Raw genomic sequence first — 42,198 nt, 5'->3', positions numbered from 1 at the left:
CGCAGAAACCAAAAGCGTGTTGTTGCCGATGCTTTTTGCCGAGTTGTAAATCTCAACACCCTTATGCGGCTTAACGGTTTTTGCGTTTGCGGTCACTGCTGCACCTGCAGTCAGCACCGCACAAAGAATTAAACATAAAAATTTTTTCATTTTATACTCCTTTATAATTATTTGGTAATAGTTTGTTGTAAGTCTGTAACATCTTTAACATTTGTTTTACCGTCACGGTTTATGTCGGAATAAAACATCTGAAGTTTATCAAATTCCGCATCGCCTGCAAGGTATCTCTGCAAAAGGGTTGCATCGTTTACATTTGTACTGCCTTTAAGGTCAATATTGCCAAAACAAAGCATCGGCACATACATACTTATTATTCCGCTGTAATTAGGCAGGTAGGTTGAAAATGCGGTTTTCACACCGGGTTTTGCTTTTATATAAATTTCCACACAGCCGTTCTCGTCGGGTGCAACACCGTTTACCGCACCGCCGCTAAAGAAAGTGAGATTGGATCCATTTTCCCTAAGAGTGTAGGTTGCTCCGTTTCCGTCTGTATCGGTATATGAACCGTCACTGTTAAAATAGCTTGAAACATCGCTTAATTTTACCTTTAGTTTTGCATATTCGCCGCCTGTATTCGCAAAGGAATAGCCTGCATAAGTATTTCCGGTGCTACCGCCGTTTGCCGAAACAAAGCGAGTATAGCTTTCGCTTGACGGCATGGAAATAACGGTATTTTTACCTATACAATCCTTGTATTGTACAGCATATGGTTTTCCTGTGTTTTTGCCGTAAAAACACACTCCGCCAAGCGTATTTTTGCTAAGATTATAAGTAAACACATTTAAGGTGTTGTTTTCAAGTTTTACCCCTGAATCAAGCACCTGAACGCTATTATTTTCCCGAACAACTGCCGCATTGGCAGAAACTATTGAGCCTGTTGCCATAACAGCTGCAAGTGCTGTACTTAAAAGTTTTTTCACTATCTTCCCTCCAATTTATTCGGATAAAGCGTTTTGTAAAGCCGTAACATCCTGAACATTTATTTTGCCGTCACGATTAATGTCGGCATGGTACATTTGCAGAGAATCAAACTCTGCATTGCCCGAAAGGTACTGCTGGAGCAATGACGCATCGTTTACATTTACGCTGTAATCTAAATTTATATTGCCAAAAGTAAGCTTATATATCTCTATGCCGTTTGTTCCGCCGCCACCGCCGCTTGTCAGCCCCACATCAAGGCCGTATTCTGTAAAGTAATTCACACTATGGTCTACCTTTGTACTCACATAAAATTCCACATATCCGTTGCTGTCGGGAACTGCACCGGTAAAAACTCCGCCGCTCTGGAAAAACAAAACAGATTCATAGTAGCCGTCCTTTACCGTTTGACGAGTAAAATTATATGTATGTCCGTCTTGGGTGTGTGTGCCGTTACTTTTAAATTCATTTGGATTTATATCCGACAGCTTGGCTCTTACCTTAACATATTCTCCGCCTGCCTGTCTTAAATCCAAATTAGTAGTTCCGCCCATACTGCTTGAAAGACAAGTCCAAATATTATATTTTTCGTTAGACGGCATAGTTATTGTTTTTGGTGCCGATAAATAATTCTTAAATATATATTTGTATCTTTTTCCGCTTTTTTGACCGTCAAGTACAAATCCGCCGTCTGAGCCTGTATTCTTCATATTGTATGTGTAAATACTTATAGTGTTGTTTTTAGTTGTTATTTTTGAACTCAAAATTTGATAATCCTTATTTTGTTTTACCGCTGCGTTGGCAGATACCGCTCCACCTGCCGCCATTAAAGCAACGAGTGCGATACTGATTAATTTTTTCATTATTTATCCCCTCAATATAAAATTTTTGTAAAACGATAAATGTTTCATACAGTCAAGCAATATTATACAATATTTTGCAAGATAAAGCTACGAAGCAAAAAGCTGAATTTTTGATTTGCTCATAGAAAAATTGTGACACTTTGCACATACAACTCTGTTTAAACTTGTTATCACAAAGAATTTATGCTATTATTCTAATAATGAAAGGCGGTAATAATATGTTGAATTTCTGCTGTCCTGTCTGCAAAGAAGAATTAAAACTTGACGGTCGAACCTACAGATGTATAAATAACCATTGTTTTGACTGTGCAAAGCAGGGTTATGTCAATCTTTTGCAGAGCAACAAATCCAAAAGCAAGCGTCACGGTGACGATAAACTTATGATAGAGGCAAGAACCGAGTTTTTAAATACAGATTCGTACAAGCCGCTGTGTGACCTTATGTGCGAGCTTTTGCAAAAATATATTCCGCAAAATGCCTGTGTGCTTGATGCCGGCTGCGGCGACTGCTATTATACGGGAAAAATTGAAAAAGCTCTTGCAGACAAGAACGCAAGTATAGCGGGTGTGGATATTTCAAAATTTGCTCTTATTGCAGCGGCAAAGCGCAGTAAAAATATTCGTTTGGCTGTAGCAAGCGTATTTGCTTTGCCGACAGCGGATTTTTCCTGCGACGCGGTGCTTAATGTATTTTCACCTTTTGCGCCGGAAGAGTACAACCGAGTTTTAAAAAGGGGCGGAGTGCTTTTGCGTGTAATTCCGCTTGAAAATCACCTTTTTTCTCTCAAAAAGGCGGTATATGACAATCCGTTAAAAAATCCGAAAGAAAACACCGATATTGACGGGTTTATTCTTGCCGAAAGCAAAGAACTTAAATACAGCATAACGCTTGACGATAACAGTGAAATTGAAAGCCTTTTCAAAATGACTCCGTACTACTACAAAACCTCTCGCACCGACCAACAAAAGCTGGAGAAATTAAACTCACTTACGACCGAAATCGAATTTTGCGTGCTTGTCTATAAAAAGCTGTAATCGTGATAAATACTAAGGTTTTAGAAAAATATTTTTTGAAATTACACATTAGCATAAGAGAGTATAAAAGAGAATATAAGCGAATTTTAAAGTTTGTGTAACGGTAAATTAAATTTTTGCAAAAAAGTGTTGACAATGCAAAATAAATGTATTATAATTCTAAGGCACAAGTAAATTACAGGAGGATTTGTTATGTCAACATATTTAGCTAAAAAAAGCGAAATTGAACGCAGCTGGTATGTAATTGATGCAGCAGGCAAGCCACTTGGTAGAGTTGCTACTCAGGCAGCAGTTCTTTTAAGAGGTAAGCACAAAGCAACATTTACACCAAATGTAGATTGCGGCGATCATGTAATCATCATCAACTGCAAGGACGCTGTATTAACAGGCAACAAGCTCACTCAGAAGAAGTGGCAGCGTCATACAGGCTATATCGGCCATCTTAAAGAAACAAGATACGATACTCTTATGGCTACAAAGCCAACAAAGGCTATGGAGCTTGCTGTTAAGGGTATGCTTCCAAAGAACACACTCGGCAGAGATGCTTTGCTCAGACTCAGACTCTTTGAGGGTGCAGAACACAATCATCAGGCTCAGAAGCCTGAAATGGTTGAAGCTTAAAAGAAGGAGGCAAATTAATAATGTACGATAAGACACCTTATTTTTACGGCACAGGCAGAAGAAAAAGCTCTGTTGCAAGAGTAAGACTTTACCAGGGTACAGGCAAAATCACAATCAACGATCGTGACATCGACGATTATTTCGGTCTTGAAACACTCAAGCTCATCGTTAGACAGCCTCTCGCCTTAACAGAAACAGATCAGAAGTTCGACATCGTTTGCAGAGTAGCAGGCGGTGGCGTTACAGGTCAGGCAGGTGCAATCCGTCACGGTATTTCCAGAGCACTTCTTCAGTACGATTCAGAGAACCTTCGTTCAACACTTAAGAAGGCAGGCTTCTTAACTCGTGACCCAAGAATGAAAGAGCGTAAGAAATACGGTCTCAAAGCAGCTCGTCGCGCTCCGCAGTTCAGCAAGCGATAATCGACTGCTCAGACTATATCAAAATGGTTCAAAAAGCCCGGAAAATCAAGGTTTTCCGGGCTTTTGCTATATCTAAACGGGCTGATATGGTTTGACCAAATTTGGCAAAACGAGAGCCGATTTCATCCAATTTTTAGTGGTCCGCAAGTGGTTAACTGGCCAAAAAGAGGGCAAAAAGAGGGGGAAGTGGTTCCCAAAGTGGTTAACCGAGAGCCGATTTTTGGGGTGCTTTTCAGCCCTCCTTCCCCTCGTTTTTTGGCTGTGGCAGTTTGGCATAGTTTGAGCTAATTTGAATAATTGAATATGAATTTGATGTAGCACACAGTATAAATGCTGGGTGCTTTTTTCATTTCAGGAACTCGTATTCCGGCGATAGAAAGAGCCGTCACTTCACTGTTAATTTTGAAGTGGCGGCTTTTTCTATTTCCAGAAGCAACAGCAATAATTAGAAATGAGGTGAAGTCAATGAACACGCAAATCATCGCCATCGCCAACCAGAAAGGCGGCGTTGGCAAAACAACAACCTGTGCGAACTTGGGAATAGGTCTGGCACAGGCCGGAAAGAAAGTGCTTCTGATAGACGGGGACCCACAAGGAAGCCTGACAATCAGCTTGGGAAATCCGCAACCGGACAAGCTGCCATTTACACTGTCGGATGCAATGGGCAAAATTCTGATGGATCAGCCTATACGCCCCGGAGAAGGTATTCTGCATCATGCAGAAGGCGTTGACCTGATGCCTGCGGATATTCAGCTTTCCGGTATGGAGGTTTCTCTGGTAAACGCCATGAGCCGTGAAACGATTTTACGGCAATACCTGGACACACTGAAGGGACAATATTCCCATATCCTGATTGACTGTCAGCCTTCGTTGGGGATGCTTACGGTCAATGCGCTGGCGGCTGCGAATAGGATCATCATTCCCGTTCAGGCAGAGTATCTGCCCGCTAAAGGGCTGGAACAGCTGCTCTCCACGGTAAACAAGGTAAAGGGGCAAATCAACCCCAAGCTCCAGATTGACGGTATCCTGCTGACGATGGTGGATAACCGCACCAACTTTGCCAAAGAGATTGCTGCTTTGCTGCGGGACACCTATGGAAGTAAAATCAAAGTCTTTGGAACGGAAATCCCCCATTCTGTCCGGGCAAAGGAAATTAGCGCAGAGGGAAAAAGTATTTTCGCCCATGACCCTGGCGGCAAAGTGGCAGAGGGGTATCGAAATCTGACGAAGGAGGTGTTGAAACTTGAAAAGCAGCGCGAAAAAAGTAGAGCTGGCATCGGTAGATGATCTGTTTTCTACGGAGGAGAGCCGTGCCGATGCTCAGAGAGAAAAAGTAGTAGAAATCCCGTTGTCGGAACTGCACCCGTTCAAAGGGCATCCATTCAAAGTCAAGGATGACGAAGCAATGATGGAAACCGCAGACAGTATCAAGCAGTATGGTGTGCTGGTTCCAGCAATTGCCCGCCCTGACCCGGAGGGTGGTTATGAACTGGTGGCCGGACACAGACGGCACAGAGCAAGTGAACTGGCAGAAAAAGAGACCATGCCGGTAATTGTCCGTGATCTGGACGATGACGCTGCTACAATTATTATGGTTGACAGCAACCTGCAACGAGAAAGCCTGCTTCCAAGTGAGAGGGCCTTTGCCTATAAAATGAAGTTGGAGGCTATGAAGCACCAGGGAGAGCGAGTGGATTTAACTTGTGCCCAAGTTGGGCACAAGTCAGATGGTAGAAAATCCAGAGATATTTTAGCTGAACAGGTTGGACAGAGTAAGAATCAAATTCAGAGATTTATCCGTCTGACCGAGCTGATTCCCGAACTGCTGGACATGGTGGATGAAAAGAAAATTGCCTTAAATCCTGCTTATGAGCTGTCCTTTCTCAAAAAGGAGGAACAGGTAGACCTGTTGGACGCGATGGACAGCGAACAGGCTACCCCTTCTCTTTCTCAAGCCCAGCGGCTCAAGAAATACAGTCAGGAGGGGCATCTGACCCTCGATATGATGCGTGTCATCATGGGTGAGGAAAAGAAAAGCAATCTGGACCGAGTGACATTTACCTCTGACACCTTGCGGAAGTATTTTCCTAAAAGCTATACGCCCCAGCGGATGCAGGAAACCATCATCAAGCTGCTGGAGGCATGGCAGAAAAAGCGTCAGAGAGATCAGGAACGATGAAAGGAGCCGCCTATGAAAGATATTTCAGCAAGGGATCTGAAAGGACATAACATTCTTGCCGTGGAACGCTTTGAGGACAGCACTCGATGGATGATTGAGTTTGTTGTTCTCCATCCGTGTAGTGCTTACGGGAGCAGAGGTGATGAAATGCGTCTGTTTCTTGCAGAGGACAGCTATCAGAATGCTCTCCAAGACCAGCAGCGCCGGAAAATCAAAATCAAGCGGTATGCTCGTGTTGTTGAGGGACACATCCTCGACTTTAAGCTGGGAAAGAAACGCACAAGAAAATATAGAGAAAGTTGAACGCCACAATTCTTTGATTTGGGATTGTGGCTTTTTTTATATCCAAAAGTCGGAAGGAGTGAGGTCGATGGCCGTTTTTCGCATTGAACGGACCCGTGATTATACTGTGATGAGCAATCATCATTTACGAAATGCAAACCTGTCGTTAAAAGCCAAGGGGCTGCTTTCCATGATGCTGTCTTTGCCAGAGGACTGGAATTACACCACCCGTGGTCTTGCAAAGATCTGTAAGGAGGGCGTGGATGCCATAGGCGCTGCGTTGCGGGAATTGGAGGCCGCCGGTTATATTGTACGGCACAAGTTGCGTGACCGGCAGGGACGCATCAGCGATACAGAGTATGTCATATACGAGCAGCCACAGCTTAGAAAACCGGATACGGATTCACCAGATACGGAAAACCCGTATATGGATAAACCGGATACGGAAAAGCCCGCAGAATTAAATATAGAGAAATCTAATACTCAAAAACAAAATATTTATGGATCAAGTACCGATTCCATTCCCTTCCGGGATTGCGCGGCAGATTGTCTGCCGGAACGGAAAGGAAGGGATGCGATGTCACTCACAGAGATAGAGAGTTATCGGGAATTGATTCAGGAGAATATCGGGTATGAATACCTGTGTCAGCAGTATGAAACTTATCGGGAGGATTTGGATGAGATTGTGGAGCTAATCGTGGAAACGGTCTGTGCAAAGCGAAAGGCCACCCGTATTGCAGGAAGTGATTTTCCGCATGAAATCGTTCGTTCCAGGTTCTTGAAGCTGGATAACTCGCACATTGAGTTTGTCATGGACTGTTTACAGAAGAACACCACGGAAATTCGCAACATGAAGCAGTATCTTCTGACCGTTCTGTTCAATGCACCGACCACGATAAGCAATCATTACACCTCACAAGTAAATCACGATCTGTATGGCGGCTGGTAAATGGTCGCTTTTTTATTGCCCGGAACTGCCGGGAGAAAGGAGCAAGCATGATGTCTGAGGGAAAGACCATAGGGCAGCTGATGGAAGAAATGCGGGCAAAGGCAGGAGCGCAGAATTATCACGGTCATGGATATATGGATCTCCAGCGTTTTGCGGAGGACACCCGGCACATGATTATTTTTGATGTGCTGACGAACGATTCCCCTGTTGGCTGGAAAGGCGAACGAACCCGCCTGTTCCTGTCGGATACCGGTTATGAAAAAGCACTGGATAGTCAGGAAAAGGGTCAGATTAAGATTTTGAGCCACGCAAAGGTACGTCAGGGCAATCTGCACTATGACCGTTCTGACCAGTTACGCTAAGGAGGGTGATATGAAGCGTTATCTTCTGCGGCGGCTGGTGGTTCCGCCTTAGCAAAAAAAGAGATTCCCTGCAAACTTCGTGGAAAGGAGGCGAGAAAATGCAGGAAGAAGTGGAAAACAGAACTTTGACGCTGGTTGTCAGTGGAACAAAGTTTACCGGCAGAATGTTTAAGGCTGCCATAAGCAAGTACATGGCACATCGCAAGGAAAAGAAGCTGGAAAAACAGAGAAGCCGTGATGCGCCGGTTGTTCCGCATGGAAAACAGACTGTGAAGCAGCTTGTCGGGCAGAATCAGGGAATATCCAACATTGAGATCACAGACCCCTCTATCAAGGAGTTTGAGAAAATCGCCCGGAAATATGGTGTGGATTATGCGGTGAAAAAGGACCGCAGCAGTTCTCCGCCAAAGTACCTGATTTTTTTCAAAGGCCGTGATGCAGATGCTCTGACAGCAGCTTTTACAGAGTACACCAACAAAAAGGTCAAAAAGGCAACGAAAACAGAGCGCCCGTCCGTACTGGCAAAACTTAACCAGTTCAAAGAGATGGTTAAAAATGCTGTGGTGGATCGCACCAAGCGAAAGGAGCTGGAACGATGAAAAAGATATTGGACATCAAAAAGCTCATTTTGCTGAATATGCCGTATATCCTGATGGGACTGTTTGCTACCAATTTTGGAGAGGCATGGCGAATGGCACAAGGGGCGGATGCTTCAGAAAAATTTCTTTCGCTGATTGCGGTTCTGCCTGGGGCGCTGCAAAGTTTCTGGCCAAGCCTGCATCCATTGGACTTGTTGGTAGGGCTGTGTTGTGGAGGCAGTCTGAGGCTGGCGGTGTGTCTTAAAAGCAAGAACGCCAAGAAATATCGACATGGTTTGGAATATGGTTCGGCCCGCTGGAGTGCATAATTTTAAGTGTAAATGACACATACATGGACGCACAGGAGGTTATGCACATGACTGATTATAGCAAAATTACAGCCCTTTACTCCCGCCTTTCCGTGGGCGACGAGGATAGGGACGGCGGCGAGAGCAACAGCATACAGAACCAAAAAATATTTTTGGAGAACTATGCCAGAGGGCAGCACCTAACCAATATCCGGCACTACATCGACGATGACGAAAGCGGCAGATTTTTTGACCGTTCCGCCTACTCCCGCATGATGGACGATGTGGAAAACGGGAAAATCGGTGTCTGCATTATGAAAGACCTTACCCGCTGGGGGCGCGACTATCTCCAAGTCGGCAACGCTATGGAGATTTTCAGACGGAACAACGTGCGCTTTATCGCGGTCAACAACGGCATAGACAGCGAGAAGCCCGACACGCTGGAGTTTGCGCCCTTTATCAATATCATGTCGGAGTGGTATGCAAAGGACATCAGCAAGAAAGTAAAAACGGGCATTAAGACCAAAGGCATGAGTGGAAAGCCGATTGTCACCGAATCCCCTTACGGCTATGTCAAAGACCCGGACAACAAGGATTTTTGGATAATCGACGAGGAAGCCGCCGCGGTTGTCCGTTTGATTTTCCGTCTGTTTATCGGCGGGAAGAACCGCAACCAAATCGCCGTGCATCTGAAAAACGAGCAAATCCCTACCCCCACTTTCTATATGAAAGACCGAGGGCGAGGAACCTGTAAAAATAAGACGCTCAACGAGGATAACCGCTGCAAGTGGAACAAAGCCACCTTGACCAATATCCTCACACGGCAGGAGTATTGCGGCGATGTGGTCAACTTCAAGACTACAAAGCATTTCCGGGATAAACATAACCACTATGTAGACCGGAGCCAGTGGCACATCACAGAAAATGTGCATGAGCCGATTATCAGCCGCAGCGATTTTGAAACCGTACAGCGGATTTTGGAAAACGCACCCGTCAGACGCCCCAACGGGGACGGGGAAATCCACCCTTTGTCGGGCTTGCTTTTTTGTAAAGACTGCGGTTCAAAAATGCACATTCGCATAGATTACAGGAACGGCGGCAAACGGCACGTTGCCTATTGCAGCGAGTATCACAAGGGAAAGGCTAAAAACCCCAAGTGTCATTCCCCGCACATCATGGACGCGGACTTGCTCATGCAGACCATCGCGGAAGTGCTGAAGAAAATCGAGGACTATTCTATCAGCAACCGGGCGGAGTTTGAAGCCTTAGTGAAAAAGAACCTTGCCATGCAGCAGACCGACCAGACCAAGAAACAGCAGAAGCGTATTCCGCAAATCACGACGCGCCTTGAACAGATTGACAAGGTGCTGAATAAGCTCTATGAGGACAACGCCCTCGGCACGATCCCGCAAGACCGTTATGAGCAGATGTCGCAGAAGTATTCGGAAGAATACTATGCGCTGAAAGCGGAGCTTGCCACGCTCCAAGAGCAGCTATCCGCTTATGAGAACGCGGGAGGACGGGCGCAGAAGTTTTTGAAGCTGACGGAACGCCATGCCGCCTTTACCGAACTTACCCCCGCCATTCTCAACGAGTTTATCAGCAGGATTGAAGTGCATGAGCGCGACCAGAAAAGGGCGAGATACGCAATCCAGCACATCAGCATATATTTCAATTATATCGGCAAGTTTGAGAATGAAGTGACACAGCTTGCAGAACCGACCGAGCAGGAAATCCGGCAAATGCGGGAGGAAATCGAAGAAGCCAAAAAGGAAAAGAGCCGCGCATACCACCGGCAGTATTCAAGGGAGTACCGGGCGCGAAACCTTGAAAAGCAGCGGGAGTATGACCGTATCAAGGCGCGGGAATACCGGGCGAAGAAAAAGGCGCAGGCAGCCGCCGCACAGCCCACACAGTAAAACAGAATAACCGTCAACCAAGAGGGATTTTCCGAACTACGGGAAATCCCTCTTTTGCACCCGGAGAAAGGAGCCGCCTATGGCAGAACAGACCCCCGACAGTATCATCACGACCCAGAGGAACGGGCAGACCATTGTTGCGGAGTTATTTTTCAATCACAGCAGCACAGAAACATTCCGCGACAAGTTGCTCAAACTGGTGCTTGCCGACAGTTCGCGTTTATCCGCGTCTGACGGTCAAGAGCCGGAAAAAACAGAAATCTTGCGATAACAGCCGCCCCGACGAACCATTCCCTGTCCGGGCGATTTCTATTTGAAAATCCTCATTTTCCCCAAGTCAAGAGCCGGGAAAAACACCCGAAAAATGCCCCTACTGCGTAACAGGGGCGCAGAAAGGAGAGTTTATGAGAACAGGGCTTACGAAGCAGGAAAAGACCACCGATATTTGGTTTGACGAGAAAGACCCGCTAATCCATATCCGCACCCACAACACCGACTTGAAGAAACGGCTTGCCGCCTACGCCAGACAGCACCCCGACCAGTGCCGCCAGACCGACGCAGACCCCGAAACGGGCTGCATGGAGTTTGAAATCCGCAAGGGGCGCTTCTCTTTCCGTCTGACCGCCCCATACAGCGAGGAACGACGGGAAGCAACGCGGCGATATGCCAGAGAAAACAGCACTACAAACTTGTTGAAATAATGTGGATTTGTTCATATTCTTGTGCTATACTTTTCTCAAAGGCACAGAATGGCAGATATAAATTCGTGGGAGAAAAAATATGAAGAAGCATAGAAAATGTAAAAAGATAATAGCTTTTGTAACAGTGTTGTTTATAGCATTTGTTGCAGTAATTGGGCTACACAAAACAGGGATTTATCGTTTTGATTTCTTAAAGGACATCTATAAAAAAATTGATTTTCAACTAAGTACGAACGAGCTTAACATTCCGCAGGACGCTCTTTCATTTTCTGTTTATGATATTGAACAGGAGGAATATTTATTTTACGAGGGCGATAGCCAACTTCCCACAGTAGCAAGTTTGGCAAAACTATTTGCCATTGATTATGCTTTGGGAAAAGTAGATTTGGAAGATATTGTTGAAGTAAATCAAGAGGTATTAGAACTTGTTCCGGCGGGTTCATCTTTAGCAAATCTGTATGCTGGGGAATACACAGTTAAACAAATCATGGAGGCTATGCTTGTTCCTTCCGGAAATGACGCAGCCTATGCGTTGGCATATCATATCGCTAAAAACGAATTAGGCGAAGGTTATACAGCAACGGAATATATAGATTATTTCATGACAGAACTTAGTGAGTATTTAATCGAAGCAGGCTATTCCAAAACAAATTTATATAATGACCCAAGTGGCGCGTCTATGCAAGCTGACTCTCATTTAGATGACATTAACCGCGTAGCGTTGAAGCTCCTTAACTACGATTTTGTTAAAGAATGTATTGGAAAAAGCGAATTTTCAATTCAAACTCCGCAAGGTGAATTTACATGGAAAAATACAAATGAATTTTTAGATGAAAATTCACCGTACTATAATGCAAATGTTAAAGGAATGAAAACAGGAACAATGGCATCTTCCTATAACATTGTTGTTCTGTATGAAAAAGATGGAAAAGCATATTTAATTACCTGTTTAGCGGCACACTCAAATGAGGGGAGATATAAAGCGGTACAGTCTGCTATCAACACGATTATTGAATAATGATGATGAAATATCCCGTTTAAGTAAAGTGTCAAAACAATAAGGGTAAGATAAAACAGCACACAATAAAACTTAATACCCATCCAAAAGGGCAGCCGAGAAATCGACTGTCCTTTTTCTACGCCGACAGGCAGAAAGGAGCGACCAACTATGACAAAACCGAGAGAGAAAACCCGCGAGGAGCTGCAAGCCGAGATTGAGGACGGAAAGAAGAAAATCCGGCAGTTTGAGAACCGGGAAAAGATGTTGCGTCAGAAGTTATCCAAAGAGGAACGCAGAACGCGCAGCCACCGCCTTATCGTCCGGGGCGCAGTCTTTGAAAGCATTGTGCCGGAAGCAAAGAACATGACCGACGAGGAAGCCGCAGCACTTCTCCGGCTTGCCTTGACGAGTGAACCAGCGCGGGAATATCTGAAAAAACGAGCAGAGGGAGCGACAAGCTGAAAATCCCTTAGGAACTAAGGGCGCACTTATACACCCTTACGGGCGTGTGCGCTCTGCCGAGGGCTTATCTCCGCACAGGGAGATTTCCCCGCGCTCCGATATGGCGGCTTTGCCGCAACAAGGGGCTGCACCCCTTGCGCCGCTTCGCGGCTATCCCTGCACACCCACAAAAACAGTACACCCGCCGTTGGCGTCTGTACCATTTTTGTGGGTTTTATTATCCTATCCGGGAGGTGATACCCATAGCCATTTACCATTGGAACATCGGCATTGTGAGCCGAGGAAAAGGCAAATCAGCCGTTGCCGCAGCCGCCTACCGAAGCGGCGAAAAGCTGACAAACGAATGGGACGGAATGACCCATGACTACACCCGCAAAGGCGGCGTTGTCCATACAGAAATCATGCTGTCGCCCCATGCCCCGCCCTCTTTCTCTGACCGTTCAACCTTGTGGAACAGCGTGGAGCTTTACGAGAAAGCCGGGAACGCCCAGCTTGCCAGAGAGATTGACGCGGCGCTCCCCATAGAATTATCCAGAGAGGAACAGATCCGGCTTGTCCGGGAATACTGTTCCTCTCAATTTGTTTCCAGAGGAATGTGTGTTGACTTTGCCATTCACGACACCGACAGCGGCAATCCCCATTGTCATATCATGCTGACTATGCGCCCCCTTGACGAGCGCGGCACATGGGCGGCGAAATCCAAAAAGGAATATGACCTTGACGAAAACGGTGAGCGTATCCGCTTGCCAAGCGGCAGATACAAGACGCACAAAGTTGACCTTACAGGCTGGAACAACAAGGACAACACCCTCTTGTGGCGCAAGACATGGGCTGATTTTACCAACGACTTTTTGGAGAGGAATGGAAGCCCGGAGCGTATCGACCACCGCAGCAACGCCGAGCGCGGCATTGACGAAATACCGACCGTCCATATGGGCGTAGCCGCCTGTCAAATGGAGAAGAAAGGTGTAGCCACCGAGAAAGGCGAACTGAACCGAAATATCCAAAAAGCAAACCGCCTTATACGGGAAATCCGGGCGCAGATTGGGAAGCTCAAAGAGTGGATTGCCGACCTGTTCAAAGCGCGGGAAACCGCCCCGGAGCAGCCGCCGCAGTCTCCCAACCTTGCAAATCTGCTGATGAAGTATTTGAGCGTTCAGAGAGAAAAGAGCCGGAAGTATTCGCAGCGTTGGCAACAACAGCACACAGCCGATGAACTGAAAACCATAGCGGCAGCGGTCAACTATCTCTCCGAGCATGGTATCTCTAATCTTGATGAGCTGGACGCTTCCCTTTCCTCTGTCAGTGATAAAGCCTATTCAATCCGGGAGGGAATGAAAACCGCCGAGCAGCGCATGAAAGAACTGCAAAAACTCATGGAGTACGGCAGAAATTATCAAACCTACAAGCCCATACAGGACGAGTACCGGCAAATCCGCTGGAAAGGAAAACAGGAGAAGTTTGCAGAAGCCCGCCGCGCCGAGCTTACCCTATGGGACGCGGCAAACCGCTATCTCCATGCCCATTTGCCGGAGGGCGTGAAAACCCTGCCGATCTCCGCGTGGGAGAAAGAATATGCCGCCATCAAAGCACAGCGGGAAGCGGAATATGACACGCTGAAAGAGACCCGCGCCGAGGTTGCCGAGCTTCAAAAAATCCGCAGGTGCGTGGATATTGCACTCCGCGCCGACCAACCGGAGCAGACGCAGAGCCGCACCAAGCGGCATGATATAGACCGCTGAAAGGAGTTGAACTTTTATGTATTACACCCAAGAACAGATAGACCGGGCGAACCAAGCTGACCTTGTTTTGTTCCTGCAATCGCAGGGAGAACCGCTGGAACGCGCCGGACAGGAATACCGCTGGAAGCGGCACGACAGCCTGACAATCCGGGGAAACAAATGGTACAGGCACAGCCAGAGCAAGGGCGGCGGCCCCGTTGATTTTGTCATGGAGTTTTTCGGCAAGAGCTTTACCGAAGCCGTTGAAATGCTGACAGGAGAAAAAGGCGCAGCCCTACCGCCGGACAGACCAAGCCCCGCGCCCCTCTCTGACTTCCGACTACCACCCCGCAGCACCGACAACCGCATAGCGAGGAACTACCTCACAGCAGCCCGCCGCATTGATGAAGATGTGACGGGCTTTTTCTTTGCCACCGGGGATATTTACGAGGAAGCCGCCCACCACAACGCCGTATTCGTAGGGCGGGACGAGGACGGAGTACCGCGATACGCCCATCAGCGCGGCACAGCCGGGAACTTCCGACTTGATGTGAAAGGCAGCGACAAAGCCTTTAACTTCTGCTACCGTGGCGAGGGCGAAAGATTGTTTGTCTTTGAAGCCCCGATAGACCTCTTATCTTTCCTCTGTCTGTTCAAAAAGGAATGGCAGAAACAAAGCTACCTTGCACTGGGCGGCGTGGGAGAAAAAGCCCTGCTCCGCTTTCTCTCTGACCGTCCGAACATCAAGACCGTGTACCTCTGCCTTGACAGCGACCAAGCCGGAAGCGACGCTTGCAGCCGCCTTGCGGAGTTTGTGCCGGAGGGCTTGACCGTTCACCGCCTTGTGCCGCTTTACAAGGACTGGAACGAGGTATTGCAGCACCGGGCAGAAATCGCGGACGGGAAGTATATCCGGGAAGCGATTTACGGCTTGAAAGAGCCGCCGCAGGAAGAAACCGTTGAGATTATCCGCATGAGCGAGGTTGACACGCAGACCGTTGAATGGCTATGGGAGCCGTATATCCCCTTTGGGAAAGTAACCATTGTGCAAGGCAATCCAGGCGAGGGCAAGACCACTTTTGCCCTACGCCTTGCCGCCGCCTGCACCACCGGGGGAACGCTGCCGGGAATGAAGCCCTTGCCGCCATTCCAAGTGATTTACCAGACCGCCGAGGACGGGCTGGGCGATACCGTCAAGCCCCGCTTGATAGAAGCCGAAGCCGACCTTGACCGCGTACTTGTGATTGATGAAGCCAAGCGGGAGCTTACCCTCTCCGATGAGCGCATAGAAAAGGCAATCACGCAGAACGGGGCGCGGCTGATTATCCTTGACCCCATACAGGCGTACATGGGCGAAAAGACCGACATGAACCGGGCAAACGAGGTGCGCCCCATGTTCCGCCGCCTTGCCGATGTTGCCGATCGTACCGGGTGCGCCGTTATCCTTATCGGACATCTCAACAAAGCTGCCGGAGGGCAGAGCGCATACCGGGGCTTAGGTTCTATCGACTTCCGCGCCGCAGCAAGGAGCGTCCTGCTGATCGGGCGCGTGAAGCGAGAACCGAATGTGCGCGTTATCGTCCATGACAAATCTTCCCTTGCGCCGGAGGGCAAGCCCGTTGCCTTTTGCCTTGACCCGGAAACGGGCTTTTCGTGGATAGGCGAATATGATATAACCGCCGACGAGCTGCTGTCCGGCGCGGGCGGGAACACCGCTACCAAGACCGAGCAAGCCGAAAGGCTGATACTTGACCTGCTTGCAGACGGGAAAGAGCTTGCCAGTGAGGACATTGTAAAAGCCGCAGCCGAAGCCGGAATATCCGAAAGGACGGTACAGAACGCCAAGCGCAACATGGGCGGCATTTTAGGCGCAAGGCGTGTCGGCGGTCAATGGTACAACTTCATCAAGAAGAAGCAACCACCCGAACCCGCAAGCTGAAAGTGCAAAACGCAGACCCTTTGCACTTTGCACTTTCGCACTTTCACGATAATTTGCGTCAATAACTCAAAAAAGCACTTGACAAAACGCTTCATGGGGAACCCGTGAGGATATTGCACCTTATGTTGATCCTGTATTTCAGAACAATGTGATTCTGACGAAAACGGAGAGCCTGACCATGAACAGTCGCCCCAAGGACCCCAAGACTGCCAGAAACAAAAATGTACTGGTGATTGGCGGCTCCGGTTCCGGTAAGACCCGATTCTGGCTGAAACCCAACCTGATGCAGATGCACAGCTCCTATGTTGTGACGGACCCGAAAGGAACAATTCTGGTGGAGTGCGGAAAAATGCTCCAAAGGGGTGCGCCCAAGCTGGGGAAGGACGGAAAGCCCATGAAGGATAAGCACGGCAAGGTCATTTATGAGCCGTACCGAATCAAGGTCCTAAATACCATCAACTTCAAGAAGTCCATGCACTATAACCCTTTCGCCTATATCCATAGCGAAAAGGACATCTTGAAGCTGGTAACAACGCTGATCGCCAATACCAAAGGCGAAGGCAAGGCCGGAGACGATTTCTGGGTAAAAGCAGAAACCTTGTTGTACTGCGCGCTTATTGGCTATATCCATTATGAGGCTCCGGTGGAGGAGCAGAACTTCTCCACCCTCATTGAGTTCATCAATGCCATGGAAGTCCGTGAGGATGACGAGGAGTTCAAAAACCCCGTAGACCTGATGTTTGATGCACTGGAAGCCGAGAAGCCAAATCACTTTGCGGTGCGCCAGTATAAGAAATATAAGCTGGCAGCCGGCAAAACCGCTAAGTCGATTTTAATTTCCTGCGGTGCGCGTCTGGCCGTATTTGATATTGCGGAGCTGCGCGAGGTTACATCCTACGATGAGTTGGAACTGGATACGCTGGGAGACAGAAAAACGGCTCTGTTCCTCATTATGAGTGATACGGATGACAGTTTTAACTTTCTCATTTCCATGTGCTACACCCAGTTATTCAACCTGCTTTGTGAAAAGGCCGATGATGTGTATGGTGGCAGGCTTCCGGTTCATGTGCGCTGTCTGATTGATGAGTGTGCTAATATCGGGCAGATTCCGAAGCTGGAAAAGCTGGTGGCCACGATCCGAAGCCGTGAAATCTCTGCCTGTCTGGTGTTGCAGGCACAGAGCCAGCTCAAGGCAATTTACAAAGATAATGCCGATACCATCATCGGCAATATGGATACTTCCATCTTCCTGGGTGGCAAAGAGCCAACAACGCTAAAAGAGCTGGCGGCTGTTCTGGGAAAGGAGACCATAGACACTTACAACACCGGAGAGAGCCGGGGACGGGAGACCTCCCACTCGCTCAACTATCAGAAATTGGGAAAAGAGCTGATGAGCCAGGACGAGCTGGCAGTTATGGATGGTGGCAAGTGCATCTTGCAGTTGCGCGGTGTGCGTCCGTTTCTTTCAGACAAGTATGACATTACCAGACACCCTAATTTCAAATACACAGCTGATGCAGACAAGCGAAATACCTTTGATATTGAAGCATTTTTGTCTGCCAGACTAAAACTCAAGCCTGATGAGGTCTGCGATGTATATGAAGTAGACACGGAGGGCGTGTAATACGGTTCCGCTGAGAAAGGAGTGATCGTATCTATTTGCCGCAACTGCCTCTGTTGAGGCCATTGGCGTACAAAGCGGGCAATCATCAACAAAATAATGAAAAAGGAGGACAGCCGGAATCAGGCTCTCATAGATCGAGGGCAGATTGTTCCGGCTTTTGTGCGCTTATGAAACAAACCTAACTAATCATTCAAATGATTCCGGCTAATATTATTTATGGCATTTTTTGAACAGGCAATTACCGTTCTTCAGACTCTCGTTATCGCTCTGGGCGCTGGTCTTGGTATCTGGGGTGTCATCAACCTGTTGGAAGGTTACGGCAACGACAACCCTGGCGCCAATGCTCATGGTTAATAAAGAAGCACAACAAAACAGGACAAGGACAGTCAGCCCCGCCGCTATTCCGAGCAAGGCAAATTATAGGGTAAAGTCTAAAAAGCATTTGTAACATTTCTATAAACTCTATTGACTTGAACACCTCCGGGAGTTATAATATGTTTTGCTATTTAGGAACGCTAAATAGCAAAACTAAAGTGAGGTAGAGAGTATGGATAACAGGTATGTGCAGCAATTCAAAAAAGGCTCTCTTGAAATGATACTTTTGTGCTTGATCGGACGCAAAGAAACCTACGGCTATGAAATCATTACAGAGCTAAATAACAGCGCGTCCGTTTTGGGCTATGCAAAAGAGGGAACGATTTACCCTATTCTGTATCGTTTGCAGGAAGCCGAGTTAATCCAATGCCGATTAGCCCCGGCAGCGGCAAATGGCGGATCAAAAAAATACTACTCCCTTACCCATAAGGGCAGAGAGGTATTAGACGAGCTGATTTTATTTTGGGCGAGCTATGAAAGTTGTGTAAATGGCTTTATTGCCACCTATCAAACAGCGGAGGTATCAGAATGAAAGAGCAATACATTAAGCAAGTGGAAAAGGAATTGAGTTTAACACGCAAAGCAAAAAAAGAGGTCGTGCGTGATCTGAATGAAGTCTTTGCTTCTGCGTTGGAGCATGGCGAAACGGAACAACAGGTAATCGAACGGTTAGGCACTCCCAAAGAGTTTGCAGAGAATACCGCCGAGCAGTTAGGCATTGACAGCGCAGCACCGCAGAAACGGAAAGGGATTATTTCGAGCGTTGCAGCCCTTGTCGTTGCCGTTGCAGCGTTTGTGATTTACGCCACTACCCAATCCGGGAAAGTGCCGGACGGGGCAATCGGACAAGCAGACGCAATGACAAACATTCAAGTTGAGGGAGCTTTTGGATTTGACGCTTCACAAATCATTTTGGCAGTCGGTGTAATCGCGGTTACAATCGCAATCATTCAGATTATCCGAACCGTCCGCAAAAACAGGAGGTAGCTATGAAAAAATTTGTTTCAATAATCGCTATTTTACTTATGCTTTCTTTGGCTGCCTGTTCCAATCAAGATACGCCGTCCGCTGCGGATAATCCAAGCAATACACAAACAGAAAGCAATACCATGCTTGACGCGGGTGTATGGCCTGTGAATGAATACACCGAGGGGCTTCCCGTCCCGTCCGGTACGGTCGGTTGGGCTATGCTTGATACGGAACATGAGAATTGCAGTATCAGTATTGTGGATATAAGCGAAACCGACTATAACGACTATTTAGAGCTTTTGAAGCAAGAGGGGTTTTCTATAATAGAGGAAGTGTCGGAAGAAATTGAGGGACAGGACTATGTTTCTATCGGTACGCTTTTGTCAAATGGCGAAAAGGGATTGAGTATCAGCTACATTCCCGATAACTTCACAATTTACATTTCTTTCCTTAAATAATGAAAATTAAAATGATTAAATCGCCTGATAGGTGGGTGCTTTGCCCTATTTGTGGAAATAAAACACGAACAAAGATACGCCCCGATACAATACTTGAAAATTTCCCTCTGTTCTGTCCGAAATGCAAACAAGAAACACTAATCAGCGCAAAAGATTTGAATGTAGCTGTAATCCCACAACAAATAGCGGAATCAGCCGGAGCAGTCAACGGTCAAGATGAACGGCGTATAAATGCGCCGCCGTTGACAGCCCTGCCTGTTTCCGCTGATGGGTAATCAAGGGAGCGACAGACTAAAGTGCTGTCGCTCCCCTCACATTATGGAAATGAAAATTGAATATCGACCAAGCTGCAACGCCACAGATTTTTTGAAAGTCCGTGGCGTTTTTTTTGCGCCCATTTTTGGCAGACCGCACATTCCTGTTGTTGTAGAAAGTGACGGGGAAATTTGCCCAAAACGGTCTTGCGTACCGTAGTAGTGATGAAAAGAATACCGCAGCCATTTGGAAGAAAGGTATGGGGCTACCGTAGTAGTGATGAAGAAATCCAAGGGAGCGTTTGGCATTTTCCATTTCCGTCCGTAGAAGAAAGCAAAACCACAGCGGGCAGGACACGCCACCGCAATCGCTATATTGACGGAAACAAGCCAAGCCGCCCCCTGCGGATTGCCGCAAAGTCAGCCGTAGAGGAAAGCGGCAGTTTCTTAGAGCAAGATTCTACCACGGTGCCAAAATCCGCATATCTGCGGTTTTGCCCCTTTGGTAAATCTTGTTGGGGAGTGCCTTCCCCAAACCCTGCTCATGCGCCCTGTCGGGCGAGAAAGGAGGTCAACGCTTGAAGAAAAAATACAACACACCCCACCGCTGCCATGTGGTCAAAACCCGCATGACCGAGGAAGAATACGCCGACTTTACCGAGCGGCTGAAACACTATGACATGAGCCAAGCCGAATTTATCCGGCAAGCCATTACACGGGCGACCATTCGCCCCATCGTTACCGTTTCCCCGGTCAATGATGAACTGTTGTCCGCCGTTGGCAGGCTGACCGCCGAATACGGAAAAATCGGTGGCAACCTCAATCAGATTGCCCGCGCCCTCAACGAGTACGGCACACCATACAACGCCCTGTCCGTTGAAGTCCGCGCCGCCATTTCTGACCTTGCTGCCTTGAAGTTTGAAGTCCTGCGAAAGGTAGGTGACGCTGTTGGCAACATTCAAACATATCAGCTCTAAAAATGCGGATTATGGCGCAGCCGAGCAGTACCTCACCTTTGAACATGACGAGTTTACCATGAAGCCCACCCTTGATGAAAACGGGCGGCTCATGCTCAGGGAGGACTATCGAATAGCCACGCTGAACTGCGGCGACGAGGATTTTGCCGTTGCCTGTATGCGCTCCAATCTCCGCTATGGGAAGAACCAGAAGCGGGAAGATGTAAAAAGCCACCACTACATTATCAGCTTTGACCCACGGGACGCGGTGGACAACGGTTTGACCGTAGACCGGGCGCAGGCGTTGGGCGAGGAATTTTGCCGGAAGCAGTTTCCCGGACACCAAGCCATTGTCTGCACCCACCCGGACGGACACAACCACAGCGGCAATATCCATGTGCATATCGTTATCAATTCTCTGCGGATAGAGGAAGTTCCGTTCCTGCCTTACATGGACAGACCGGCAGACACCCGCACCGGGTGCAAACACCGCTGCACAGACGCGGCGATGGAATACTTCAAAGCCGAAGTCATGGAGCTGTGCCACCGGGAAAATCTCTATCAAATCGACCTTTTGCATGGCAGCAAAAACCGCATTACCGAGCGTGAGTATTGGGCGCAGCGGAAAGGGCAGGCAAAGCTGGACAAGGAAGCTGCTGCCTTGCCAGCCGAGGAGCAGCCAGCCAAGCCCACGAAGTTTGAAACAGACAAGGAAAAATTGCGGCAGACCATACGCACCGCGCTGTCCTCTGCCGCAAGCTATGGCGAGTTCGCCGCCGTTCTCTTGCAACAGGGCGTGACTGTCAAGGAGATCCGAGGGCGGCTATCCTACCTCACGCCGGACAGGACAAAGCCCATTACCGCCCGCAAGCTGGGAGATGATTTTGACCGCGCTGCCGTTCTTGCCCTTTTGGAACAGAACGCCCACAGAGCCGCCGAGCAGACCGCAACCGTACCCGAATACCCCCGCAACATAAGGGAGCGTTTGCAGGGCAAAAAAGCTGTCCAAATCACCCCGGAAAAGGACGGTATTCAGCGCATGGTTGACCGGGCAGCGAAGCGAGCGGAGGGAAAGGGCGCGGGCTATGATTGCTGGGCGGCAGTCCACAATCTGAAACAAATGGCGGCTACCGTTGCCGCCTACGGGCAGTACGGCTATTCGCCGGAGGAGCTGGACGCAGCCCTTGTATCCGCCAATGCGGATTTACAGGACAGCACCGCCAAGCTGAAAGCCCTGGACGCTGCTATCCGGGAGAAAAAGGAGCTTCAGACACAGGTGCTTGCCTATGCCAAGACCAAGCCTGCCCGTGACGGTCTGAAAGCGCAGAAAACGGAAAAAGCCCGCAGCGCCTACCGGGAACGGCACGAAAGCGATTTTATCATAGCGGACGCAGCCACCCGTTATTTTCGGGCGCATGGCGTTTCCAAGCTGCCAAGCCATAAAGCCCTGCAAGCGGAAATCGAGCAGCTTACCGCCGAAAAGAACGCCCATTACAACGAATACCGGGAGAAAAAAGCCCGTGTCAAGGAGCTGCATACCGTGAAAAGCAATCTTTCTCAAATCCTGCAAGGCGAGAAAGACAGAGAGAAAAAGCACAAACATGAGCGTTAAAAACCGCCCCGAAACGATACCAAAACGGGGATATGCCCTGCACCCTATCCGCAATACTGCCCACCTTTGAAACGGGGCGCACAGCGCAGGAAATCCCCGAAAATGACACCGAGAAACTACATTTTTACCGACCTATCCGCTTATACCAGCGGAAACGGCAGAAAGGAGCGAGAAATGCCACGCATGAGCAAAAAGCGGCGGTTGGAATGGAGCTTTTTCCTCAACCACCGAAACCGTATTACCTACAATGACCTTTGCCGGGACTGCACACACGGCTGCAAGCAGAGCTTCCGGGCGATTATCGTCCTCTGCCCCCGGTATTTCTCTAAGAGATGGAAACACAGGGAGGACACCGCCAATGGCAGATAACCGCAAATATTACTACCTCAAACTGAAAGAAAACTTCTTCGACAGCGATTCCATTGTGCTGTTGGAGGACATGAAAGACGGGATTTTGTATTCCAATATCCTCTTGAAGCTGTACTTAAAATCGCTGAAAAATGGCGGCAGATTGCAGCTTGACGAGCATATCCCCTATACCGCCCAGATGATAGCCACGCTGACCCGTCACCAAATCGGGACGGTGGAACGGGCATTAGCCATCTTCCAGCAGTTAGGACTTGTGGAGCAGCTTGACTGCGGGCTGCTTTATATGACCGACATCGAGCTGATGATTGGTCAATCCTCTACCGAAGCGGAACGGAAACGCGCCGCAAGGCTTGAAAATAAGGCACTTTTGCCGCCGCGGACAAATGGCGGACATTTGTCCGACATTCGTCCACCAGAGATAGAGATAAAGAAAGAGATAGATATAGAGTTAGAAAAAGAGGGAGAGTTAAAGGGACAAGCCCTCGCCCGCAGCTATGGCAGATATGAGAATGTATTTCTGACTGATACGGAGCTTTCCGAACTGCAAGCGGAGCTGCCCGAAAAATGGGCGTACTACATTGAGCGGCTTTCCGGCTATATCGCGTCCACGGGCAAGAAATATAAAAACCACGCCGCCACTATCCGCAGTTGGGCGGCAGACGATACCGCAAAGGTTGCCCCGAAACAGGGCATACCCGAATACACCTGCAAGGAGGGCGAGAGCTTATGAGTAATCTGTTTACAGAACGAGTTTTGAATATGGCGGCTGTTACCCCACAGCCGGAGGACTACACGGGCGAGGACGGACTGCTTTACTGCGGCAAGTGTCACACTCCGAAAGAAGCCTACTTTCCGGAAAAGCAAGCCGCCCTGTTTGGGCGTGACCGCCACCCGGCAGAATGTGACTGCCAGAAAGCCCAGCGTTTGGAGCGTGAAGCCGCCGAACAGCGCAGAAAGCACCTTGACACCGTGGAGGACTTGAAACGCCGGGGATTTACCAATCCTACCATGCAGGAATGGACTTTCGCCAACGACAACGGGAAATGCCCGCAAATGGAGATTGCACACTTCTATGTGGAGCATTGGGAAATCATGCGCGAGGAAAATATCGGCTATCTGCTATGGGGCAAGGTCGGCACAGGAAAAAGCTATTTTGCCGGGTGTATCGCTAATGCCCTCATGGAGCAGGAAGTCGCTGTCCGCATGACGAACTTCTCTGCGATTTTGAATGACCTGACCGCCAGCTTTGAGGGGCGCAACGAGTATATCGAGCGTCTTTGCCGTTTTCCTCTGCTTATCATTGATGATTTTGGAATGGAGCGCGGCACAGAGTACGGTTTAGAACAGGTCTACAATGTGATTGACAGCCGCTACCGCAGCCGCAATCCCTTAATCGTTACTACCAATCTGACATTGGACAGCCTGCAAAATCCGCTGGACACCGCCCATGCCCGGATTTATGACCGCCTTTTGGAAATGTGCGCCCCTATCCTCTTTACGGGAGAGAACTTCCGCCGTGAAACGGCGCAGGCCAAGCTGAACAGACTAAAAGAATTGATGAAATGAAAGGGGTTGCCTATGGCAGAGAACAAGCAGAACACCACCCCGGAACGCCGCCCGGACTGCGTGACAGAGATCCGCATGGGCAACACCGTCCTTGTCGTTTCCGGCTTTTTCAAAAAAGATACCACCGACACCGCAGCCGATAAGATGATGAAAGTGCTGGAGGCGGAAGCCGCCGCAGGACACAAAGCCCAGCTTTCGCCCTAACGCTACAAGCCGCACAGTAAAAAATCGTCATTTTGACAGGCGGTAAAGAAGCAGAAGCCGCTATACAGACAGCCGCCCCATGTGGTATAATCGAAATACGGAATAGTGGGGCTGGCTGTCGGAAACGGAGGATTTTATGTTAAGACAGACCACCCAGAAAATCACTGCCCTTTATCCAAGACTATCCCATGAGGACGAGCTGCAAGGCGAAAGTAATTCCATTTCCAACCAGAAGCGTATCCTTGAAACCTACGCAAAGCAGAACGGCTTTTCCAATCTGCGCTGGTACACGGACGATGGCTATTCTGGTGCGAACTTCCAAAGACCGGGCTTTCAATCCATGCTTGCGGACATTGAAGCCGGGAAAGTGGCTACCGTTATCGTAAAGGATATGTCACGGTTAGGGCGAAACTACCTGCAGGTGGGAATGTATACCGAGATGATTTTCCCACAAAAAGGCGTCCGCTTTATCGCCATCAACGATGGAGTAGACAGCGCACAGGGCGACAATGATTTTGCCCCTCTGCGGAACATTTTCAACGAATGGCTGGTGAGAGATACGAGCAAGAAAATCAAAGCAGTAAAACGCTCAAAAGGCATGAGTGGCAAGCCCATCACAAGCAAGCCTGTGTATGGCTACCTCATGGACGAGGACGAAAACTTCATCATTGACGAGGAAGCCGCACCCGTAGTCAAGCAGATATACCGTCTGTGCCTTGCCGGGAACGGTCCGACCAAGATAGCCCGTATGCTGACCGAGCAGGAAATCCCAACGCCGGGAACGCTGGAATACCGCAGGACGGGCAGCACACGCCGCTATCACCCCGGCTATGAGTGCAAATGGGCGACAAATACCGTGGTGCATATCCTTGAAAACCGGGAGTACATGGGCTGTTTGGTGAACTTCAAGACGGAGAAACCGTCCTACAAGACCAAGCACAGCATAGAAAATCCCATTGAGAAACAGGCAATTTTCGAGAACCACCATGAGCCTATCATCGACACCCAGACATGGGAGCGTGTGCAGGAATTACGCAAACAGCGCAAGCGTCCGAACCGCTATGATGAAGTGGGCTTGTTCTCTGGTATGCTCTTTTGCGCGGACTGCGGCAGCGTCATGTATCAGCAGCGTTACCAGACCGATAAGCGGAAACAGGACTGCTATATCTGCGGGAACTACAAGAAGCGCACCCATGACTGCACCGCACATTTTATCCGCACCGACCTTTTAACTGCGGGTGTGACCGCCAATCTGCGGAAAGTGACAAGCTATGCAACCAAGCATGAAAAGCAGTTTATGAAGCTGCTGATCGAGCAGAACGAGGACGGCGGCAGACGCCGCAACGCTGCCAAGCGAAAGGAACTGGACGCAGCCGAAAAGCGGATTGCGGAGCTGTCCGCTATCTTCAAGCGGCTTTATGAGGACAGTGTGACTGGGCGTATTTCTGATGAACGCTTTGCGGAACTTTCCGCAGACTATGAAGCCGAACAGAAACAGGTCAAGAGCCGTGCCGCCGAACTGCAAGCGGAACTGGCAAAGGCACAGGAAGCCACGGTTAATGCGGAAAAGTTTATGAAAGTTGTCCGCAAGTACACCAGCTTTGAGGAATTGACCCATACCCTGCTGCGGGAGTTTATTGAAAAAATCGTTGTCCATGAGTGCAGCTATGACGAGAACGGCACACGCAGACAGGACATTGATATTTATTACAGCTTTGTCGGCAAGGTAGAACTTCCCGACGAATAATGCCCGACCTATCCGACACAGTAGCTAAGTGCCGGATAGGAACGGCAAAAAATTTTACACTTCTATTGCTTCTTTATCACACACAAATAAAATCTCAGGGCATGAAGCAGTTTATGGCTAATTAAAGGGAACAAAAAGAAAGGAAAAGCACAATCCAGACGGTATCAGCGGCAGGATACAAGAATAAATTGTGATTACACAAGATTGGTGTTATAATAAGAGAAAAGTTCCTGCCGGGGCAGCCGCCCCGGTGGTATGGATAAAAAGGCAGGAAAACAATATGCACATCAGCTATAAACCACTCTGGCATACACTGTTAGAGCGTGATATGAGAAAAGAAGATTTAAGGCTTGCCGCCGGTATGACAACGAATATGATTGCCAACATGAGCAAAGAGGGAAAGCACATCAGCATGGATACATTGGCCCGTATCTGCGAAACGCTGAATTGTGAGATTACCGATGTGATTGAGTTAGTACCAGACGAGCCTGCTTCCACAGGAGGTAAGGAACATGAGCGAATTGAAACCAAGAATAACGGAAAACGGAATTGATTATATCCTTGTCGGAGATTACTATATCCCAGATTTGAAGCTGCCGGAGGAACACCGCCCTATCGGAAAGTACGGACGGATGCACCGGGAATATTTAAGAGAAGCCCACCCAGCCAGATTGAACACATTGACACTGACCGGGGAGTTATGGACATATCTTGCAGACCTGAACGAACAGGCACAGGAACGGTTAGACACCATCATGGAGCAGATGAAGGCTGCCGATGGTGTGACCGAGGAATTGAAGCGTACCCATCAAATGGAATGGGTGCAGCGTTGCAATAACATTCACAACCGGGCAGAAGAAATTATTTTGCAAGAGATGATTTATTCATAACGGTATGGTAGAATGATTATGACAAATCGAAAGTTGACAAGGAGTTTTGATAGCGTGAAAAAAATATGGAAGAAGTTTTAATTGATGATAATATGGTTTTTGATATTGATAATTTAAAAGGATTTCTTAATGATACCAGTTCATTTGGGTTTATAGCTAAAGAAAATAATAAAATTATAGGATTTGCATATTGCTATACACTTTTAAGACCTGATGGAAAAACAATGTTTTATTTACACTCAATAGGAATGTTACCTAACTATCAAGACAAAGGTTATGGTTCAAAATTATTATCTTTTATTAAGGAATATTCTAAAGAGATTGGTTGTTCTGAAATGTTTTTAATAACTGATAAAGGTAATCCTAGAGCTTGCCATGTATATGAAAAATTAGGTGGTAAAAATGATTATAAAGATGAAATAGTATATGTATATGATTATGAAAAAGGTGATAAATAAATGAATATAGTTGAAAATGAAATATGTATAAGAACTTTAATAGATGATGATTTTCCTTTGATGTTAAAATGGTTAACTGATGAAAGAGTATTAGAATTTTATGGTGGTAGAGATAAAAAATATACATTAGAATCATTAAAAAAACATTATACAGAGCCTTGGGAAGATGAAGTTTTTAGAGTAATTATTGAATATAACAATGTTCCTATTGGATATGGACAAATATATAAAATGTATGATGAGTTATATACTGATTATCATTATCCAAAAACTGATGAGATAGTCTATGGTATGGATCAATTTATAGGAGAGCCAAATTATTGGAGTAAAGGAATTGGTACAAGATATATTAAATTGATTTTTGAATTTTTGAAAAAAGAAAGAAATGCTAATGCAGTTATTTTAGACCCTCATAAAAATAATCCAAGAGCAATAAGGGCATACCAAAAATCTGGTTTTAGAATTATTGAAGATTTGCCAGAACATGAATTACACGAGGGCAAAAAAGAAGATTGTTATTTAATGGAATATAGATATGATGATAATGCCACAAATGTTAAGGCAATGAAATATTTAATTGAGCATTACTTTGATAATTTCAAAGTAGATAGTATTGAAATAATCGGTAGTGGTTATGATAGTGTGGCATATTTAGTTAATAATGAATACATTTTTAAAACAAAATTTAGTACTAATAAGAAAAAAGGTTATGCAAAAGAAAAAGCAATATATAATTTTTTAAATACAAATTTAGAAACTAATGTAAAAATTCCTAATATTGAATATTCGTATATTAGTGATGAATTATCTATACTAGGTTATAAAGAAATTAAAGGAACTTTTTTAACACCAGAAATTTATTCTACTATGTCAGAAGAAGAACAAAATTTGTTAAAACGAGATATTGCCAGTTTTTTAAGACAAATGCACGGTTTAGATTATACAGATATTAGTGAATGTACTATTGATAATAAACAAAATGTATTAGAAGAGTATATATTGTTGCGTGAAACTATTTATAATGATTTAACTGATATAGAAAAAGATTATATAGAAAGTTTTATGGAAAGACTAAATGCAACAACAGTTTTTGAGGGTAAAAAGTGTTTATGCCATAATGATTTTAGTTGTAATCATCTATTGTTAGATGGCAATAATAGATTAACTGGAATAATTGATTTTGGAGATTCTGGAATTATAGATGAATATTGTGATTTTATATACTTACTTGAAGATAGTGAAGAAGAAATAGGAACAAATTTTGGAGAAGATATATTAAGAATGTATGGAAATATAGATATTGAGAAAGCAAAAGAATATCAAGATATAGTTGAAGAATATTATCCTATTGAAACTATTGTTTATGGAATTAAAAATATTAAACAGGAATTTATCGAAAATGGTAGAAAAGAAATTTATAAAAGGACTTATAAAGATTGATTATATAATATATGAAAAGCTATTATAAAAGACATTAGTATTAAATAGTTTAAAAAAATGAAAAATAATAAAGGAAAAAAATATTTCTTAAAATTGTGATAGGGGTTGTTCTTGCTTGTATTTTATTTGTTTGTTTTCTTTATACGAACAATGAGATCGGCGTGACTTCATCTAAGCTGGAGGCAGATATTCGTTCGTCGCAGAAGATTAAGGATGATTGGACGGTCGATGGAAGCGTTTCCAGCACGATGGCTGCATATATTTCTTACCCTCAGGATTTGAGTGACCATTCTTTTTCCGTCTATGTCAATCGTCCAGGACTTTCCTTCGGATATTTTTTCCGTGGAGGTGGAACTCTTTCGGGGATTCAAAGAGGAATTGTGGAGTTTACTGTAGAGGGATATAATGAACGAGCATTTATTTCTATGAATCAACAGCAGGTGCAACAACTTGAAATAGATGATGGCAACACAATTCAAGTGGTTGATATTGACCGCAATAAACCTTTTGCGATTGTCTTGCCTATAAATGCGGGTAATATTACTTTTTATGATGTAAATAGAAATACTGTGGAATATTGGAATAATCCTCTTTGACAAATTCCAGTTTGTCGTGCTAAAAATTCAACTGAATAATCCCAGCAAAAACCGCTGCTACATGGAAGCCAACAAACCATGCAACAGCGGTTTTTCTTTATCGTTTTTTCCTCTGGCTGATAGGCGTTCCCATTTTCTTTGATTTTTTGAGAATCCGAATCAGCCAGCGAAATTCTTCATCTGACAGATTTTTATAGTTGATACCAAGCTGCTTACAGTAAAGGACAACCAGCTTTTCATCACGGCTGCCCTTGAAATTTTCAACCGCTTCCAGATTTTCTTTCAGTTCATCGGCAACGGTGGTCTGAGGTGCACTCTCGCTGTCCTTTTTATGGGCTTCCCGAATATCCCGGATAATCAGGTTGAGGTCATCCCGTACCATGTGACTGAAATATTCATCATCACTGATATGGGCGGCTTGCAACACTTTCAAATGGGGGTCATCTTCGCCGGGGCGATACCGTTCAATGATTTCATGCCGGACGGTATCGACAAGGGCGTTGAGGTTTTGAATCTGCATGGTGGCAATCCCATCCACATAAATCTCAATGTCCGCAAGAAACTTGATAAAGTCCTTATGGGTGGCAAGTTCGCACAGCAGACGGTTGTTAATCCGACCGCTTTTCAGAAGTGCTACCATCTCATCACTCAAATGCAGCTCCCTTAATGGCGTGTTGATCTCCGCCCGGTTCTCTGTCCGGCAAAAGAGATAATCGAGGGACACCCCATAAAAATCTGCCAGCAGGATAAGGTTGCCATGATTGATTTCCTTATAGTCGTCTTTTTCATAACTGCCAAGAGCCGATTTTGAAATACCCGTTTGCTCAGCCAGTTCTTCCAGTTTTAATCCTTTGTTTAATCGTAAATCTTTTAGCCGTTCCTGTATTGTAGTAGCTCCGTTCATTGAAGCAGTTCCCCCTTTCTAACGACATTTATAACCGTTGAATTGATTATACCATATCAATTCCGCAATCGTGGAAATTTCTGATTTTTACCCCGAATTCCTACTTTGTGGACATACGGCACAGGGCACAAAAATGTTCTATGATACAGGTAGTTCATCGATGGATTATTCCAATCGAATGACCAGCCTGTGTGGGATATGCTTCCCCGGCGATGTAGCGTCATGACTTTTGGCAGGGATATGGAGGAACCCTGACCAAAACGAGCGTACCAAAGGGAGCGATACGCCGCTGTGAGATTCAGGGGAGGAACGACACCGGGGAGAACTGGCGAACTGACACCGAAATGATACCGAAACACAACAATCTGATAGGGGGACAGTCTACCCTATCGCTGATACTTCGGGAGATTTTAAGCGGCTCTATGGCTGTAATTTTACCGAAAATCGCCCCGAAACCATACACTAAAACGGGAGGAAGCGCAATATGCCGAGAATGAGCAAAAAGAGGAAGTATGAGCTTTCCTTTTACCTCAATGACCGGGGGCGTGTCACTTACAACGAATTATGCCGGAAATGCCAGCATGGGTGCAAGCAGAGCTTCCGGGCGGTTGTGATTGACTGCCCCTGTTATTTATCCAAACGAGCAAAGAAAAAGGAGGAACACACAGAATGAATTTTGAATTTATGACGATAGACACACCATTGCCGCCCTGTATGCCTTTTCCCAGAGCGTTGACAGGATTTCCAGTCAGCAGCACCGCAAAGGTCATGTACTGCCGGATGCTGGACGCTATGCTCTCCAAAGGGCAGGAGGACGAGAACGGAATCCTCTTTGTCTGCTTCCCTGTCACAGCCATTGCCGCAGTCCTGTCCCGCAGCTCCATGACGGTCAAGCGTTCTCTGAATGAACTGGAAACTGCCGGACTTATCATGCGGGTGCGTCAGGGCATTGGAGAACCAAACAGGATTTATGTGCTGATACCGGGAAAGGAGGACGCTGCCCTTGCCTGATACATCAAAGCTGGAAAAACTCAATCGGGAGTTGGAAAAAAGCGAAAAGAAACTGCGGAAAGCCATCAATGATGAAAAGGCATTGCAGCATCAGCTGAAGCAGCTTACCCGAAAAGAACGAACGCACCGGCTCTGTACACGTGGCGGTATGCTGGAAAGTTTTCTGCAAGAACCGGAACGCCTGACAGATGATGATGTCATGCTGTTGTTGAAACTCATTTTTCACAGACAGGACACGCAGGAACTATTGAAAAAACTGCTGGAACGGGAGATGCCGGAACCCCCTTAGTTTACTAAGGGCGCAATTATACACCACCCAGAGGTTGGTGCATTGCGTTCTCCGAAGGCTCCTCGCCGGAGGGCTGTGATTTTCCGCAGTCATGGTCTGCTTCAAATCAAACAGGGGACGCTACGCTTCCCCTGCGCTGGCTGCCGCCAGCTACCCTTTTGTGAACTTGCCATCTGGGGACACCTTGCGTTGCAAGCTGTTCCCAGCCGACAAGTTTTACAAAATCTCTCTATACTTTGACGGTCGAATAAAGTATAATGAAGTCAACGACTAATCGGAATTTGGAGGTAATATGCTTATGAAAAAATTTCTTTCTTTGTTTTTGTGTCTTACTTGTGTACTGACTTTAGTTGCGTGTGGAAAAAAGGTAGCTCCTATTACGTTACCTCAAACCGACGAGATTACATCTATTGATATAACTTTTGGGGAAAATACAGTAAGTCATTCAGACAAAACTTGGATAAGTGAAATAATCGCCGATATTTCCAGTTCTGAACCGACTAAGAAGGAAAGTGTTCAAGACTGTCCACAAGTGGAAAGTTATATCAAAATTGACTTCCAGTTTGAGACAGGAACAAGTACTATCTTTGCGTATGAGGATAGTGGTAAATACTATATTGAACAGCCTTATCAAGGAATTTATAAAATTGATAGCCAACTATTCGAAAGGTTACAAGAAACTGATTAATTCCAGTTTGCCACCCACACATCGGGTCAACTTGTCCCGAACTTTTACAACTAAATACCCGCCGCCCACACAGCGGCACACCGAGCAGGAAATCTGAAAAAGGTCTCCTGCTTTTTTTCTGCCCAAAATGGGGTGGCAAAACGCCACCCCATCCACCGATTACCGAAAGGAGTGATACGAAATGCCCTGTCCGCACAACGAAATCACGATTGTTCAGCGCAGCCAGCGACAGTCTGCTGTTGCCGCCGCTGCTTACCAAAGCGGCGAAAAGCTGTTCTGTGAATACGACCAGCAAGTGAAGCACTACCCGGAAAAGCGTGGTATCGTCCACAATGAAATTCTGCTCCCGGCAAACGCCCCACGGTCGTATGCAGACCGCAATACCTTATGGAACGCCGCCGAAGCGGTGGAAAAGCAATGGAACTCCCAGCTTGCAAGGCGGTGGGTGCTTACCATCCCAAGAGAGATACCACCCGACCAGTATGCTGTCCTTGTCCGGGAGTTTTGTGAGCAGCAGTTTGTTTCCAAAGGCATGATTGCTGATTTTGCAATCCATGACCCCCATCCGCCGGGACACAATCCCCACGCCCATGTCATGCTCACTATGAGGGCAATGGACGAACATGGAAAATGGCTTCCCAAGAGCCGCAAGGTTTATGACCTTGACGAAAACGGGGAACGGATCAAACTTCCGTCCGGCAGATGGAAAAGCCACAAGGAGGATACGGTGGATTGGAACGACCAGAAGTATTGCGAAATCTGGCGGCATGAATGGGAGGTCATCCAGAACCGCTATCTGGAAGCCAATGACCGCCCAGAGCGTGTGGACTTGCGTTCTTATGCCAGACAGGGGCTTGATATTATCCCTACTGTCCATGAGGGAGCTGCTGTCCGGCAGATGGAAAAGCGGGGTATCCAGACGAACATCGGCAACCTGAACCGGGAAATCAGAGCCGCCAACCGCCTGATGAAGTCTATCCGGCAGCTCATTCAAAACCTCAAAGGCTGGATTACCGAGCTGGGAGAAAAACGAAAAGAACTGCTTGCACAAAAGGCGGCGGAGGAAGCGACACTTCTTCCCAATCTGCTGATGAAGTATATGGAGATACGAAAGGAAGAACGGAAGGACTGGACAAGGGCTGGACAGAACCGGGGGACTTCACAGGACTTAAAGGCAGTCAGCGAAGCCCTGTCCTATCTCCGTCAAAAGGGGATTTCTACTGTGGAGGACTTAGAAGTATTTCTGGAATCTTCCGGGAAATCAGCCGCAGATTACCGCAGTCAGATGAAGCCAAAGGAAGCCCGCAGCAAAGTGATTGACGGGATTCTTGCCAGCCGGACAGACTGCAAGGAATGTAAGCCTGTCTATGAGAAGTACCAGAAGATATTTTTCAAGAAAACAAAGGAGAAATTCAAACAGGAACACCCGGAGGTCGCCCGGTATGCGAAAGCCACCGCCTACCTTGCCAAGCACCCGGACGATAAGGACAGCACCCAAAAGGAACTGCAACAGGAGCAGGAAAAACTTCTCAGCGAAATCGCAGAGCTGAAAGTACCGCTGACAGAGGTACAGGAGGATTTGAAGAAGCTGCGGGACATCCGCTACTGGGTACGGAAAGCCACCCCCGGCACAGAAGAAAGCAAAGAGCCGCCCAAGAAGCAGCCCCTCAAAGAAGTCTTGCAGGATAAGGCGGACGAGAAAAAAGCACAAAGAACTGCCCCGGTGCAGACAAAACACAAACAACAGGATATGGAACTTTAACAGGCACTTGCCATTTTCAGATTGAGAATGTCAGGTGCTTTTCTTTTTTTCAAGGAGGGATAGATTTGAATGTATTTGAAGCTGTGAAGCAGTCCGTCACAACAAGACAGGCTGCGGAGCATTATGGAATCCATGTAGGTCGGAACGGGATGGCTTGCTGCCCGTTCCATAACGATAAAACCCCAAGCATGAAGCTGGATCGGCGTTACCACTGCTTCGGCTGCGGTGCGGATGGGGATGTGATTGATTTTGCCGCCGCCCTGTATGGGCTGGGAAAGAAAGAAGCCGCCGTACAACTGGCACAGGACTTCGGGCTTTCCTATGAGGACTGGAAGCCGCCGGGAAAGGAAAAAAAGCCAAAGCCCCGGCAGAAATCCCCGGAGGAACAGTTTCAGGAAGCAAAGAACCGCTGCTTCCGTATTCTTGCTGATTATCTCCATCTGCTTCGGGCATGGAGAACGGACTACGCCCCACACTCCCCGGAGGAAGCCTTTCATCCCCGGTTTATAGAAGCCTTACAGAAGCAAGACCAAGTGGAGTATCTGCTGGATGTGCTGCTGTTCGGGGAAACAGAGGAAAAAGCGGCTTTGATTACGGACTACGGAAAGGATGTGATACAGCTTGAACAGCGAATGGCAGAGCTTGCCGCCGCAGACGCAGCAAGAACTAAAAAACACCATGAACGCCATGCAGCCACCCCAGAGCATTGAGGAAATCAAGGAGGGGCTGGAAACTACCGAGAAAGGCGGTGTCCGTCAGAGCATACGGAACTGCCTGACTGTATTCCAGCGTGACCCGCTGCTTTCCGGGGCTATCGCATACAACATCCTGACTGACCGCAAGGACATCATAAAGCCCATCGGCTTCCACAGGGAAAGCACCGCCCTGAACGATACAGATATGAAGTATCTGCTTCTTTATCTGGAAGAAACCTACGGGCTTACCAATGAGAAAAAGATTGATAACGCCATCGGGATTGTGGCGAATGAAAACAAGTACCACCCCATCCGGGATTATTTAAGTTCCCTTGTGTGGGACGGGACAGAGCGAATCCGCTTCTGCCTGCGGCACTTTCTGGGGGCTGACGCAGACGATTACACCTATGAAGCATTGAAGCTGTTCCTGCTGGGTGCAATCTCACGAGCCTTTCAGCCGGGGTGCAAGTTTGAAATCATGCTCTGTCTGGTCGGCGGTCAGGGGGCTGGCAAGTCCACTTTCTTCCGTCTGCTGGCAGTCCGGGACGAGTGGTTCTCCGATGATTTGCGGAAGCTGGACGATGACAATGTGTACCGCAAGCTGCAAGGTCACTGGATTATCGAAATGTCGGAAATGATGGCAACCGCCAACGCCAAGAGCATTGAGGAAATCAAGTCATTTTTAAGCCGGCAGAAAGAGGTTTACAAGATACCTTATGAAACCCACCCGGCAGACCGCCCCCGTCAGTGCGTGTTTGGCGGCACTTCCAATGCCCTGGACTTCCTGCCCCTTGACCGTTCCGGCAACCGCCGCTTTATCCCCGTCATGGTGTACCCGGAGCAAGCCGAGGTTCACATTTTGGAGGACGAAGCTGCTTCCAGAGCCTATATCGAGCAGATGTGGGCAGAAGCGATGGAGATTTACCGAAGCGGCAGGTTCAAGCTGGCTTTCAGCCCCGCCATGCAGCGCTATCTCAAAGAACACCAGCGGGATTTTATGCCGGAGGACACCAAAGCAGGGATGATACAGGCGTATCTTGATAAGTACACCGGGAGCATGGTCTGCTCCAAGCAGATCTACAAGGAAGCCTTGAACCATGCTTTTGACGAGCCGAAGCAATGGGAAATCCGGGAAATCAACGAGATTATGAACCAGTGCATTTCCGGCTGGAGGTACTTCCCGAACCCAAGAATGTTTTCAGAATATGGCAGACAAAAGGGCTGGGAGCGTGAAAACCCGGCAACGGACTTAAGCAACCCGTCTGAAAAAACGATGGACGGTTTTGTGGAGGTCACAGAACAGATGGAGCTTCCATTCTGAAAAGGACAGCCCGTTGCACCCCCTGTTGCTATCCCGTTGCCGAGCCGGTTGCCGGGGAAAAACCTTTATTTCCGGGCTTTTCTCCCTTATAACAACCAAAACAACAGAAAAATAAAAGAAAAGTATAAATAGTAACCATCGCCAGATTGAGATTGTTTGCAAGGTCTTTTGAAGCCCGTTGCCGGACTTCGTTGCCGACACCCTCTGTCTGGCTATTTTCATGTATGGAGGATAACTGCCTATGGCAAAAAACAAAACAGAGATTCATGTTACAACGGTGTTTGACGGGGAGCTGGACGCAACCGATGTGTTCGTCAGCCTGATTTCCCAGAAATACGGTAAGACAAATACGAAAGAATATCTTGCTAAAAAGAAAGATATGGGTTATAATGAAGATGAGGTTCAAAAGAGCCAGATACCGTCTGGATTGTGTGGGTAAATGGCTATGATGAACGAAATGGAATACAGAACAATCGGTTCGGCACTTGCCGGAGGGTATCGTGCAGCGGTCTATTGCAGGCTGTCAAAGGACGATGACCTGCAAGGCGAAAGTGCCAGTATCGCAAACCAGCGTGATATGCTGGAAAAATACTGCGAAAAGCAGGGATGGGAGGTTGTGGCAGTCTATCAGGACGATGGCTTCACAGGTCTTAATATGGAGCGTCCTGATTTACAGAGAATGTTGAGAGCCATTGAGCGCAGGCAAATCAACCTTGTCATCACGAAAGACCTCAGCCGACTGGGGCGTAACTATCTGCAAACCGGGCATTTGATTGAGGACTTTTTCCCAAGAAACGGTGTCCGCTATATCGCCATGAATGACGGTATCGACACCCTGCGGGATAACAACGATATTGCCCCGTTCAAGAATATCCTGAACGAGATGTACAGCAAGGATATTTCCAAGAAAGTCCATTCCTCTTATCTTCTGAAAGCGCAGAAAGGACAGTTTACCGGGTGTCTTGCCCCCTTTGGGTATCGGAAAGACCCAGAGGACAGAAACCATCTGCTCATTGACGAGGAAACCGCCCCGATTGTGCGGCTGATTTTCGGATATGCCCTGAACGGTCATGGTCCGAACTATATCCGCAGACGGCTGGAGGAAGAAAAAATCCCCTGCCCCACATGGTGGAACCGGGAACGGGGGCTTCGCAATACCCGCACCAAATGGGAAAAGAAAGACCCAGAAAACGGACGGTATATGTGGGACTTCTCCGTTATCAAAGACCTCTTGATGAATCCCGTCTACACCGGGGCGATTGCTTCCCAGAAAAAAGACTACCGTTTCAAAATCGGCACGATTGGAGAAAAGAAGCCGGAGGACTGGATTGTGGTGGAGGGACAGCATGAACCGCTGATTGACCGCATGAGCTTTGACATTGTGCAGAACAAGCTGAAATCCCGCCAGCGTCCGGGGCAGACCAATGAAATCAGCCTGTTTGCCGGACTGATAAAATGCGGCGAGTGTGGGAAGTCGCTGACGATACGCTACACAAACGCAAAACATCCCCAGCAGATTTATTCCTGCAAGACCTACAATGCCTTTGGAAAGAACCACTGCACCCAGCACCGGATTGACTATGACACCCTTTACAGCCATGTGCTGCGGAAAATCCGGGAATGTGCCAGAGCTGCCCTGATGGACGGGAAAGCGGTTGCCGACCGCCTGACTAATACCTGTGAAGCCGAGCAGCGGGAACAGCGGGAAGCAATGGAACGCTCCCTTACAAGGGACGAGGAACGGATTGAGGTTCTGGATAAAATGGTCATGCGGCTTTATGAGGATATGATTGCAGGGCGTATCAGTGAGCAGAATTTCAACACCATGCTGGAAAAGACACAGACCGAGCAAGCGGAGCTTAAAGCAAAAGTGTCCGAGGGCAGAAAGCGGCTGTCCGATGAAGTCCAGCTTGCCAATGACGCAAAACAATGGGTGGAAGCCATTCAGGAATACGCCAATATCACAGAGCTGGACGCAGCCACCCTCAACCGCTTAATCAAAGAAATCGTCGTGCATGAGCGCATTGACGAAGATAAAACAAGACACATTTCTATCGAAATTCATTTTAATCTCAAACCCATCCCAGAGGTGGAACAGGTCACTGCCTGACCTGTCCCGCCGGGACGGTTCTCTTAAAAACACCATATAGATTTTTTGTACGCCGCCGCCCGCCATCGAGCAGAGTTTTACACCTAATTGGGGATAAAACAGCTCATGGCCGGCGCCGGTGTAGCCGTAGTCGGCATGGTTCTTGTACCTCTGCTCTCCGGGCTGTTCTCTGTCTAAGCGTTCCTGCATGAAATCCTTGCCGCTCCCGCAGCTCTGCGGGGGCGGCGGAAAGGAGGTTGACACCGTATGGATTTCTTACTTGAAGCCCTGACGAATTGGCTGAAAGAAATGCTGGTGGGCGGTATTATGAGCAACCTTTCGGGGATGTTTGACAGTGTAAACCAACAGGTCGCGGATATATCCGTACAGGTAGGACAGACCCCACAGGGATGGAATGGCAGTATTTTCAATATGATTGAGAATCTGTCAAACTCCATCATGGTGCCGATTGCAGGTGTGATCCTGGCTATCGTGATGACCGTAGACCTGATCCAGATGATTGCAGACAAGAACAACCTGCATGATGTGGATACCTGGATGATTTTCAAGTGGGTGTTCAAATCAGCTGCCGCCATTCTCATTGTCACAAACACATGGAATATCGTGATGGGCGTCTTTGATATGGCGCAGAGCGTGGTGGCGCAGGCGGCAGGGATTATCAATTCGGATGCGTCCATTGACATTTCCTCAGTTATGACCGATCTGGAACCGAGGCTGATGGAAATGGATTTGGGACCGCTGTTCGGACTGTGGTTCCAATCCCTCTTTATTGGCATTACCATGTGGGCGTTGTATATCTGTATCTTTATCGTTATTTATGGCCGTATGATCGAGATCTACCTTGTAACTTCGGTGGCTCCCGTTCCAATGGCTGCAATGATGGGCAAAGAATGGGGCGGTATGGGACAGAATTACCTCCGATCCCTGCTGGCACTGGGCTTTCAGGCGTTTCTCATTATCGTCTGCGTGGCAATTTATGCTGTGCTGGTGCAGAACATCGCTCTGGAAGATGACATCATCATGGCAATCTGGAGCTGCGTGGGCTACACCGTACTGCTATGTTTTACGCTGTTCAAAACCGGCAGTCTCGCCAAATCAGTCTTTCAGGCGCACTAAAACGGAAGGAGGTTTCCACATTGGCTTATGTACCCGTACCCAAGGATTTAACAAAAGTCAAAACAAAGGTCATGTTCAATCTGACCAAGCGGCAGCTTATCTGCTTCACGGGCGGAGCGCTTATTGGCGTACCGCTTTTCTTTTTGCTCAGAAAACCTACCGGAAACAGTGTAGCGGCTATGTGTATGATGCTGGTTATGCTGCCCTTCTTTATGCTGGCTATGTACGAAAAGCATGGACAGCCGCTGGAAAAGATCGTGGGCAACATTCTCAAAGTAGCTGTGATCCGTCCCAAGCAGCGACCTTACCAGACCAACAACTTTTATGCCGTATTAAAGCGGCAGGAAATGCTCGATAAGGAGGTGTATGACATTGTTCACCGCAATAAAAAAATGGCTGCATCGGATGTTCGGAAAAACCGAGGAAAAAACTGTGCAGCCGGTAAAGACAAAGAAAAAACTGTCCCGCGCCGATAAGAAGCAGATCGAAGCGGCCATTGCCCGCGCTAACCGCACGGACAAAAAAGGGAAATCTGCGCAGGACAGTATCCCTTATGAACGGATGTGGCCGGACGGAATCTGCCGCATATCGGACAGCCACTACACAAAGACCATCCAGTTTCAGGACATCAACTATCAGCTCTCCCAAAACGAAGATAAGACGGCAATCTTTGAGGGTTGGTGTGATTTCCTCAATTATTTTGACAGCTCGATTCATTTCCAGCTGTCTTTTTTGAATCTTGCGGCATCGGAGGAGACCTTTGCTAACTCCATTTCCATCCCGCCCCAGAGGGACGCCTTTGACAGTATCCGCGAAGAATACACCACAATGCTGCAAAATCAGCTGGCCAGAGGTAATAACGGTCTCATCAAGACCAAATACCTGACCTTTGGTATCGACGCGGACAGCATCAAAGCCGCCAAGCCCCGTCTGGAGCGTATTGAGACCGATATACTTAATAACTTCAAGCGTCTTGGTGTAGCTGCCAGAACGCTGGACGGTAAAGAAAGGCTTTTTCAGCTTCATGCGGTATTCCACATGGATGAACAACTCCCGTTTCAGTTTGAATGGGACTGGCTGGCTCCTTCCGGTCTGTCCACAAAGGATTTTATTGCACCAAGCTCCTTTGAGTTCCGCACCGGCAAGCAGTTCCGTATGGGCAAGAAATACGGGGCTGTTTCTTTTTTGCAGATTCTCGCACCGGAGCTGAATGACCGTCTGTTGGCTGATTTTCTGGATATGGAAAGTTCGCTCATTGTGAGTATGCACATTCAGTCGGTGGATCAGGTGAAAGCCATCAAAACGGTAAAGCGGAAGATTACCGACCTGGACCGCAGCAAGATCGAGGAACAGAAAAAAGCAGTCCGTGCCGGATACGACATGGACATCATTCCATCTGACCTTGCTACCTACGGCAGTGAAGCGAAAAAACTCTTGCAGGATTTGCAGAGCCGCAACGAGAGAATGTTCCTTTTGACCTTTCTGGTGCTGAACACAGCGGACAATCCCCGTCAGCTTGGCAACAACATCTTTCAGGCAGGCTCTATTGCCCAGAAGTATAACTGTCAGCTGACCAAGCTGGACTTCCAGCAGGAAGAAGGGCTGATGAGCTGTCTGCCTCTGGGTCTCAATCAGATTGAGATTCAGCGAGGACTGACCACCAGTTCCACAGCTATCTTTGTGCCCTTTACTACGCAGGAACTGTTCCAGAACGGGAAAGAAGCTCTGTACTACGGCATCAATGCTCTGTCCAACAACCTCATCATGGTGGACAGAAAGCTGCTGAAAAACCCCAACGGCCTGATTCTGGGTACGCCGGGTTCCGGTAAGTCCTTCAGCGCAAAACGAGAAATTGCCAACTGCTTTTTGCTTACCAGTGATGATGTTATTATCTGTGACCCGGAAGCGGAGTACGCACCTCTTGTTGAGCGTCTGCATGGGCAGGTCATCAAGATCTCACCTACTTCAACCAACTATATCAATCCGATGGATCTGAATCTGGACTATTCGGATGATGAAAGCCCGCTGTCACTCAAGTCTGACTTTATCCTCAGCTTGTGTGAGCTGATCGTGGGCGGTAAGGAGGGCTTGCAGCCGGTGCAGAAAACCATTATTGACCGTTGTGTACGGCTGGTTTACAACGAATATCTCAATGACCCAAAGCCGGAGAATATGCCGATTTTGGAGGACCTTTATAACCTGTTGCGGGAGCAGGAAGAAAAAGAAGCTCAGTACATTGCAACGGCATTGGAAATCTATGTGACGGGTTCGTTGAATGTGTTCAATCATCAGAGCAATGTGGACATTGATAACCGGATTGTCTGCTATGACATCAAGGAACTGGGCAAGCAGCTTAAAAAAATCGGTATGCTGGTGGTACAGGATCAGGTGTGGAACCGCGTTACCATCAACCGTGCCGCCCACAAGTCCACCCGTTACTACATCAACGAGATGCACCTGCTTTTG

47 protein-coding genes and 5 pseudogenes (1 of these 52 cut by a window edge) are annotated in these 42,198 nt (G+C 47.5%); 48 read left to right on the top strand and 4 right to left on the bottom strand.

Annotated features, from left to right (window positions below):
* Positions 1-167: 167 nt before the first annotated feature.
* Together AAAY30_RS04075 and AAAY30_RS04070 are read right to left on the bottom strand one after the other, a co-directional pair.
* The gene (locus AAAY30_RS04075) at positions 168-980 is read right to left on the bottom strand and encodes a dockerin type I repeat-containing protein (protein ID WP_499222344.1); all 813 of its coding nucleotides are present in this window, start codon (positions 978-980) and stop codon (positions 168-170) included.
* A 15-nt stretch (positions 981-995) separates the two neighbouring features.
* Positions 996-1,841, bottom strand: coding sequence for a dockerin type I repeat-containing protein (locus AAAY30_RS04070; protein ID WP_440448872.1), 846 nt, complete (start codon positions 1,839-1,841; stop codon positions 996-998).
* 218 nt (positions 1,842-2,059) lie between these two features.
* Between AAAY30_RS04070 and AAAY30_RS04065 the strand changes: the two genes are divergently transcribed.
* From AAAY30_RS04065 to AAAY30_RS03895, 35 genes and pseudogenes are all read left to right on the top strand, one after another.
* Entirely contained in the window at positions 2,060-2,875 is an 816-nt protein-coding gene (locus AAAY30_RS04065; protein WP_499215806.1) for a putative RNA methyltransferase, read from the top strand.
* A 192-nt stretch (positions 2,876-3,067) separates the two neighbouring features.
* A complete protein-coding gene (gene rplM, locus AAAY30_RS04060) occupies positions 3,068-3,496 on the top strand; it encodes a 50S ribosomal protein L13 (RefSeq protein WP_022234347.1) in 429 nt (142 codons plus the stop codon).
* A gap of 20 nt (positions 3,497-3,516) precedes the next feature.
* Positions 3,517-3,918: a 30S ribosomal protein S9 gene (gene rpsI, locus AAAY30_RS04055; protein WP_022234348.1), complete on the top strand. Its 402-nt coding sequence runs from the start codon at positions 3,517-3,519 to the stop codon at positions 3,916-3,918.
* Positions 3,919-4,383: 465 nt separating this feature from the next.
* Positions 4,384-5,205: a ParA family protein gene (locus AAAY30_RS04050; RefSeq protein WP_499215832.1), complete on the top strand. Its 822-nt coding sequence runs from the start codon at positions 4,384-4,386 to the stop codon at positions 5,203-5,205.
* Positions 5,162-6,097 (top strand): ParB/RepB/Spo0J family partition protein, encoded by a 936-nt coding sequence (locus tag AAAY30_RS04045; protein ID WP_499215807.1) that lies wholly within the window; start codon positions 5,162-5,164, stop codon positions 6,095-6,097. The genes AAAY30_RS04050 and AAAY30_RS04045 overlap by 44 nt, the downstream gene beginning before the upstream one ends.
* A 12-nt stretch (positions 6,098-6,109) precedes the next feature.
* Positions 6,110-6,400 (top strand): DUF5720 family protein, encoded by a 291-nt coding sequence (locus tag AAAY30_RS04040; protein WP_499215808.1) that lies wholly within the window; start codon positions 6,110-6,112, stop codon positions 6,398-6,400.
* A gap of 67 nt (positions 6,401-6,467) precedes the next feature.
* Positions 6,468-7,328: a DUF6017 domain-containing protein gene (locus AAAY30_RS04035; RefSeq protein ID WP_499215809.1), complete on the top strand. Its 861-nt coding sequence runs from the start codon at positions 6,468-6,470 to the stop codon at positions 7,326-7,328.
* A gap of 50 nt (positions 7,329-7,378) precedes the next feature.
* Positions 7,379-7,690 carry a DUF5720 family protein gene (locus tag AAAY30_RS04030; RefSeq protein WP_008728385.1) on the top strand — a complete coding sequence of 104 codons (312 nt, stop codon included), beginning with the start codon at positions 7,379-7,381 and terminating at the stop codon, positions 7,688-7,690.
* A gap of 98 nt (positions 7,691-7,788) precedes the next feature.
* Positions 7,789-8,289, top strand: a complete 501-nt coding sequence (locus AAAY30_RS04025) for a PcfB family protein (protein ID WP_007886614.1) — start codon at positions 7,789-7,791, stop codon at positions 8,287-8,289.
* Positions 8,286-9,088: pseudogene (locus AAAY30_RS04020) on the top strand (recombinase family protein); the annotation flags it as partial. The gene AAAY30_RS04025 and the pseudogene AAAY30_RS04020, both read left to right, overlap by 4 nt.
* An 18-nt stretch (positions 9,089-9,106) precedes the next feature.
* Entirely contained in the window at positions 9,107-10,495 is a 1,389-nt protein-coding gene (locus tag AAAY30_RS04015; RefSeq protein ID WP_499222346.1) for a DUF4368 domain-containing protein, read from the top strand.
* 79 nt (positions 10,496-10,574) lie between these two features.
* On the top strand, positions 10,575-10,766 hold the full coding sequence (locus AAAY30_RS04010; protein WP_006060444.1) for a transposon-encoded TnpW family protein: 192 nt from the start codon (positions 10,575-10,577) through the stop codon (positions 10,764-10,766).
* A gap of 133 nt (positions 10,767-10,899) precedes the next feature.
* A complete protein-coding gene (locus AAAY30_RS04005) occupies positions 10,900-11,196 on the top strand; it encodes a hypothetical protein (protein WP_008982217.1) in 297 nt (98 codons plus the stop codon).
* A gap of 79 nt (positions 11,197-11,275) precedes the next feature.
* Positions 11,276-12,214: a serine hydrolase gene (locus AAAY30_RS04000; protein ID WP_040219241.1), complete on the top strand. Its 939-nt coding sequence runs from the start codon at positions 11,276-11,278 to the stop codon at positions 12,212-12,214.
* A gap of 150 nt (positions 12,215-12,364) precedes the next feature.
* On the top strand, positions 12,365-12,658 hold the full coding sequence (locus tag AAAY30_RS03995; RefSeq protein ID WP_008982219.1) for a DUF3847 domain-containing protein: 294 nt from the start codon (positions 12,365-12,367) through the stop codon (positions 12,656-12,658).
* Between the two features lie 134 nt (positions 12,659-12,792).
* Positions 12,793-14,400 carry a MobQ family relaxase gene (gene mobQ / locus AAAY30_RS03990; protein WP_499215810.1) on the top strand — a complete coding sequence of 536 codons (1,608 nt, stop codon included), beginning with the start codon at positions 12,793-12,795 and terminating at the stop codon, positions 14,398-14,400.
* A gap of 16 nt (positions 14,401-14,416) precedes the next feature.
* A complete protein-coding gene (locus AAAY30_RS03985; protein ID WP_499215811.1) occupies positions 14,417-16,318 on the top strand; it encodes an AAA family ATPase in 1,902 nt (633 codons plus the stop codon).
* Between the two features lie 85 nt (positions 16,319-16,403).
* Positions 16,404-17,942: pseudogene (locus tag AAAY30_RS03980) on the top strand (VirD4-like conjugal transfer protein, CD1115 family); the annotation flags it as partial.
* A 216-nt stretch (positions 17,943-18,158) separates the two neighbouring features.
* Positions 18,159-18,293: pseudogene (locus tag AAAY30_RS03975) on the top strand (Maff2 family mobile element protein); the annotation flags it as partial.
* 196 nt (positions 18,294-18,489) lie between these two features.
* Positions 18,490-18,849: a PadR family transcriptional regulator gene (locus AAAY30_RS03970; protein WP_005937450.1), complete on the top strand. Its 360-nt coding sequence runs from the start codon at positions 18,490-18,492 to the stop codon at positions 18,847-18,849.
* The gene (locus AAAY30_RS03965) at positions 18,846-19,304 is read left to right on the top strand and encodes a DUF1700 domain-containing protein (protein ID WP_005937453.1); all 459 of its coding nucleotides are present in this window, start codon (positions 18,846-18,848) and stop codon (positions 19,302-19,304) included. The genes AAAY30_RS03970 and AAAY30_RS03965 overlap by 4 nt, the downstream gene beginning before the upstream one ends.
* A 2-nt stretch (positions 19,305-19,306) precedes the next feature.
* Positions 19,307-19,744 carry a DUF6591 domain-containing protein gene (locus tag AAAY30_RS03960; RefSeq protein WP_005937456.1) on the top strand — a complete coding sequence of 146 codons (438 nt, stop codon included), beginning with the start codon at positions 19,307-19,309 and terminating at the stop codon, positions 19,742-19,744.
* Between the two features lie 11 nt (positions 19,745-19,755).
* Positions 19,756-19,938: pseudogene (locus AAAY30_RS03955) on the top strand (cysteine-rich KTR domain-containing protein); the annotation flags it as partial.
* A gap of 638 nt (positions 19,939-20,576) precedes the next feature.
* Complete coding sequence (locus AAAY30_RS03950; protein WP_040647222.1) at positions 20,577-20,975, top strand: plasmid mobilization protein; 399 nt, start codon at positions 20,577-20,579, stop codon at positions 20,973-20,975.
* Complete coding sequence (locus AAAY30_RS03945; protein ID WP_499215812.1) at positions 20,947-22,566, top strand: relaxase/mobilization nuclease domain-containing protein; 1,620 nt, start codon at positions 20,947-20,949, stop codon at positions 22,564-22,566. Before AAAY30_RS03950 ends, AAAY30_RS03945 begins: the two co-directional genes overlap by 29 nt.
* 174 nt (positions 22,567-22,740) lie before the next feature.
* The gene (locus AAAY30_RS03940) at positions 22,741-22,935 is read left to right on the top strand and encodes a hypothetical protein (protein ID WP_499215834.1); all 195 of its coding nucleotides are present in this window, start codon (positions 22,741-22,743) and stop codon (positions 22,933-22,935) included.
* Positions 22,925-23,665, top strand: a complete 741-nt coding sequence (locus tag AAAY30_RS03935; protein ID WP_499215813.1) for a phage replisome organizer N-terminal domain-containing protein — start codon at positions 22,925-22,927, stop codon at positions 23,663-23,665. Before AAAY30_RS03940 ends, AAAY30_RS03935 begins: the two co-directional genes overlap by 11 nt.
* Entirely contained in the window at positions 23,662-24,501 is an 840-nt protein-coding gene (locus AAAY30_RS03930) for an ATP-binding protein (RefSeq protein ID WP_499215814.1), read from the top strand. Before AAAY30_RS03935 ends, AAAY30_RS03930 begins: the two co-directional genes overlap by 4 nt.
* A 12-nt stretch (positions 24,502-24,513) precedes the next feature.
* Complete coding sequence (locus tag AAAY30_RS03925; RefSeq protein ID WP_005946147.1) at positions 24,514-24,705, top strand: transposon-encoded TnpW family protein; 192 nt, start codon at positions 24,514-24,516, stop codon at positions 24,703-24,705.
* Positions 24,706-24,841: 136 nt separating this feature from the next.
* On the top strand, positions 24,842-26,452 hold the full coding sequence (locus AAAY30_RS03920) for a recombinase family protein (RefSeq protein ID WP_499215815.1): 1,611 nt from the start codon (positions 24,842-24,844) through the stop codon (positions 26,450-26,452).
* Positions 26,453-26,642: 190 nt separating this feature from the next.
* Positions 26,643-27,005 (top strand): helix-turn-helix domain-containing protein, encoded by a 363-nt coding sequence (locus AAAY30_RS03915; RefSeq protein ID WP_306767393.1) that lies wholly within the window; start codon positions 26,643-26,645, stop codon positions 27,003-27,005.
* Positions 26,965-27,342, top strand: a complete 378-nt coding sequence (locus AAAY30_RS03910; protein ID WP_003533403.1) for a TnpV protein — start codon at positions 26,965-26,967, stop codon at positions 27,340-27,342. Before AAAY30_RS03915 ends, AAAY30_RS03910 begins: the two co-directional genes overlap by 41 nt.
* A 65-nt stretch (positions 27,343-27,407) precedes the next feature.
* On the top strand, positions 27,408-27,800 hold the full coding sequence (locus tag AAAY30_RS03905; protein ID WP_000393259.1) for a GNAT family N-acetyltransferase: 393 nt from the start codon (positions 27,408-27,410) through the stop codon (positions 27,798-27,800).
* Positions 27,801-29,240, top strand: coding sequence for a bifunctional aminoglycoside N-acetyltransferase AAC(6')-Ie/aminoglycoside O-phosphotransferase APH(2'')-Ia (locus AAAY30_RS03900; RefSeq protein ID WP_001028144.1), 1,440 nt, complete (start codon positions 27,801-27,803; stop codon positions 29,238-29,240).
* 161 nt (positions 29,241-29,401) lie between these two features.
* Positions 29,402-29,836, top strand: a complete 435-nt coding sequence (locus AAAY30_RS03895) for a hypothetical protein (protein ID WP_233509629.1) — start codon at positions 29,402-29,404, stop codon at positions 29,834-29,836.
* A gap of 97 nt (positions 29,837-29,933) precedes the next feature.
* Here the strand turns inward: AAAY30_RS03895 and AAAY30_RS03890 are convergent, their stop codons facing one another.
* Entirely contained in the window at positions 29,934-30,740 is an 807-nt protein-coding gene (locus tag AAAY30_RS03890) for a helix-turn-helix transcriptional regulator (protein WP_006573790.1), read from the bottom strand.
* Positions 30,741-31,224: 484 nt separating this feature from the next.
* Here AAAY30_RS03890 and AAAY30_RS03885 point away from each other — a divergent pair, with 484 nt between their 5' ends.
* The 7 genes from AAAY30_RS03885 (at position 31,225) to AAAY30_RS03855 (ending at position 36,506) form a co-directional block, all read left to right on the top strand.
* Positions 31,225-31,413 (top strand): hypothetical protein, encoded by a 189-nt coding sequence (locus tag AAAY30_RS03885; RefSeq protein ID WP_005927683.1) that lies wholly within the window; start codon positions 31,225-31,227, stop codon positions 31,411-31,413.
* Positions 31,410-31,751 carry a replication initiator protein A gene (locus AAAY30_RS03880; protein ID WP_005927681.1) on the top strand — a complete coding sequence of 114 codons (342 nt, stop codon included), beginning with the start codon at positions 31,410-31,412 and terminating at the stop codon, positions 31,749-31,751. Before AAAY30_RS03885 ends, AAAY30_RS03880 begins: the two co-directional genes overlap by 4 nt.
* Positions 31,744-32,040, top strand: coding sequence for a DUF3847 domain-containing protein (locus tag AAAY30_RS03875; protein ID WP_005927679.1), 297 nt, complete (start codon positions 31,744-31,746; stop codon positions 32,038-32,040). Before AAAY30_RS03880 ends, AAAY30_RS03875 begins: the two co-directional genes overlap by 8 nt.
* A gap of 298 nt (positions 32,041-32,338) precedes the next feature.
* Positions 32,339-32,728 carry a DUF5301 domain-containing protein gene (locus tag AAAY30_RS03870; protein ID WP_029731695.1) on the top strand — a complete coding sequence of 130 codons (390 nt, stop codon included), beginning with the start codon at positions 32,339-32,341 and terminating at the stop codon, positions 32,726-32,728.
* Positions 32,729-32,909: 181 nt separating this feature from the next.
* Positions 32,910-34,490: a MobQ family relaxase gene (mobQ, locus tag AAAY30_RS03865; RefSeq protein WP_117534042.1), complete on the top strand. Its 1,581-nt coding sequence runs from the start codon at positions 32,910-32,912 to the stop codon at positions 34,488-34,490.
* A gap of 65 nt (positions 34,491-34,555) precedes the next feature.
* Complete coding sequence (locus AAAY30_RS03860; protein WP_117534040.1) at positions 34,556-35,200, top strand: CHC2 zinc finger domain-containing protein; 645 nt, start codon at positions 34,556-34,558, stop codon at positions 35,198-35,200.
* Complete coding sequence (locus AAAY30_RS03855; RefSeq protein WP_117534038.1) at positions 35,169-36,506, top strand: virulence-associated E family protein; 1,338 nt, start codon at positions 35,169-35,171, stop codon at positions 36,504-36,506. Before AAAY30_RS03860 ends, AAAY30_RS03855 begins: the two co-directional genes overlap by 32 nt.
* Positions 36,507-36,534: 28 nt before the next feature.
* Here AAAY30_RS03855 and AAAY30_RS03850 read toward each other — a convergent pair whose 3' ends face one another.
* Entirely contained in the window at positions 36,535-36,774 is a 240-nt protein-coding gene (locus tag AAAY30_RS03850) for a hypothetical protein (RefSeq protein ID WP_021682886.1), read from the bottom strand.
* Here AAAY30_RS03850 and AAAY30_RS03845 point away from each other — a divergent pair.
* The 6 genes and pseudogenes from AAAY30_RS03845 to AAAY30_RS03820 all read left to right on the top strand — a co-directional run.
* Positions 36,748-36,945, top strand: a complete 198-nt coding sequence (locus AAAY30_RS03845; protein WP_109258351.1) for a hypothetical protein — start codon at positions 36,748-36,750, stop codon at positions 36,943-36,945. The genes AAAY30_RS03850 and AAAY30_RS03845 overlap by 27 nt on opposite strands.
* Positions 36,946-38,616: a recombinase family protein gene (locus AAAY30_RS03840; protein WP_007887864.1), complete on the top strand. Its 1,671-nt coding sequence runs from the start codon at positions 36,946-36,948 to the stop codon at positions 38,614-38,616. It begins immediately after the preceding gene.
* Positions 38,617-38,706: 90 nt separating this feature from the next.
* Positions 38,707-38,793 (top strand): annotated as a pseudogene (locus AAAY30_RS03835) (Maff2 family mobile element protein); the annotation flags it as partial.
* A gap of 69 nt (positions 38,794-38,862) precedes the next feature.
* Positions 38,863-39,732: a VirB6/TrbL-like conjugal transfer protein, CD1112 family gene (locus tag AAAY30_RS03830; protein WP_002576236.1), complete on the top strand. Its 870-nt coding sequence runs from the start codon at positions 38,863-38,865 to the stop codon at positions 39,730-39,732.
* 20 nt (positions 39,733-39,752) lie between these two features.
* Positions 39,753-40,208: a PrgI family protein gene (locus AAAY30_RS03825; RefSeq protein ID WP_005335865.1), complete on the top strand. Its 456-nt coding sequence runs from the start codon at positions 39,753-39,755 to the stop codon at positions 40,206-40,208.
* A protein-coding gene (locus AAAY30_RS03820; protein WP_499215835.1) for a VirB4-like conjugal transfer ATPase, CD1110 family crosses the window boundary here: on the top strand, positions 40,165-42,198 show its 5' portion. 369 nt of this gene lie beyond the right edge of the window; only the first 2,034 of its 2,403 coding nucleotides appear in the window; it begins with the start codon at positions 40,165-40,167; its stop codon lies beyond the right edge, outside the window. Before AAAY30_RS03825 ends, AAAY30_RS03820 begins: the two co-directional genes overlap by 44 nt.

The organism is Ruminococcoides bili (genome assembly GCF_040093295.1).
In the GTDB taxonomy this organism is placed as follows: domain Bacteria; phylum Bacillota; class Clostridia; order Oscillospirales; family Acutalibacteraceae; genus Ruminococcoides; species Ruminococcoides intestinale_A.
This window is presented reverse-complemented; position numbering and strand designations above follow the sequence as displayed.

Excerpts from the sequence above, each read along its gene's own strand:
- AAAY30_RS04030 (WP_008728385.1), top strand. The coding sequence starts at position 7,379 with ATGTCTGAGGGAAAGACCATAGGGCAGCTGATGGAAGAAATGCGGGCA.
- AAAY30_RS03930 (WP_499215814.1), top strand. The coding sequence starts at position 23,662 with ATGAGTAATCTGTTTACAGAACGAGTTTTGAATATGGCGGCTGTTACC.
- AAAY30_RS03890 (WP_006573790.1), bottom strand. The coding sequence starts at position 30,740 with ATGAACGGAGCTACTACAATACAGGAACGGCTAAAAGATTTACGATTA.
- AAAY30_RS04050 (WP_499215832.1), top strand. The coding sequence starts at position 4,384 with ATGAACACGCAAATCATCGCCATCGCCAACCAGAAAGGCGGCGTTGGC.
- AAAY30_RS03965 (WP_005937453.1), top strand. The coding sequence starts at position 18,846 with ATGAAAGAGCAATACATTAAGCAAGTGGAAAAGGAATTGAGTTTAACA.
- AAAY30_RS03910 (WP_003533403.1), top strand. The coding sequence starts at position 26,965 with ATGAGCGAATTGAAACCAAGAATAACGGAAAACGGAATTGATTATATC.
- AAAY30_RS04000 (WP_040219241.1), top strand. The coding sequence starts at position 11,276 with ATGAAGAAGCATAGAAAATGTAAAAAGATAATAGCTTTTGTAACAGTG.
- AAAY30_RS04005 (WP_008982217.1), top strand. The coding sequence starts at position 10,900 with ATGAGAACAGGGCTTACGAAGCAGGAAAAGACCACCGATATTTGGTTT.
- AAAY30_RS03885 (WP_005927683.1), top strand. The coding sequence starts at position 31,225 with ATGCCGAGAATGAGCAAAAAGAGGAAGTATGAGCTTTCCTTTTACCTC.
- AAAY30_RS03995 (WP_008982219.1), top strand. The coding sequence starts at position 12,365 with ATGACAAAACCGAGAGAGAAAACCCGCGAGGAGCTGCAAGCCGAGATT.
- AAAY30_RS04035 (WP_499215809.1), top strand. The coding sequence starts at position 6,468 with ATGGCCGTTTTTCGCATTGAACGGACCCGTGATTATACTGTGATGAGC.
- AAAY30_RS04025 (WP_007886614.1), top strand. The coding sequence starts at position 7,789 with ATGCAGGAAGAAGTGGAAAACAGAACTTTGACGCTGGTTGTCAGTGGA.
- rpsI (WP_022234348.1), top strand. The coding sequence starts at position 3,517 with ATGTACGATAAGACACCTTATTTTTACGGCACAGGCAGAAGAAAAAGC.
- AAAY30_RS04040 (WP_499215808.1), top strand. The coding sequence starts at position 6,110 with ATGAAAGATATTTCAGCAAGGGATCTGAAAGGACATAACATTCTTGCC.
- AAAY30_RS04070 (WP_440448872.1), bottom strand. The coding sequence starts at position 1,841 with ATGAAAAAATTAATCAGTATCGCACTCGTTGCTTTAATGGCGGCAGGT.
- AAAY30_RS03870 (WP_029731695.1), top strand. The coding sequence starts at position 32,339 with ATGAAAAAATTTCTTTCTTTGTTTTTGTGTCTTACTTGTGTACTGACT.
- AAAY30_RS03880 (WP_005927681.1), top strand. The coding sequence starts at position 31,410 with ATGAATTTTGAATTTATGACGATAGACACACCATTGCCGCCCTGTATG.
- mobQ (WP_117534042.1), top strand. The coding sequence starts at position 32,910 with ATGCCCTGTCCGCACAACGAAATCACGATTGTTCAGCGCAGCCAGCGA.
- AAAY30_RS03850 (WP_021682886.1), bottom strand. The coding sequence starts at position 36,774 with ATGAATCTCTGTTTTGTTTTTTGCCATAGGCAGTTATCCTCCATACAT.
- AAAY30_RS03970 (WP_005937450.1), top strand. The coding sequence starts at position 18,490 with ATGGATAACAGGTATGTGCAGCAATTCAAAAAAGGCTCTCTTGAAATG.
- AAAY30_RS04065 (WP_499215806.1), top strand. The coding sequence starts at position 2,060 with ATGTTGAATTTCTGCTGTCCTGTCTGCAAAGAAGAATTAAAACTTGAC.
- AAAY30_RS03935 (WP_499215813.1), top strand. The coding sequence starts at position 22,925 with ATGGCAGATAACCGCAAATATTACTACCTCAAACTGAAAGAAAACTTC.
- AAAY30_RS03940 (WP_499215834.1), top strand. The coding sequence starts at position 22,741 with ATGCCACGCATGAGCAAAAAGCGGCGGTTGGAATGGAGCTTTTTCCTC.
- AAAY30_RS03920 (WP_499215815.1), top strand. The coding sequence starts at position 24,842 with ATGTTAAGACAGACCACCCAGAAAATCACTGCCCTTTATCCAAGACTA.
- AAAY30_RS03960 (WP_005937456.1), top strand. The coding sequence starts at position 19,307 with ATGAAAAAATTTGTTTCAATAATCGCTATTTTACTTATGCTTTCTTTG.
- AAAY30_RS03900 (WP_001028144.1), top strand. The coding sequence starts at position 27,801 with ATGAATATAGTTGAAAATGAAATATGTATAAGAACTTTAATAGATGAT.
- AAAY30_RS03830 (WP_002576236.1), top strand. The coding sequence starts at position 38,863 with ATGGATTTCTTACTTGAAGCCCTGACGAATTGGCTGAAAGAAATGCTG.
- AAAY30_RS03905 (WP_000393259.1), top strand. The coding sequence starts at position 27,408 with ATGGAAGAAGTTTTAATTGATGATAATATGGTTTTTGATATTGATAAT.
- AAAY30_RS03985 (WP_499215811.1), top strand. The coding sequence starts at position 14,417 with ATGTATTACACCCAAGAACAGATAGACCGGGCGAACCAAGCTGACCTT.
- AAAY30_RS03855 (WP_117534038.1), top strand. The coding sequence starts at position 35,169 with ATGAACGCCATGCAGCCACCCCAGAGCATTGAGGAAATCAAGGAGGGG.
- AAAY30_RS03925 (WP_005946147.1), top strand. The coding sequence starts at position 24,514 with ATGGCAGAGAACAAGCAGAACACCACCCCGGAACGCCGCCCGGACTGC.
- AAAY30_RS03845 (WP_109258351.1), top strand. The coding sequence starts at position 36,748 with ATGGCAAAAAACAAAACAGAGATTCATGTTACAACGGTGTTTGACGGG.
- AAAY30_RS04015 (WP_499222346.1), top strand. The coding sequence starts at position 9,107 with ATGAGTGGAAAGCCGATTGTCACCGAATCCCCTTACGGCTATGTCAAA.
- rplM (WP_022234347.1), top strand. The coding sequence starts at position 3,068 with ATGTCAACATATTTAGCTAAAAAAAGCGAAATTGAACGCAGCTGGTAT.
- AAAY30_RS04010 (WP_006060444.1), top strand. The coding sequence starts at position 10,575 with ATGGCAGAACAGACCCCCGACAGTATCATCACGACCCAGAGGAACGGG.
- AAAY30_RS03840 (WP_007887864.1), top strand. The coding sequence starts at position 36,946 with ATGGCTATGATGAACGAAATGGAATACAGAACAATCGGTTCGGCACTT.